This window comes from Sinomonas sp. RB5 (assembly GCF_054063535.1).
This window is the reverse complement of record NZ_JBSSGJ010000008.1, coordinates 1-54,864: the sequence shown is the minus strand read 5'-3', so window position 1 is coordinate 54,864 and position 54,864 is coordinate 1. Positions and strand designations below refer to the sequence as shown.

Below are 54,864 nucleotides of genomic sequence, written 5' to 3'. Positions count from 1 at the left end.
GCGCCGAAATCCCGCTCGGTGTCCGCAGGCTCCCAGAGGTTCTCCGGCTGGTCGGGGTCGCGCGGGTCCGAGGTCTGCTGGGCCTTGAAGCCGGTCTTGGCCAGGTAGCGGTCGAGGATCCCGGGCGCGACGGCGTTGGCGATGAGGGTGGCCGCGGTGCTCCCGCCCACCCAGTACTCGCGCCGCTCGGGGTGCGCGGCGGCGTGGAAGACCCCCCGGGCGGCGACCTCGGGCTGGTAGATGGGCGGCACCGGCTGGGCGTGGTTCGGCAGGCGGGAGAGCACCCAGGAGAACTGCGGCGTGTTCACGGCCGGCATCTGCACCATGGTGGTCCGGATGCCGCTGCGCTCGTGGAGCAGCTCCGTGCGCAGGGCCTCGTTGAAGCCCTGGATGGCGTGCTTGGCCCCGCAGTAGGCCGTCTGGAGGGGAATGCCGCGGTAGGCCAGGGCCGAGCCGACCTGCACGATCGTCCCCCGGTTCCTCGGGCGCATCCGGCGCAGGGCGGACATGGTGCCGTACACGAAGCCGAGATAGCTGACCTCGGTGACCCTCTTGTACTCCTCCGGGGCGATCTCGTGGAAGCGGGAGAACACCGAGGTGAAGGCCACGTTGACCCACACGTCGATCGGCCCGAGCTCCCGCTCGACCCGCTCGGCGGCCGCGTCCAGGGCCTCGTGGTCGGCGACGTCCACCGGGATCGGCAGGGCCGTCCCGCCGGCGGCCTCGACGTCTGCGGCTGCCGCGGCGAGACCCTCCTCGCCGCGCGCGAGGAGGGCGACGGCGTCGCCCGCCTTCCCGAAGGCGATCGCCGAGGCGCGGCCGATCCCTCCGCTCGCCCCGGTGACGACGACGATGCGGCGTGCTGTTCCCATCTGGACTCCTCCTTCGGTTCTGGCGGTGCTGGTCCTTCGGTCCTGGCGCTGCTGGTGCGGCGTCCCGTCAGCCCGCGTGCGGTTCAATCCCCCAGGTGGCGGCGTGGGCGTCTCCGGGGGCCAGGGTGATGAGCCCGTCGCCGGAATTGAAGGCGTCCGGGGCGCATGTCATCGGCTCGACGCCGAGCCCCGTGCGGCGCCTGTCCTTCTGGGGCAGGGTGTCCCCGGTGAAGATCTCGAAGTACGGGTAGGCCTCGTCGGCCCAGAGGGCGATCTCGGGCGAGCCGTCGGGATGGGCGAGCCGGACGCGCGCGCGGCCGTCGTCGTCGCGCGCGAGGTCGGTGTAGGTCACGTCGATCTCGCGCGTGCCGAGGGGCTGCAGGCGGCGCAGGTCGTACTGCGTGCCCTCCACCGGCTCGCGCCCGGTCGGGATGCCCTCGTCGTCGACCGGGAGGTACACGCTGCCGGGGACGTGCGCCAGGGCGCCGTCGATCACCCGCGTGCCGACCGTCAGGTAGGGGTGGGCGCCCGTCCCGAAGGGGCAGGCCGTGCTGCTGCGGTTCACCACCGTGGTGCGCACCGAGAGGCCGGTGGCGTCCAGCCTGTACTCGAGGCGGCACGAGAGGACCCAGGGCCAGCCCTGGCACGCGTGCTGGGTGTGGACGAGGCTCAGGTAGTCCTCCGCCTGCTGCTCCACCTCCCAGTTCGCCCACCGGGTCAGGCCGTGGATCGCTCCGCCCTTCGAGGGCTCGCTGAGGTCCAGCTGCTCGGTGCGGCCATGCCAGCTGTAGCGCCCATGCCGGATGCGGTTGGGCCACGGGATGAGGGACTGGCCGCGGGCGCCGGTGCACATCTCGTCCTCGCCGTAGCCGTCCAGGAGGTCGCGCCCGTCCACGGTGTAGCGGCGCAGGGCACCGCCGACTTCGGTGATGAGGGCGCGCTGGCCCGCGAAGGTGAGGGCGAACTGCTGCCCGGAGGGCGGCACAGCGCCCTGGCCCGCGGGGGTGCCTTCTCCTGCCTCCATGCTCCTGCTCCCTTCCGCTCGGGTGCTCCGGCGGGCGAACCTCGCCCGGTGCAGTGGCAATCGTTGCGTACCCGCAACGGACCATGGCGAAACACCGGGGGCCGAGCGCCTCCCGCCGCGGGCGCAGATCATTGCGTCAGCGCAATGATTGCCCTAGCCTGCTGCCATGGTCGCCGGTGCCGAGGAATTCCCGCCCCACGTGCTGCGCGAGTACGCCATGCTGGCCGACGGGGAGCGCGCTGCACTGCTCGGGCCCCGCGGGGACATCGTGTGGATGTGCGCGCCGCAGTGGCACGACGACGCGGTCTTCTCCTCGATGCTCGGGGGAACCGGCTGCTTCGCCGTGACGCCCACCGATCCCAGATTCGTCTGGGGAGGCCGCTACGAGGACGGGACACTGATCTGGGTCAGCCGCTGGATCACGCCCGCCGGGATCGTGGAATGCCGCGAGGCCCTCGCCTACCCCGGCGACCCGCACCGGGCCATCATCCTGCGGCGCATCCGCGCGGTGAAGGGGCCCGCGGAAGTGCGCGTGGTGGTCGACGTGCGCGCCGGGTTCGGCCGGCACCGGATGTCCCGCCTGAAGGAGGATGCCGAGGGCGTCTGGAGTGCGGGCACGGGGCCGCTGCGCATCAGGCTCACGGGTGGCGCCGGCGCGAAGGCGGTGGACGGTGCCCTCGAGTTCACGGTCCGGCTCGAGGAGGGCGCCCGGCACGACCTCGTCCTCGAGGTCTCCGACGCGGAGCTCCCGTCCGACCCGGTCCGGCCGGACGAGACCTGGAGCGCCACCGAGTACGGCTGGCACCAGGAGGTGCCCCAGTTCGAGAACACGATCGCATCCGACGACGCCCGGCAGTCCTACGCGGTGCTCCGCGGCCTCACCGGGGCCGGAGGCGCGATGGTCGCCGCGGCCACCATGGGCCTGCCCGAACGGGCGGAGCAGCGGCGGAACTACGACTACCGCTACGCCTGGATCCGGGACCAGTGCTTCACCGGGATCGCCGTCGCCTCGTGCAAGGAGTTCCCTCTCCTGGACGACGCCGTCGCGTTCGTCGCCGCGAGGCTCCAGGAGGACGGCCCGCAGATGCGCCCGGCCTACACGGTCGACGGCGGCCGCGTGCCCGACGAGCACGACGTCGGCCTCCCGGGCTACCCGGGCGGCTCAGGGAGGGCCGGGAACTGGGTCAACGGGCAGTTCCAGCTCGATGCCTTCGGGGAGGCCCTCCTGCTGTTCGCCAGCGCGGCCGACCACGACCGGCTCGATCTGGACCAGTGGAAGGCCGCGGAGATCGCGGTGGAGGCGATCGCCCAGCGGCACGCGGAGCCGGATGCCGGGATGTGGGAGCTCGAGCCCGCGCGCTGGGCGCACTCGCGGCTGATGTGCGCCGCGGGGCTGCGGGCCATTGGCCGGCACGCCCCCGTCCGGCAGGGCTCCCGCTGGACCTCCCAGGCCGACGAGCTCATCGCCGACGTCACGAAGGACTGCCTCCACCCCAGCGGCCGCTGGCAGCGCGCCCCCCACGACGAGCGGGTCGACGCCGCACTCCTGCGGCCGGTGCTCCGCGGAGCCCTCGCGCCCCAGGACCCGCGCTCCGTCGCGACGCTGGCCGCCATCCGCGAGGAGCTGGCCCAGCACGGGTACGTCTACCGGTTCCGGCAGGACGAGCGGCCCCTGGCGCAGTCCGAGGGGGCCTTCCTGCTGTGCGGATTCGACCTCGCGATGGCCCTCCACCAGAGCGACCACCCCATTGACGCCGCACGGTTCTTCGAGCGGAACCGCGCCGCGTGCGGCACGTCGGGGCTGTTCACGGAGGAGTACGACGTCGAGCAGCGGCAGCTGCGCGGGAACTTCCCCCAGGCCTTCGTCCACGCCGCGATGCTCGAGGCGTCCCGCCGGCTCGCGGACGAGCCGCCGCCCTGGGGAGGCCTCAACGCCTGAGGGCCGTCACGGCGTCGCTGTGGCCTGCCGCCGCTGGAGGCCGCCGACGAAGAACATGGTGAGGATCAGGAGCACGGCCGCCACGGGGCCGTCGCCCCAGCCCAGGCCGCCGGCCTCCGGGCCCTTGCCGGTCCAGTCCGCGAAGGAGGCGCCGAGCGGGCGCGTGAGGATGTAGGCCAGCCAGAACGCGGCGGTCTCGGGCAGCCCCACCGAGCGGCGGCTGAGCAGGGGGACCGCGAACAGGGCCGCGAAGACGATGCCCGCCGTGAGGAACCCGAGCCCCGCGGTGTAGGCGAGGAGGTCCCCGGCCGCCGTCCCGAGGGCGAAGGTGGCACAGACCGCCGCCCAGTAGAACAGCTCGGACCGGCCGGCGGCCACACTGTGGATGGACAGCGTCCCCTCGCTGCGGTGCCAGAGCCAGAAGACCGCGGCGAGCACCACGGCGAACCCGGCGGCCGAGGCCGCATACGCGACCCCGAGGACCACATGGAGCACGTCCGCGGCCATGGTCCCGAACACGGCGACCATGGCCACGGCCGCCCAGTACACCCACGGGATGTACCGGCGCACGCGCAGCTGGAGGGCGAGCGCCGCCGCGAAGAGGACGAAGGCGCCGGCCACGGCGAGGTACGGGTCCACCGTGGTCACCAGGGCGTCCGAGGCCGATTCGCCCAGGGCCGTCGTCAGGAGCTTCGCCGCCCAGAACGCCACAGTGACCTCGGGGACCTTCCGGAGGGCGGGGGCCTGCTGGAGGCGGGCACTGGCGTCGGTGGGGCCGGGTCCGGGACGAGTCATGGCACGAGGCTAGGGGGCCCGGTCTAAGCGGTCTCTAAGAACTCCGGGCGGTGGTCGTGTCCGGCCTCGACCTTCCGTAGGCTAGGCGCGGAAAGCCCACCGAGAACCGCGGAACGTCCACCGACCGCAGCCGAGCGAAGGGGACCCTATGTCCTACACAGCAGCCGATGACCGCTATGACCGCATGGAGTACCGCTTCACCGGCAGGAGCGGACTCAAGCTCCCGGCCCTCTCGCTCGGGCTGTGGCAGAACTTCGGCAACGACCGGCCCGAGGAGACCCAGCGCGCCATCCTGCGCCGGGCCTTCGACCGCGGCGTGACCCACTTCGACCTCGCCAACAACTACGGGCCGCCGTACGGCCGCGCCGAGGAGAACATGGGCCGGTACCTGCGCGACGACTTCGCGCCGTACCGCGACGAGCTCGTCATCTCCACGAAGGCCGGCTACGACATGTGGCCCGGGCCGTACGGTCAGGGCGGCGGATCGCGGAAGTACGTCCTCGCGAGCCTGGACCAGTCGCTCAAGCGGCTCGGCCTCGACTACGTGGACATCTTCTACAGCCACCGCTTCGACTCCGAGACCCCGGTCGAGGAGACCATGATGGCCCTCGACACCGCGGTCCGCTCCGGGCGCGCGCTGTACGTCGGCATCTCCTCCTACTCCGCCGCGAAGACCCGGGAGGCTGCGGAGATCGCCCGCGAGCTCGGCACGCCCCTGCTCATCCACCAGCCCTCCTACTCGATGCTCAACCGCTGGATCGAGGAGGACCTCCTCGACGAGCTCGCCACCCAGGGCATGGGCTGCATCGTCTTCACCGCCCTCGCCCAGGGCGTGCTCACCGACCGGTACCTCGACGGCATCCCCTCGGACTCGCGCGCCGCCCGGAAGGGCTCGACCATCCAGGAGGGCCACCTCGACGAGCGCACCCTCGCCCACGTGCGCCGGCTCAACGACATCGCCGCCGCGCGGGGCCAGAAGCTCGCCCAGCTCGCCCTGCAGTGGGCGCTGCGCGACTCCCGGGTGACCTCGGCCGTGATCGGCGCCTCCTCCGTCGAGCAGCTCGACACCAACCTCGATGCGCTCTCCGGTCCGCCCCTGACGGAGGAGGAGCTCAACGCGATCGACCGCGACGCCGTCGACGCCGGCGTGAACCTCTGGGCCAAGCAGACCCAGGAGTAGACGCGGGGTCACCTCTCGCCGGACGCGGGGTCACTTCTGGCCGGACGCGGGGTCACTTCTGGCCGGACGCGGGGTCACCTCTGGCCGGGCGCGGGGTCACCTCCCCGGCCTTGAAGGGGCAGATGACCTCGGGATGGCTCAGATGTGACCCCGCGTCCTTGGGAGGTGACCCCGGGTCGCCTCAGACCTGACCCCGGGACGCTGGGACGTGACCCCGCGTCCCGGACGTCTCGGACGGCGGGGCCGGCGGGGCCGGCGACGCCGGGCCGTCGGGGGAGGCGGGCGTCCTGGCCGGGCGCGAGGGCCACCAGATCGCCCGCCCCACGTCGTAGGCCACGGCCGGCACGAGCAGCGACCGCACCACCACGGTGTCCAGGAGCACGCCGAACGCGACGATGAACGCGATCTGCACGAGGAAGAGGATCGGGATGACCCCGAGCGCGGCGAACGTGGCCGCGAGCACGACGCCCGCGGACGTGATCACCCCGCCCGTCAGGGAGAGCCCGCGCAGGATCCCCGGGCGCGTCCCGTGCGCGAGGGACTCCTCCCGCACCCGGGTCATGAGGAAGATGTTGTAGTCCACGCCGAGGGCCACGAGGAACACGAACCCGAACAGCGGCACCGCGGCGTCCGCCCCGGGGAACCCGAACACGTGGTTGAAGACGAGCGCCGAGACCCCGAGCGCGGCGGCGTAGGAGAGCACCACCGAGCCGATGAGGATCAGCGGCGCCACGATCGAGCGCAGCAGCAGGATCAGCACGAGCAGGATCACCCCGAGCACGAGCGGGATGATCCTGCGCAGGTCCGCCTGGGCCGTGAGGTTGGTATCGAGCGCGATCGCGGTCACGCCGCCCACGAGGGCCTGGGGGTCGACGGCGTCGAGCGAGGACCGCAGGTCGGTCACCGTCCGCTCGGCGTCGGCGGAGTCGGGCTGGCTCGCGAGCACGGCGTTGACCAGCACCCGCCCGTCGCGCACGACGGCGGCACTCGCCGCCGTGCCCGGCGCACCGGGCGCCGTGGCACCGGCATAGACCGAGGCCGAGCTGATGCCGGGGGTGTCCTGGACCTTCTTGAGGACGTCGGCCGCGCGGTCCTCGGAGGCCACGACCACCACGGGGCTGCCGGTGCCGGCGTCGAAGTGGCGGGCGAGCGCCTGCTGGCCGGCCACGGAATCCGTGGCCGTGAGCACGAGCTGGGTCTGCTCGACTCCGTTGGCCTTGAGCTGGGGGAGCCCGGCGGCGCCGAGACCGAGGAGCACGAGGGCCACGATCCACGTGGTGCGCGGCCGCCGGGCGATCAGGCCGCCGACCCGCCGCCACAGGCCGCGCACGTCCTCGAGGCCCTCGGGAACGGCAGCTGCCCTGGCCCGCGCGGACGGTGCGGCGTGCCGCCGAGCCGCGGGCCCGGCGTCGTACGCGGGACGCAGCGGCCAGAAGGCGGAGCGGCCGCACAGGACCAGCAGCGCGGGCAGGAACGTGAGCGAGGACAGGAGCGAGAAGGCGATGCCCATCGCGGCGATCGGCCCGAGGCTGCGGTTGGAGTTCAGGTCGGAGAAGAGCAGGCACAGCAGGGCCAGGATCACCGTGGCCCCGGAGGCCAGGATCGGCTCGAACGCGGCGCGCCAGGCCCGGCGCATGGCGTCCCAGCGGGATTCGACCGCGTGGAGCGCCTCGCGGTAGCGGGCCACGAGGAGCAGCGCGTAGTCCGTCGCCGCGCCGATCACGAGGATCGAGAGGATGCCCTGGCTCTGGCCGTTGAGCGTGATCCACCCGGCCTTCGCGAACCAGTAGATGGCGAGGATCGCCCCGCACAGCGCGGCGATCGCGGAGAACAGCACCACGAAGGGCAGCACCACGGAGCGGTAGACGAGCGCGAGGATCACGAACACCGCGCCGACGGCGACGAGCAGGAGGATCCCGTCGATCCCGCCGAAGGCCGAGACGAGGTCCGCGGTGAGCCCGGCCGGGCCCGTCACGTAGGCGCGCAGGCCCGCCGGCACGGTGCCGGCCGCCTCCCGCAGGCCGGAGACGACGGCTCGGACCTGGTCCGCGTCCGCGACCGGGACGATGAACTCGGCCGCGCGGCTGTCCTTGGACGGGATGGGGCCCACGACGCTCGACGGCGCCCCGGCGGCGGGCGGGGCCACGCCCGCCACGGACGCGAGCTTGGCGCCCAGGGGGGCGAGCGCGGCCAGGTCGTCCCGGGAGAGCGTGCCGTCCTTCTCCACGACGACGAGCGCGGGGATCGCGGTGGAGGCCGTGAACTTCTCCTGCCAGGCGCGCACCTCCGTGGACTCCGCGCTCGCGGGCAGGAAGGTCGCCTGATCGTTGCTCGAGACGGAGGAGAGCTTGCCGAAGGTCGGGCCGCCGAGCCCGCTGAGCGCGAACCAGGCGAGGACAAGGAGGGCAGGGAAGAGCCAGCGCAGGCGCCGCCGGAACGTCGTCATGGATGGTCCTCTCGGGATGCGGCGGGAGCGGCGGGTGCGGCGGGAGCTGCGGGAGCGGGAGCGGCGGGTGCGGCGGGGGCGGGCGCGGACCGCTCGGCCTCCGCCGCCGCGGCGATCCGCGAGGCCATGCCCCGGAAGATCACGCCGTGGAAGGGGAGCACGGAGAACCAGTACAGCCGCCCGGCCAGCCCATGGGGGACGAACACGGCCCGCTGCGAGTAGGTGCTGCCGGTGCCGCGGGGCTCGACGGTCATCTCGAGCCAGGCGCGCCCCGGCACGCGCATCTCGGCGCGCAGGCGCAGGAGGCGGCCGGGCTCGAGGGCCTCGACGCGCCACCAGTCCAGGGCCTCGCCGAGCTGGAGCCGGTGGGGGTTGCGGCGCCCGCGGCGCAGGCCCACCCCGCCCACGGCCTTGTCGATCCAGCCGCGCACGGCCCACGCGAGGGGGAAGGAGTACCAGCCGTTCTCGCCGCCGATCCCCTCGACCACCTCCCAGAGGCGCTCGGGCGGTGCGGTGGAGGCCTCCGTCCGCACATCGGTGAAGACGGTCCCGCCGGACCAGCCCGGGTCGCTGGGCAGCGGGTCGCTCGGGGCGTCCAGCGGCGAGGAGCTGGCCCACGTGGTCTCCACCTCGCCCTTGGCGATCTTCCCGAGGGCGAGCTCCACGGCCCGCTGGTATGAGGTCAGGCCGCCCTCGGGCCGGGGCACGTAGGCGTCGATGCTGTGCTCGCGGACCACGCAGTCGTTCTGCAGCGATTCGACGAGCGGGATCGCGAGGGCGCGCGGGATGGGGGTCACGAGGTTGACCCACTGGGCCGCGAGCCACGGCGTGAGCACGGGCAGGGCGAGGATCACGGGCGGGCGCAGCCCGGCGGCCTTCGCGTACCCGCGCATCATGTCGGCATAGGTGAGCACGTCCGGTCCGCCGATGTCGAAGGCCCGGTTCACGTCGGAGGGGAGGTCCGCGGCGGCCTCGAGGTAGTGCAGGGCGTCCCGGACGGCGATGGGCTGGACCCGGTTGAGCACCCAGCGCGGCGCCGGCATGACGGGGAGCACGTCCGTGAGGTGGCGGACCATCTCGAAGCTCGCCGAGCCGGAGCCGATCACGAGCCCGGCCTGCAGCACGGCGGCGGGCACCCCGGACTCCAGGAGGATCCGTCCCACCTCGGTGCGGGAGGCGAGATGGCGGCTGAGCCTGGTGCCCGGGTTGAGGCCGCTGAGGTAGACGATCCGCTGCACTCCGGCGTCCCGCGCGGCGGTGGCGAGCGTCTGGGCGCATGCGCGCTCGCGGGCCGGGAAGTCGTCGTCGGCGTGGCTGCCCATGGAGTGCACGAGGTAGTAGGCCACCTCGGCCCCGGCGCACAGCGCGGCGGCCGCCTGGGGATCGTCGAGGCTGCCGGTGACCACCTCGACGTCCTGCCCCCAGGGCACGTCGCGCAGCTTGGAGGCGTCCCGCGTCAGCACGCGGACGCGGTTGCCGGCGGCGAGGAGGCGGGGGACGAGGCGGCCGCCGATGTACCCGGTGGCGCCGGTGACGGCGATGACGCGGCTCATGCTGGGGCCTCCTTGGACCGGTGGGCGAGGGGGCGGCCGGGGCGCCCGGCCTTCAGGCGCGCGGCGATCGCCACGGCGAGGACGACGGCGGCCGCGACCGCCGCGGTGACGCCCACCACGGGCATCGGGGCCGGTCCCGCGAGACGTCCCACGGCGATCCAGGCGAGGCCCCACGCGAAGGAGAGCAGGGGGGAGATCCGGCCGCGCAGGGCGAGGGCCACCCCGACGGCGGCGGCCACCGCGAGGACGACGACGGCCACCGCCGCCGCGCTGATTCCGCCGGGCAGTGCGGGCTGGGCCGCGCCGGGGGCGATGCCCAGCAGCGCGGCCACGAGGGCGGCGGCGTTGGCGACCGTGGCCACGCAGATCCAGCCGAGGTAGAGGCCGAAGGTGCCGTCGGAGACCACGGACTCTAGGAAAGAGGCCGACGGGGTGCTGAGGTGGAGCACGAGCATGCGGCACAGCACGGCAAGGAGGGCGAGCATGACCGCGATCGAGACCGGCAGCGCCACGGAGGGGGAGCCCAGCTGGGCCGCCCACAGCCATGCGGCGTTGAGGAGCATCGATGCCGCGGCCCAGGGCCTGAGCGCGCGCTGCCGCCCGCTGGCCAGGGCACCGGGCAGGAACTGCCACACGGCGTAGGCCAGCAGGCCCAGGTAGATCAGGCTCCAGATGGAGAACGCGGCGGCCGCCGGCGCCACGGGCGTGGCCGTCGCGGAGAGGTACCCGCCGGCGGCGTCCTGGACGGTGGTGCCCCCGAACGCGCCGGAGCCCCAGGCGGCGAGGAGGAGCGCCGCGACGGCGGACGCGGCCGTCGCGACTGCGGCGGCCAGCGGCCTGGGTCGGGCTCCGCCGGCGGTGTGATGGTGCTGGTGCATCGGTCCCCCTTTACAACCGTACGATCCTAGACAATCATATTTGTAGTTAATCGAGACATCAAGAAGTCGAGAGGACGGGCTGGGAACGGCCCCCAGAGGAGGACCCATGCGATCCGCGACCACGACCCCCGGTCTCACGCTTCCTGCCACCCGGTCCCGCGCCGCGGCCGAAGAGCCCCAGGGGGCCGGCCGCCGGCTCACCTGGGACGAGGTGGGGCCGGCCACCGAGCGGGTCCTCGAGACCTGGGTGGCCACCTCCCGCGGCACCGCCGGCACGCCGGGGCTCGCGCTCCTGTGGGAGCGGATCGAGGAGTGCCTCCAGGGCGGCAAGCGGCTGCGCCCGCAGCTCGTCTTCCACGCCTACTCGGCCTTCGGTGGCACCGACGCCGAGGCCTGCGCGACCCTCGGGGCCGCCGTCGAGCTCCTGCACGGGGCGCTCGTGGTGCACGATGACGTGATCGACCGCGACTTCATGCGCCGGGGCCGGACCAACCTGGCCGGCCAGTACCGCGAGGACGCGGCGGCGCGCGGCCTGCCCGACGCCGAGGCCCGCCACCTGGGCGCCTCCATCGCCGTCATCGCGGGCGACCTGCTCCTCGCCGGGGCCTTCCGCCTCGCGGACCGGGCATGCCGCGACGAGGAGCTGGCCCCGCGGATCGCGGACGTGCTGCACTCCGCGGTGACCGACGCGGCGGCCGGTGAGCTCGACGACGTGCTCATGGCCCACGACGCCGAGCGCACGGTCGAGGACGTCCTCGCCATGGAGCAGCTCAAGACCGCCGCCTACTCCTTCGCCGCGCCCCTGCGCCTCGGCGCCATCCTCGCCGGCGCCCCCGCGGAGCGCGCCGAGGACGTGGCCCGCGTCGGCATGCTCGTGGGCACCGCGTACCAGGTCATCGACGACGTCCTGGGCACCTTCGGCGACGCCGGCCAGACCGGCAAGTCCGTCACCTCGGACCTGCGCGAGGGCAAGCTGACCATCCTCACCGCCTACGCGCGCACCCACCCCGACGTGGCCCGCCACCTCGCCCCCGGCACGGCCGCGCCCGGCGAGGAGGCCGACGTCGACCGCGTCCGGGCGGCCCTCGAGGCCAGCGGCGCCGAGTCCTACGCGCTGACCCTCGCCCACTCGATGGTCACGGACGCGCTCGAGGAGGCGCGCCGCGGCGACCTCCCCCCGGCGCTGCGGTCCGAGCTGACCCGGATCTGCAACCACGTCCTCCACCGGGAGCGCTGAGATGGGAGCCCTCGAGGAGTACACCGCCGCCGCCGTGGCCGGCGCCGCCGTCGTGATCCGGCGCTACTCGACCTCGTTCGGCCTCGCCTGCCGGCTCCTGGGGGCCGGGCAGCGCGAGGACATCGAGAACGTCTACGCCCTCGTGCGGATCGCCGACGAGGCTGTGGACGGGGCCGCCGCCGAGGCCGGCCTCACCGGCCCCCAGGTCCTCGCCCAGCTCGACCGGCTCGAGGAGGAGACCGGGCTCGCCCTCGAGCTCGGCTACAGCACCAACCCCGTGGTCCACGCCTTCGCCCAGACCGCGCGGAAGGCAGGGATCGGCCGGGACCTCGTGGCCCCGTTCTTCGCCTCGATGCGCCGCGACTGCGACCCGCATGCCCATTCCGAGGACTCCCTCGGCGCCTACATCTACGGCTCGGCCGAGGTGGTGGGCCTCATGTGCCTGCGCGTGTTCCTGTCCGGGCTGGCCGTGCTCCCCGCGGACCGCGCCGCGATGGAGCACTCGGCCCGCTGTCTCGGCGCGGCGTTCCAGAAGGTCAACTTCCTGCGCGACCTCGGGCAGGACGGCGAGGAGCTCGGCCGCGCCTACTTCCCCGGCGTTGACCCCCGGCGCCTGACCGAGCAGCAGAAGCACGCCCTCGTGGCGGACCTGCGCAGCGACCTCGACGCCGCCCTGCCGGGCCTGCGCATGCTCCCGCCGGGCTCCCGGCGCGCCGTGGCCCTCGCGCACTCGCTCTTCTCCGAGCTCGCGGACCGCATCGACGCCTGCCCGGCCTCGGTGCTGGTCACCACCCGGGTCCGCGTCCCCGGGCACGTGAAGCTGCGCCTCGCCGCCGCCGCGGTGGCGGGGACGGGTCCGGCGTTCGCGCCCGCGGTCGCGGGCTCGCCGGCGGCGGCCGAGGGGAGGGCGGCGTGAACCGCCCCCAGCGCCAGCGCGCCGCCCGGGTCCCGGGGCGCCCCCGGCACGCCAGCACCGTGGTGGTGGTCGGCGGCGGAATCTCCGGCCTCGCGACCGCCGGACTGCTGGCCCGCGACGGCCACGCCGTCCAGCTCCTCGAGCAGCAGCCCGTGCTCGGCGGCCGCGCCGGGCGCTGGGAGGCAGACGGCTTCGTCTTCGACACGGGCCCCTCGTGGTACCTCATGCCCGAGGTGATCGACCACTGGTTCCGGCTCATGGGCTCGAGCGCCTCCGCCGAGCTGCGCCTGCGGCGCCTCGACCCCGGCTACCGCGTGTTCTTCGAGGGCGAGCAGCGCCCGGTGGACGTGCCGGCCGGGCGCGAGGCCGCCGCTGCGCTGTTCGAGTCCCTCGACCCCGGCTCCGGGGGGGCGCTCACCCGGTACCTCGAGGAGGCCGAGGACGCCTACACCGTGGCCCTGGCGCACTTCCTCTACGACGACTTCGCCTCCCTCCGCGGGCTCGGCCACGGCGAGGTCCTCTCGCGCCTGCCGCGCCTGGCGGCGCTCCTGGGCCAGACCCTGCACGGGCGCGTGGCCCGGCGGTTCCGGGACCCGCGGCAGCGCCAGATCCTCGGCTACCCGGCCGTGTTCCTGGGCACCACCCCCTACCGGGCGCCGGCCCTCTACGAGCTCATGAGCCACCTCGACCTCACCCAGGGGGTCCTGTACCCCGAGGGAGGCTTCGCGGCCCTCGTGGACGCGATGGTGCGCTTGGCCCGCGACGCTGGCGTGCAGATTCGCACGGGCGCGCGGGCCGAGAGCATCGTGACCGGCCCGGCCCCCGGCGGAGCCCGGGTGGAGGGCGTGGTCTGGAGGGACGCGGACGGGCGCCAGCACCGTTCGGGCGCCTCGGTGGTGGTCGGCGCCGCGGACCTGCACCACCTCGAGACCGAGCTCCTGCCGCCGGCGCTGCGCAGCCAGCCGGAGTCCGCGTGGAGCCGCCGCGACCCGGGCCCTGGCGCGGTCCTGGCCTGCCTGGGCGTGCGCGGGCCGCTGCCCGAGCTGGCCCACCACAGCCTGTTCTTCTCGCGCGACTGGCAGGACGGCTTCGCTCGGATCGGGGACGGGCGCGAGCCCGCGGCCACGACCTCCCTGTACGTCTCGCGGACCAGCGCAACGGATCCCGGCGTGGCCCCGGCCGGCGACGAGAGCCTGTTCGTCCTGGTGCCCACGGCCGCCGCCCCGGCGTGGGGCCGCGGCGGCGTGGGCGGCGCGGGCTCGCCGCAGGTCGAGGCCATCGCGGACGCCGCCGTCCGTCAGATCGCCGCCTGGGCACAGGTCCCCGACCTGGCCGAGAGGATCACGGTCCGCCGCACCATCGGCCCCGCGGACTTCGCCGCCGACGTCAACGCCTGGCGCGGCGGAGCCCTCGGGCTCGCCCACACCCTCGGGCAGAGCGCGTTCTTCCGGCCGCCCAACGCGAGCCGGCGCGTGGCCGGGCTGCTCTACGCGGGCGCCTCCGTCCGGCCGGGCATCGGGGTGCCGATGTGCCTCATCAGCGCCGAGCTCGTGCTCAAGCGCGTCCGCGGCGAGCGGCGCCCCGGCCCCGTCGGCCCGCCGCTCGTGCCGGTGCGCGGCCTGGTGGACGCCACGCCGCGCCCCGCCGAGCGCGCCCCGCGCGACCGGGAGGAGGCCCCATGGCCTACCTGATCGCCCTCCTCGTCTCCGCCGCCGGCGTGACGACGCTGGACGCCCGCTTCCGCCTCGCGTTCTGGCGCGCGCCCCGCGCCGCGGCCCTCACCGTCGCGGCCGGCACCGTGTTCTTCCTCGCGTGGGACGCGGCCGGGATCGCGGCCGGGATCTTCCTCCACCTGGGCTCGCCGCTCGCGACCGGGATCATGCTCGCTCCCCAGCTGCCCCTCGAAGAGCCCGTGTTCCTCGCCTTCTTCTGCTACACGGCCCTTGCCCTGTACGCCGGGGCGGAGCGGGCGCTCGCCGCCCGCTCGGGGCGCCGGCGGGGGGTGCGGCCGTGAGCTACCTCGTGGTCGACCTCGTCTTCCTCGCGCTGGCCGCGGCGCTCGCCGCGCTGCTGTCCCGCCGCGCACGACGCCGGCCGGGAACCTGGGCGGCCGTCCTCGCCGGCGGCGCCGTGCTGCTCGTGCTCACCGCCGTGTTCGACAACGCGATCATCATCCTCGGGCTGTACGGGTACACGCCCTCGGCGCTGTCGGGCCTGTTCCTCGGCGCCATGCCGATCGAGGACTTCGGCTACCCGCTGGCCGCCGCCGTCCTCGTGCCCCTCCTGTGGCGCGCGCTCACCGCCCGGCAGGCTCCGGGCAGCGCCAGCCCGGAAGACCGCCGTCGTGCGCCCCGGGCGCGCGCCCTGAGAACCGAGGAGCGCCCATGACCGCCGCCTCCGCCGCCCCGGCGAGCCCGGCCCGCCACTCCCTGGCGGGGGCCCTGCTCGTCTCCTCCCGACCGCTCTCGTGGGTGAACACCGCCTACCCGTTCGCGGCCGCGTACCTGCTTGCGGGCGGCGGAGTGGACTGGCGGTTCGTGGTGGGGACGCTGTTCTTCCTCGTGCCGTACAACCTCGCGATGTACGGCACGAATGACGTCTTCGACTACGCCTCGGACGTCCTCAACCCGCGCAAGGGCGGGGCCGAGGGGGCCGTGCTCCCGCCGCCGATGCACCGGGCCGCGCTCGTGGCCGCGTGGGGGGCCTGCGTCCCGTTCGTCGCCGCGCTCGTGGCCGGAGGGCCGCCGGCGAGCTGGGCCGTCCTCGCGGTCTCGCTCTTCGCCGTCGCCGCGTACAGCGTCCCGCGCCTGCGGTTCAAGGAGCGCCCAGTCCTGGACTCCGTCACCTCCAGCACCCACTTCGTATCCCCGGCCGTGTACGGGCTCGCCCTCGCGCACGGTGCCGCCGGCCCCACGGCGGTGGCCGTCCTCGCGGCGTTCTTCCTCTGGGGGATGGCGAGCCACGCGTTCGGCGCGGTGCAGGACATCGGCCCGGACCGCGAGGCCGGGATCGGCTCGATCGCCACCCTGTTCGGGGCCCGCGCCACCGTGCGGCTCGCCGTCCTCGGCTACCTCGCCGCGGGCGTGCTCCTGCTCGCCCTCACCGTCTGGGCGGAGGGCCTCGTGCGGCTCGCCCCCGTGCTCGCCCTCCCGTACGCCGCCAGTTCCGGTGCGTTCTGGTCCGTCACCGACGCGACGGCCGGCGCCACCCGGGCCGGCTGGCGCCGCTTCCTCTGGCTCAACTACCTCACCGGCTTCGCCGTCACCCTCCTCATCATCTCCGTCTGGATGCACGCATGACCTCCTCCGACACCACCGCCACCCCTGCCCTGGTCTGGTTCCGCGACGACCTGCGGGTCCGCGACAACCCGGCCCTGCGCGCCGCCCTCGCCCACGGACCCACCGTGGCGCTCTACGTCCTCGACGAGGAGTCCCCCGGGATCCGCCCGCTCGGCGGCGCCGCCCGCTGGTGGCTCCACCACGCGCTCGAGGACCTGGCCGCCTCCCTCGGGCAGCTGGGCGTGCCCCTCGTGCTGCGCCGCGGCACGGCGGCGGCGGTCGTGCCCGACGTCGCCGCGAAGGCGCATGCCGGCTACGTGGCGTGGAACCGCCGCTACGGCGGACCCGAGCGGCGCGCCGACACGGCGGTCAAGTCGATCGTGCGCCGCGCCGGGCGGGAGGCCGAGAGCTTCCAGGCCTCCCTCCTGCACGAGCCCTGGGACGTCCTGACCCAGCAGGGCACCGGCTACAAGGTCTTCACCCCGTTCTGGAAGGAGGTCTCCGGCCGGGACCACCGCCACCCGCTCCCCGTGCCGCGGCCCCAGCGCGAGGCGCCCGAGCATGTGCCCTCCGGCGACGACCTCGGGGCGTGGGCGCTCCTGCCCCGCGACCCCGACTGGTCCGGGCCGCTCGCCGAGGCCTGGACCCCGGGGGAGGACGCCGGGCTCGCCCTCCTGAAGGACTTCGTGGGGCCGGACACCGCGGACACCGCCGTGGCACTGTACCCCGACGAGCGGGACCTGCCCGATCGCGCCGGCACGAGCCGCCTCTCGCCCTACCTGCGCTGGGGCCACGTGAGCCCGTTCCAGGTCTGGCACGCGGTGGCGGACCGCCGCCGCGCAGCCCCCGAGGGCAGCGCCGTGTTCGCCTCCGAGCTCGGCTGGCGCGAGTTCGCCTGGCACACCCTCTACCACCACGCCGACCTCGCCTCGGAGAACCTCCGCCGCGAGTTCGACGCCTACCCCTGGTGGCTCCCGCACGCGGGGAGGGGCGGCGCGCACGACGCCGCGCACGGCCGCGCGCACGGGGCCCCGCCCGCCGTCGTGCTCGGCGACCGGGAGGCGAACCGCCTGCTCGACGCGTGGCGGCGCGGCCGCACGGGCTTCCCGATGGTCGACGCGGGCCAGCGCGAGCTGTGGGCCACGGGCTGGATGCACAACCGGGTCCGGATGGTCTCGGCGAGCCTGCTCGTGAAGAACCTCGGCATCCACTGGCGCCTCGGCGAGCGGTGGTTCTGGGACACCCTCGTGGACGCGGACCCGGCATCGAACCCCTTCAACTGGCAGTGGGTCGCGGGATCTGGCGCGGACGCCGCCCCGTTCTTCCGCATCTTCAATCCGCGCACCCAGGCCGCCAAGTTCGATCCCCAGGGGGCGTACGCGAGGGCGTGGATCCCCGAGCTGGGCACCGACGAGTATCCCGACGAATGCGTGGACCTCGGCGAGAGCCGGGCCGAGGCGCTCGAGGCCTACCGCTCGCTCGGCGCGGCCCCGGGGCGCGGCCAGGGACGGCGGCGAGCCTAGAATGTCCGCCGTGCACCCCTCCGACCCCAGCGAGAGCCGCGACATGATGCGCGGCGCCCCCGGCTTCGAGCTCATGTTCCTGCTGCAGAAGTTCACCAACGAGGCGGACCGCTACGCCGAGACCGTGCGCCGCAGGCACGGGCTCGCGCGCAACGACGTCCACGCCCTCAGCGCCGTCATGGAGGCCGAGCGCCAGGGGGAGCGCGCCACCCCCGGCGCGCTCCGCGAGCGGCTCGTGCTCAGCTCCGCCGCCATGACCTCGGTGATCGACCGGCTCGAGGCCTCCGGCCACCTCGAACGCCGCCACTCGAGCACGGACCGCCGGCAGATCGAGGTGACCCCCACCCCGAGCGCCCGCGAGACCGGCCGCGAGATGTTCGACCCCATGGTCCGGCACATGCTCCCGGTCCTCGCCGAGTACACCCCCGCGCAGCTCGAGCTCGTGGAGGGCATGGTCGCCCGCCTCATCCAGGCCATCGCGGACGCCCGCAACGAGGTGAACGCGTCGGGCTGACGCACAGGCCGGATGGCAACCCCCTTGCGCGCCGCGCGCCACGGCCTCACAATCATGTGCTAACAAACAATCGTTGGCAGGCGCTACCGCGCGGCCGAATCCATCGATGCCTTCTGGCGGGGGCAGAGGCAGGAAGACCCCCATGAACACCATGAAGATCACCGTGTCCGTCCCGCACGCCGCCGTGCGCGACTCCCTCCTCAACGACGCCGAGGACTCCCTCCGGCCGCATGCCCTCGCCGTCGGACACGGCATCCTCGTCACGCGCCACAGCCCGACCCAGTACAGCGTGGCCACGTCCGCAGCCGTCCCGGTGGGCGAGACGCACGAGACCTGCCTCCTCGAGCCCGCCTGAAAGTCACGTCCTGAAGGTCAGCTCCTGAAGGTCACGTCCTGAAGGTCACCTCCTGAAGGTCACCTCCTGAGGGTCACCTCCTGTGGGTACCCACGGGAGGTGACTCCCAGGAGGTGACTTTCAGAAGGTCCTTCGCCTGGGGCCCGCGCGCGTCTGGGAGTTCCCGGGGAGTTTCCCGTCCCCTCCGCCACAACGGCCGCCGGCAGCCCTAGGGTGAAGGGGTCCGCCCCGGTCAGAGAGCGCAAGGAGCTGCCCATGCACCTGACACCCCGCGAGCAGGAGAAGCTGCAGATCGTGGTGGCCGCAGACCTCGCCCGCCGGCGGCAGGCCCGCGGGCTCAAGCTCAACTTCCCCGAGGCGGTCGCGATCATCACCTACGAGCTCATCGAGGGTGCGCGGGACGGCAGGACCGTCGCCGACCTCATGAGCTACGGCACCACCATCCTCACGCGCGAGGACGTCATGGAGGGCGTGCCCGAGATGGTGCATGACGTGCAGGTCGAGGCCACCTTCCCCGACGGCACCAAGCTCGTCACCGTCCACCACCCGATCCGCTAGGAGCACCGCATGATCCCCGGCGAATACGTCCTGGCCGATGGCCCCGTGCTGTGCAACGAGGGGCGCGAGACGGTCGAGCTCGAGGTGACCAACACCGGCGACCGCCCCATCCAGGTCGGCTCCCACTTCCACTTCTCCGAGACCAACAGGGCCCTCGACTTCGACCGGGCCGCCGCCCGCGGCTTCCACCTCGACATCCCGGCCGGCACGGCCGTCCGGTTCGAGCCGGGCGACCGGAAGACGGTCCGCCTCGTGGCCATGGCGGGCGCGAGGGCCGTCTACGGCTTCTCCAACGCCGTCAACGGACCCCTCGGCTGAACCGGACCCCACGGGAGGAGAACCCATGAGCTTCGAGATGAGCCGGCGCCAGTACGCCGACCTCTACGGACCCACCCGGGGCGACGCAGTGCGCCTGGCGGACACCGGCCTGTTCCTCGAGATCGAGGAGGACCTCACCGGCCACGGCGACGAGGCGGTCTTCGGCGGCGGCAAGGTCATCCGCGACGGCATGGGCCAGGACGGCATCACCGTGCGCGACGGTGCGCCCGGAGACCTCGCGGTGGCGGACACGGTGATCACGAGCGTGGTCGTCCTCGACTACACCGGGATCTACAAGGCGGACCTCGGGCTGCGCGACGGGCGCATCCTCGCGATCGGCAAGGCCGGCAACCCGAACATCATGGACGGCGTCACGATCGTGATCGGGCCCAGCACCGAGGTCATCTCGGGCGAGGGCCGGATCGTCACGGCCGGCGGCATCGACACCCACATCCACTTCATCAGCCCCGACCAGTTCGCCACCGCCCTCAACTCCGGGATCACGACCTTCATCGGCGGCGGCACCGGCCCGGCCGAGGGCACCAAGGCCACCACGGTCACCCCCGGGCCGTGGAACCTCGCGAACATGCTCAAGGCGGTCGAGGACGTGCCGCTCAACGTGGGCTTCCTCGGCAAGGGGCACGCGAGCTCGGTCGAGCCGCTCGCCGAGCAGATCAAGGCCGGCGCGATCGGGCTCAAGGTCCACGAGGACTGGGGCGCCACCGCCGCGGCCATCGACGCATCGCTGAAGGTGGCCGACCACTACGACGTCCAGGTCGCCATCCACACGGACACGCTCAACGAGGGCGGCTTCGTCGAGGACACCATCGCGGCGATCGCCGGGCGGGTCATCCACACGTACCACACCGAGGGCGCCGGCGGCGGCCACGCCCCGGACATCATCCGGATCGCGGGGCTTCCCAACGTACTCCCCGCCTCGACCAACCCCACGCTGCCCTACACGCGCAACACCGAGGAAGAGCACCTCGACATGCTCATGGTGTGCCACCACCTCAATCCCGACATTCCCGAGGACGTGGCGTTCGCGGACTCGAGGATCCGGCCCGAGACGATCGCCGCGGAGGACGTCCTCCAGGACCTCGGAGTCTTCTCGATCACGAGCTCCGACTCCCAGGCGATGGGCCGCGTGGGCGAGGTCATCATCCGCACCTGGCAGGTCGCGGACAAGATGAAGGCCCAGCGCGGCAAGCTCGAGGGGGACACCGAGCGCGGGGACAACTTCCGCATCAAGCGGTACGTCTCCAAGTACACGATCAACCCCGCCATCGCCCACGGGGTGGCCGAGTACATCGGCAGCATCGAGGTGGGCAAGCTCGCGGACCTCGTCCTGTGGGACCCGGCGTTCTTCGGCGTCAAGCCGTACGCGGTCATCAAGGGCGGCCAGATCGTCAGCTCGCTCATGGGCGATTCCAACGGGTCCATCCCCACGCCGCAGCCCCAGACCATGCGCGCCTCGTTCGGCGCGATGGGCACGGCCGTGCACGCCTCCTCCATCACCTTCATGTCCCAGGCGGCCGTGGACGCCGGCGTCCCCGAGGCGCTCGGCCTGCGCAAGAGCGTCCGCCCGGTCCGCGGCATCCGCGGGCTGCGCAAGGCGGACCTCAAGTTCAACGGCGAGACGCCGCAGATCGAGGTGGACCCCGAGACCTACGAGGTCCGGGTGGACGGCGAGAGGGCCACCTGCGACCCGGTGGACGTCCTGCCGATGGCCCAGCGCTACTTCCTGTTCTGAACCATCGGACCCGTCACGAGCCGGCCACGCGAAGGGAAGGTGGAAAGCCAGTGATCGTCGAGAGCATCGCCGGGAACGTCGAGGAGCTCGCCCCGGAGGAGCTCGGGCGCCTCCACGTGGAGAAGGTCGTGCTGCCGAGCGCCGCCCTCGTCCGGCGCATCCAGCGCGTGACCACGGACCACGGGCGCGAGATCGGGCTGCGGCTCGCCGCGGCCCCGGGGCCCGACGGCGACCTCCGGGACGGCGACATCCTCGTGCGGGACGAGCACGGCCTCGTGGTGGTCTCCGTCGAGGCCACCGACGTGCTCGTGATCGCCCCGCGGTCGATCCACGAGATGGGGGTGACGGCGCACGCCCTCGGCAACCGGCACCTGCAGGCGCAGTTCTTCGACGCCGCCTCGGAGTACGGGGCGGAGGTCATGGTGGTCCAGTACGACCACACCGTGCAGGACTACCTCGACCACCACCACGTCCCCTATGCCCGGGCCGACCGGGTGATGCCCGTGCCGTTCCGCCATGCCGGGCACACGCACTGACGGTCCGGAGCACGCGATGGACTGGCTCCTGCCGCTCCTGCAGCTGAGCGACTCCGCGCTGCCCACGGGGGCCTTCGCCCACAGCTTCGGGCTCGAGACCTACCTCGCCCGCGGCGCCGTCCACGACGAGGAGAGCTTCCGGGCCTGGCTCGAGCGGTTCCTCGACCTCCAGCTCGTGCCGGCCGACGGACTCGCGGTGCGCCTCGCCGCCGAGGCGAGTGCCGGCGTCGGACGCGATGCCGCGGACGCCCTCGAGGACCTCGACGCCCTCCTGCACGCCCAGGCCCTCCCCCTCCAGCTGCGCACCGCCGGGGTGACCATGGGGCGGCGGCTCATCGAGATCGGCCGGAACGCGCTGCCGGGCCCGCGGCTCGAACAGTACGGGCGGCTCGTGGACGCCGGGCGCTGCCGCGGGCACCAGGCCATCGCGTTCTCGCTCATCGGCGTGGACCACGGCGCGCCCGCGGACGTCCTCGTGCGCACGTACCTCTTCTCCACCGTGACGACCCTGACGCAGAACGCGGTCCGCGGCGTGCCGCTGGGCCAGAACGCGGGGCAGCGGGTCCTCGGCGCCCTGCGGCCCCGCGTCGAGGCGGCGGCGCGTCGCATCGGGAGCCTCGACCGCCGGGACCTCGGCGCCGTGCCGCCGGGGCTCGAGATCGCCCAGATGCAGCACGAGACCCAGAGTGCCCGGCTCTTCATGAGCTGACGACGGAAGGACAGCAGCATGCACCCGGTGAAGATCGGAATCGGCGGCCCGGTGGGAGCCGGCAAGACCCAGCTCGTGGAGCGCCTGACCCGCGCCCTGAGCCACGAGATCTCCATGGCCGCCATCACCAATGACATCTACACGGTCGAGGACGCCAAGATCCTCGCGCGCACGAGCGTGCTCCCGCTCGACCGGATCGTGGGGCTCGAGACCGGCGGCTGCCCCCACACCGCGATCCGCGAGGACACCTCCATGAACCAGGCGGCCGTGGACCGGCTCATCGAGGCCCACCCTGACCTGCAGGTGATCTTCATCGAGTCCGGCGGGGACAACCTCTCGGCCACGTTCAGCCCCGAGCTCGTCGACTTCTCGATCTACATCATCGACGTGGCGCAGGGCGAGAAGATCCCGCGCAAGGCCGGCCAGGGCATGATCAAGTCGGACCTGTTCATCATTAACAAGACCGACCTCGCCCCCCACGTCGGCGCCGACTTGACGGTCATGGAGGCGGACTCGCGCGAATTCCGCGGCGAGAAGGCCTTCTGCTTCACCAACCTCAAGACGGACGAAGGCCTCGAGCATGTGATCCGCTGGCTCAAGCACGACGTCCTCATGATGGACCTCGTGTGAGCCTGACCGCCCGCGGCGAGCTCGACCTCGTGATCAGGCGCCGAGGGGAGCGGTCCGTCGCCGCGGCGCAGTACCACCGCGGGGCGCTGCGCGTGCTGCGCCCCATGTACCTGGACGGGACCGGGCAGGTGACCTACGTCGTCGTCAATCCCGGCGGGGCGTACCTGGACGGCGACCGGTACCGCCTGGACGTGACGGTGGAGGACGGCGCCCAGCTGCTGCTCACCACCCAGGCGGCCACCAAGGTGTACCGCACGCCCCGGGACAAGGCGGTCCAGGACCTGACGGTGCGGCTCGGACCGGGGAGCCGGCTCGACTACCTCCCCGACCAGCTCATCGCCTACCGGGCCTCCCGCTACGAGCAGGAGACGCGGATCGAGATGGACCCGTCCGCGAGCCTGGTCCTGGCGGAGGTGGTGACGCCGGGCTGGTCGCCGTCCGGGGCGCCGTTCGGCTACGACCGGGTCCGCCTGCGCACCGAGGTCAGCATGGGCGGGCGGCCCGTGGCCCTGGACAACCTCGTCCTCGAGCCCTCGGCGAGCCACGACGGTCTGGCGGGACTCGGGCTGCTCGAGGGCCGCTCGCACCTCGGCTCGCTGCTCGTGGTGGACCCCCGCGCCGGCGAGGAGACGGTCGGCCTGGCCAGGGCGCTCCTCGCCGAGCGCGCCGACGGCCTGCTCGGGGGCGTCTCGGCCCTGCCCGTGCCCGGGTTCGCGCTCCGCGTCCTCGGCCACTCCACGCAGGCCGTGGACGCGCTCATCCTCGCCGTGGTCAACGCGCTCCGCGCCGCGTGGCACGGCCAGGGCGCCCTCGACCTGCGCAAGTACTGACCCGGCGGCCCGGCCGGGCAGGCGATACTGGGCAGATGCGCGAACTCGTGGTCCTCGGCACCGCCTCGCAGGTGCCCACGCGCGCCCGCAACCACAACGGCTACCTCCTGCTCTGGGACGGCGAGGGGATCCTCTTCGACCCGGGCGAGGGGACGCAGCGGCAGATGATCCACGCCGGCGTGGCCGCGACGAAGGTGACGCGCATCTGCCTCACCCACGTCCACGGGGACCACTGCTACGGGCTGCCCGGCGTGCTCTCGCGCCTGGCGCTCGACCGCGTGGAGCACCCCGTGCACCTGCACTACCCCGCCTCCGGCGAGGAGGTGGTCCGGGCCCTCGTCGCCGTCTCGACCCCCGGGATCGACCTGCGCCTCGTGCCCCACGGCGCGGCCGGGGAGATCGCCCCCGGGCTCGCGGTCGAGCCGCTCAGGCACCGCATCGGCACCTTCGGCTACCGGCTCGCGGAGCCGGACGGGCGCACCATCGTGCGCGAGCGGCTCGCGGCCGCCGGCATCCGCGGCCCGGACGTGGCGCGGCTGCAGCGCGAGGGGCGCCTCGGCGGCGTGCGGATCGAGGACGTGAGCGTCCCGCGCCGCGGGCAGCGGTTCGCGTTCGTCATGGACACCGCCCCCTGCGAGGGCGCCGTGGCGCTGGCCGAGGGCGCCGACCTGCTCGTCACCGAGTGCACGTTCAGCGACGACGACGCCGCGCTCGCCGACCAGTACCTCCACCTCACCGCGGGGCAGGCCGGGTCCATCGCCGGTGCCGCCGGCGCCCGGAACCTCGTGCTGACCCACTTCTCCTCCCGGTATCCCGAGACGGCCGAGCTGGAAGGCCAGGCGCGGCGGCGGGCGGGGAACGCCGTCGTGCGCGCCGCGGCGGACCTGGACCGGATCGGCTTCCCGCGGCGGCGGGGCGCGTGGATGGGGGAGGGGGACCGCGATGGCAACGGGTAGCGGCGAGGCCGAGGAGCTCACCGTCGGCCAGCTCGCGGCCCGCAGCGGGCTCTCCATCTCCGCCCTGCACTTCTACGAGCGGCAGGGCCTGATCCACAGCCGCCGCACCTCCGGCAACCAGCGGCGCTACCCCCGCTCGATCCTGCGCCGCGTGGCCGTCATCAAGGCCGCGCACCGCGCCGGCATCCCCCTCGCCACCGTCGCGGACGCGTTCGAGCTGCTCCCGCACGACGGCGTGCCCACCCAGCAGGACTGGGGGCGGCTCTCCTGGGCGTGGCGCACCGAGATCGACGAGCGGATCGCCCGCCTCGAGCACCTGCGGGACCGGCTCGACGGGTGCATCGCGTGCGGCTGCCTCTCGCTCTCGACCTGCAGCCTCGTCAACCCGCAGGACCGGCTCGGCGCCTCCGGGGCCTCGGCACTCGAGCCGTAGCGGGGTGACAATGGTCACGTTCGATTGACCTCAACGATTGTTGAGGTCCTAGCGTCGTAGGAGGTCCCGAGTGCTCGGGCACCCCGACGAAAGACCAGGCATGACTGTGACCCCGACCTTCCTGACCGTCTCCGGCGCCGACTCCGCCCTCTTCCGGGACGCGTTCCGCTCCCATCCCGCGGGAGTTGCCGTCGTGACGGCCGCGAGCCCTGAGGGGCCGGTCGGGCTCACGGCGTCCTCCGTCGCCTCCGTGGCGGTCGATCCCCCCTCCCTGGCCTTCTCCGTCTCCGGCGGACGCTCGGCCGTGCACATCGCGGAGGCGGAGACGGTCCTGGTGCACCTCGTCGACGCGGAGCAGGTCGGCCTGGTCCGCACGTTCGCCACTCCCGGCTCGCCCCGCTTCACCGAGGCGATGGACTGGGAGGCGCTGCCCACCGGCGAGCCCTGGCTCCGCGCCGCGCCGTGGGCGCTGCGCTGCGCCATCACGCACCGGGTGCCCGTGGGCGGGTCCGTCCTGCTGGCCGCGACGGTGCTCGAGGTGCTCGCCCAGGGGCGCCACGGCGCGCCGCTCGTGTACCACGACCGCGCCTTCCATGCCCTCGGGGCGCATTCGCAGCTCGACTAGCCTGATGTGGGCCCCCGGCCGGCCCGCAGCCGCGCCCACGGCGCCCGTAACACCGAGACCTGCCCGCTGCATTTACAGGACACCCACAGGTCCGTGCGGTATCCGTGTGGACCGGAGGGACAGATCATGCAGCTCGAAGATTTCCCGGTCGGCGCCCAGGCTCAGCAGCAGGCACGGCGGCCGCACGGTACGGGCCGGTACGGCACTCACGGCGAACAGCTGCCCGACGGGACCAGCCTGCTCAGGCGCGTGGTGTTCGACCCCGTCCAGGCTGCGGCCCTGGACGCCGACAGGGTCGTGGCCGCGTGGGCACACAGCCACCGGCGGCTGGCGCGTGCGGTGGACTGGGTCGGGCGCGGGCTCGTCCTCGTGCTCGGGCTGGCGCTCGGCTGGTCCGTGCTCTCGGGGCGCGCCGAGCTCGTTCTCGCGGCGGCCGCGGCCGCCGCGCTCTTCGTCGCGCCGGACCTGCTGGCCAGGCTGGGCCGCGCCCTGAGGGCACGGCGTGAAGCGGCACTGTCCCGCCTCGCGATGGCCGCCCACTTCAACCACCACGCGGCGCCGTGGCTCGCTGCCCTGTCGCCGGCGGAACGGGCCCGCTGCTACCGGAGCCTGCTCCTGCGCGGGGAGGCCCTTCTGCTGGGCGTTCGGGCCCAGCTGGTCCGCGCCGAGGGCGGCGCGGCCCACCTGGTCGTGACCACCCTCCCCGCTCTGGGCGCCGCACTCCGGCCTGCCCGCCCCTGAACGAGTAGAGCACGACGCCGGGGCTCGCCTCGACCTCGAGGGTCCCGTAGGGCAGCCGGTCGCCACGGAGGAGGGCCGGCTCCGGGACCCGCCACGCCCCCTGTCTGGACCTATTGACAATGCTGTGATCCTCGTCGCACCATCGATGCATACACATTTGGATGCCGAATAAAAATGTCGGTAAGCCCGATACGCGTCATCGAAGGCAGAGGAGACGAACAATGACGTCACGTCCAGCGGTGCGACTCGCAGGGGCGGCCATGGCCGCAGCGATCGCCGTGCTCCCCCTGGCGGCATGCGGCCAGGACAGCAGTGCGGGATCCGGCGGCAAGAAGGTGATCGGCGTCTCCGTGGCCGACCAGAAGTCGCTCTTCTACGTCGCCGAAGTCGCCGGGATCAAGGATGAGGCCAAGAAGCAGGGCTACGACGTCAACGTCACCTCGGCCAACAACGACTCTTCGGCGCAGATCAAGCAGGTCAACGACCTGCTGACGAAGCAGATCGGCGCCCTGATCTTCACGTCCCAGGACTCGACCGCGGCGGCGGCCGGCGTGCGGGCGGCAAACCAGGCGCAGGTGCCCGTCGTCGCCGTCGACCAGCGGCCGGAGTCGGGGCAGGGCAAGCTGGCCACCTACATCGCCACGGACAGCGTCAAGGCCGCCCACGATATCTGCACCTGGATGTTCAAGCAGATCGGCGGCAGCGGCGAACTCGCCATCCTGCACGGCGTGCTGGGCTCCACCGCGGAGATCCAGCGCACGCAGGGCTGCCAGAACGCGCTCAAGGAGAACCCCGGGATCAAGCTGGTCGCCGAGGAGACCGCCAACTGGGACGAGACGGAGGCCTACAAGGCCACGCAGAACATCCTCACCGCCCACCCCAACGTCAAGGCCGTCTTCGGTGAGAGCGATGCGATGGCCCTCGGCGCGGCGAAGGCCTCCAAGGCGGCCGGGAAGCAGATCTTCTCGGTGGGGATCGACGGCTTCCCCACGATGTTCGACGCCGTGGCCAGCGGGCTCACCCAGGGCACCGAGGCCCAGCAGCCCTACAAGATGGGCAAGCTCGCCGTGGACAACGCGATTGCCCTCATGAACGGCAAGGGCGGCGACATCCCTCAGGAGCAGTACCAGGACACCGTGCTGATCGACAAGGCAACGGTGGGCCAGAACAAGGTCGAGGACTTCTACGGTCCTGACGCCAAGTCCTTCAAGTGACCCGACGGGTCCGCACGGGTGGGAGGGATCATGGGCGCAGAAGGCGCTGACGGCCTGGTGGCCGAAGGCCTGGTCAAGGCATACAGCGGTGTGACTGTCCTGAAGTCGGTCGACTTCCGGGTCGCGCCGGGGACGGTGGTGGGGCTGGTCGGTGAGAACGGTGCGGGCAAGTCCACGCTGAGCTCGGTGATCACCGGCGTCGTCAAGCCGGACGGAGGGCGCATGACGCTCGACGGGGCGGACTACGCGCCCTCGAGCCCCGCGGAGGCGCTGCGGCAGGGCGTGGCGCTCATCCATCAGGAGACGAGGCTGATCCAGGACCTGTCCGTGGCCGAGAACATCTTCCTCGGCAGGGTCCCGCAGCATGCCGGACGCGTCGACTGGGGCCGGATGCGGCAGGAGGCCAAGTCGGTCATGGACTCCCTGGGTGTCGACCTGGACGTCCGCCGCCCCGTGCGCGGCCTCTCGATGGCACTCCAGCAGGAGATCGAGATCGCCAAGGCCCTCAGCCGCAGCCCGCGGTACGTGGTGTTCGACGAGCCCTCGGCGTCCCTCGGCGAGTCGGAGACCGAGCATGTGCTCGAGAGGATCCGCACCCTGCGCGCCGGGGGAGCCGGGGTCGTGTACATCTCGCACCGGCTCGACGAAGTCCGGGACGTCGCGGACGAGATCGTCTGCCTCCGCGACGGCTCGCGCGTCATGTCCTGGTCCTCCGGCGACGTCGCCAAGGAAGCCATCATCAACGCGATGGTGGGGCGCGAATTCACCTACGAGCACATCCCGCCGCAGCCGAGCCGCGACCACACCGTCCTCGAGGTCCGCGGGCTGGGTCGCCGCGGAGCCTTCGAGGGGATCGACTTCGAGCTCAGGCAGGGGGAGGTCCTGGGCATCGCGGGCCTGGTCGGCGCCGGCCGCACCGAGGTGGTCCGCGCCATCGCCGGAGTGGACCGTCCCGATGAGGGCGAGGTCATCCTCGAGGGGCGCAGGCTGCCCTGCACGAGCCCCGAGTCCGCGATCCGGGCCGGCATCGTCATGGTGCCCGAGGACCGCAAGGGCCAGGGGCTCAACCTCGACCGGACCGCTGAGGAGAACCTGACGCTCCCGTGGGAGCGCCGCCTCACCCGGTGGGGGCTGGTCACGAAGAAGGCCATCCGAGAGGTGGCCACCTCCCAGGGCCGCCGGCTGGATGTGCGCGGCAACATGACCCTTCCCGTGAAGTCCATGTCGGGCGGGAACCAGCAGAAGATCCTCATCGGCAAATGGCTGGTGAAGGATCCCAAGGTCCTCATCGTCGATGAGCCCACGCGTGGGGTCGACGTGGGGGCGAAGATGGCGATCTACGAGATCATCAGGTCCCTCGCAGCCGAGGGCATAGCGGTCATCGTGGTCTCCTCCGAGCTCGAAGAGGTCCTGGGACTCTCCCACCGGGTCCTCGTCATGGCCGGCGGCCGCCAGCGGGGCATCCTCCCGCGCGCCGAGGCCACCCCCCAACGAGTCATCGACCTGGCCTTTCATTCGGCCGCGACACCTCAGCGATAGAGAGAGCAGTCATGGGAACCACCACTCACCAGGCATCCTTCGGGGAGCCCTCGGCATCCCGCGGGGACACGCAGGTCCAGAACACGGCGTCGCCCGCGACGCGCACCGCCAGGACCTCTCCCGCCGGCGTCCGATCAGGGGCCGCACGCGCCCTCCGGGCCCTCCCGGGCCCGCTGCTCGGGCTCGTCGCCGTCATGATCGTGTTCTCGATCCTCTCGCCCTACTTCCTCACGTGGCGCAACCTGTCCAACATCATCAGCCAGAACGCCGACCTCGGCATCATGGCGGTCGGGGCCGCGCTGGTCATCCTCATCGGCGGGATCGACCTCTCCGTGGGCTCCAACCTCGCGCTGTCCCTGATGGTCAGCGCGTGGCTGTTCCGCTCGGGGGGCCTGCCGTTCGGCCTGTGCGTCGTGATCGGGCTCGTGACCGGCGCGGCCGTGGGGCTGGTCAATGGGATCCTCTCCACCTACGGGCGCATCCAGCCCTTCGTCGCGACGCTCGCCACCATGTCCGCCTGCGCGGGCCTGGCGCTCTACGTCACCAACGGCAACCCCATCAACGACTTCCCGGACTGGTACCTCGCCCTCACCAGCACCCCCGTCCTCGGCATCCCGCTCGAGGGGCTCATCATGGTCGCGATCTTCGTCCTCGCCGCCTTCTGGCTCCGCTTCCGCCCCACCGGGCGGGCGCTGTACGCCATCGGAGGCAACGCCGAGGTGGCGCGGCTGTCCGGCCTGAACGTGACCAGGATCAAGATCGGCGTGTACATGATCGCCGGCCTCCTGGCCGCGGTGGCGGGCGTGATCGTCGGATCCCGCCTCGACTCCGCGCAGCCGACGGCGGGCACGGCCGACCTCCTCAACGTCATCGCCGTGGTCGTGATCGGCGGAGCGAGCCTTTCCGGCGGCTCGGGTGGAATGCTCAACACCTTCATCGGCCTGCTCATCATCGGGGTCCTCAACAACGGGATGTCGCTGCTCAATGTCTCCCCGAACCTCCAGCCCGTGGTCATCGGGGTCGCCATCATCGTCGCCGTCCTGACCGACCGCGCCAGCCGAAGCCGCCAGGGCTCATGACGCCGGGCCGCGCGCAGAAGAGGAATCTCCATGTCCACTGAGACGTACATCGTCGAACCGATCGCCGAGATGCTCGACGAGGCCGATCCGGGGCGGACGCTCGCCCCCTGCGGCATCGGCCAGCTCATCATCGGCCCTGACGCGCTGAGCGCCGTGCCGGCCACCCTGGGCGAGCTCCTGGTCTCCGCGGCGGCGCCGCGGAACGGGGCTGCCCGGGCGCGCGTGGCGCTCCTCGTCGACAGGACCCCGATCCTGCGCGGCGAGCAGAACGTCAAGGACGCCGTCGAGGCGCAGCTCGCCGACCAGTTCGACGTCACCCGCACGGTGCTCGACGACGGGCACCCTGAACTCCACGTGGTGGACCCGATCCTCGACGAGGCGGCCGAGGCGGCCGCGGGCAAGGCCGCGGTGGTGGCCATCGGCGGGGGCACCATCAGCGACATCGCCAAGGTCGCCGTCCAGCGGGCAGGGGAGGCCGGAGAGCGGCCGGTCCTGCTCACGGTGCAGACTGCCGCCTCCGTGGACGGCTTCACGGACGACGTCTCCGTGGTCCTCCGCAACGGCGTCAAGCGCACGGTGCCCTCGGCATGGCCGGACGCGGTGGTCTCGGACACGCTCACCATCGCCGGCGCACCGGAGGCCATGAACCGCGCTGGCTTCGGCGAGATGACCTCGATGCTCGTGGCGCCCGCGGACTGGCGCCTCGCCTCCCTCGTGGGGACCGACCCGACGTTCAAGCCCAGCGCGGTGACGCTGCTCGCCTCCGTCGGCAAGGACCTCGAGAGCTGGAGCGCGGGAGTGCGCGAAGCCCGCTCCGATGCGGTGGCCTCCCTGGCGCGCGCACTCGCCCTGCGCGGCATCGTCACCGGGGTGGCAGGGACCACGGCCGTGCTCTCCGGCGTCGAACACCTCATCAGCCACATGCTCGACCAGTACCGCGGCGGCCACGGGCTGCCGATCGGCCTCCACGGCGCCCAGGTCGGGGCCGGCGCGGTCATCGCCGCGACCGCCTGGGAGATGCTCTTCGAGCGCCTGGAGCGTGCCTCGGACCGGCCGAGGATCGCCACGAAGGCGCTGGACCGGGGCCGCAGCCGGGAGCGTGTGCTGTCCGCCTTCGAACGGGTCGATCCTAGCCTGCAGGTCGCCGAGGAATGCTGGAAGGACTTCTCGGCCAAGCTCGACGCCGTGGAGCGGAACCTCCCTCGCATCACTGCTCTGCTGGGCGACTGGGCCGAGGCCCGGGACGAGCTCCGCGGCCTCGTCCGCCCCGCGGACGCCATCGCCTCGGCCCTCACCGAAGCGGGCGCACCTGCCGCCCTCTCCGATCTCGAACCGGCGGTGGAGCCCGAACTGGGCCGCTGGGCCGTCGAGAACTGCGCGCTGATGCGCAACCGGTTCACGGTCGTGGACCTGCTCACGCTCCTCGGATGGTGGGAGCCGCAGGATGTGGACGAGGTGCTGGAGCGGGCCGCGCGCGCCGGCGCGAAGGCGGAAGCAGGAGGGAAGTGACACCATGCAGCGGGACTACGTGATCGGCGTCGACTGTTCGACCACCGCCGCCAAGGCGGTCGTGTGGAACTCCCGCGGCGACGCCCTCGCCCAGGCGCGCTGCGCCTTCGGCCTGAGCCAGCCCCATCCGGGGTGGGGCGAGCAGAATGCAGAGGACTGGTGGGCGGCCTCGGTCGAGGCGATCCGGCGGGCCTCCCAGGCCGTCGACGTCTCGCGCATCGGCGCCGTGTGCATCACCCACCAGCGCGAGAGCTTCGTCTGCCTGGACGCCGAGGGCCTCCCCCTCAGGCCCGCGATGCTGTGGCTGGATACCCGGGCCACCAAGGAGGTCTCCGCGTTCGGGACGGAGGAGGTCCACCGGCTCACCGGCAAGCCCGCCAATCCGACGCCGGCCTGGTACAAGCTGCACTGGCTGGCCGCCAACGAGCCCGACACCGTCGCCCGGATCGGGAAGGTGGTCGACGTCCACGGCTTCCTCGTCCACCGCTTCACCGGGCAGTGGCTCACCTCCTGGGCCTCCGCCGACCCGCTCGGCCTCGTCGACATGACGACCTTCGACTACGACCAGTCCCTCCTGGACGCCGTGGGCCTCGAGCGCGGCCAGCTCAGCGAGCTGCGCGCCCCGGGGAGCGTGCTGGGTCATCTGACGGACGACGCCGCGCGGCAGCTCGGTCTTCCCCGCGACGTTGTCGTCGTGGCCGGCGCGGGGGACGGCCAGTGCGCCCAGCTCGGGTCCGGGGCCACGGTGGGCGGGCGGGCATACCTCAACCTCGGCAGCGGCATCGTCTCCGGCACGTTCTCCGAGCACTACTCCTACGCCCAGGAATACCGGACGCTCTCGGCGGCCCAGCCGGGCGCGTACACGCTCGAGACCTTCATCGGCGGCGGCACCATCAACCTGACCTGGTTCGTCGAGAAGTTCTCCGGGATCACGCAGGGCGCGCTCGGCCTCGACCTCACTCCCGAGCAGATCCTCGAGACCGCTGCGGCGAAGCTGCCCCCGGGCGCCGAGGGCCTGCTGGCGCTCCCGTACTGGACCGGGGCGCTCACGCCCTACTGGGACCACCACGCCCGGGGAGTCCTGGTCGGGCTGACCGGCATCCACGGCAAGGCCCACGTCTACCGCGCCCTCCTCGAGGGGCTCGCCTTCGAGCAGCGCCTCCTGACCACGGGGGCCGAGCAGGCCCTCGCGGAGCCGGTCGCCGAGATCATCGCCCTGGGCGGCGGGTCGCGGAGCCCGGTGTGGTGCCAGATCATCGCCGACGTCATGCAGCGCAGCGTCTCGGTGGTCCGGGAGCCGGAGAGCACCTGCCTGGGTGCGGGGATGCTGGCGGCCTCGGCCGTGGGCCTCCACGACTCCGTCGCGGCCGCGGCCAAGGCCATGAGTGGGCTCGGTGTCTCCTATGAGCCGCGGCCGCAGCAGGCCGCGGTCTATGACCGCCTCTACGACGTCTACCGGGACATCTACCCGTCCAACCGGGCCCTGTTCGCCCGCCTGGCAGAGGCGGTGCGGCCATGAGGGCGCCGGCTCCCGGGGCGCCGGGGGTGCCCGAGGCCACGGACGTGAAGGCCTACGAGGGCTACCTCTTCGACCTCGACGGCACGATCTACCTCGGAGACGAGCTCCTGCCCGGCGCCGAGGACCTCATCCGGGGGCTGCGCAGCGCCGGCAGGGAAACCCTCTTCCTGTCGAACAATCCCACCAAGGACCCCCAGATGTACGCCGACAAGCTGACCAGGCTCGGCCTGGCCACGTCGCCGCAGCGGATCGTGAACCCCTTGGTCACGATCGTCGCGTGGCTGCGGCGGGAGGCGCCGGGCGCGGCGGTCTTCGTCATCGGCGAGGACCCCCTCGTGCGGGCCATCAGCGCGGCGGGCTTCCGCCTGACCGAGGATCCCCGGGAGATCGATGTGGTCGTGGCCAGCTACGACCGCGGCTTCGACTACCGCAAGCTGCAGATCGCGTTCGATGCGCTGTGGCAGTACCGGCGGGCGCGGCTGGTCGCGACGAATCCCGACGCCTACTGCCCCATGCCGCAGGGCCGGGGCGAACCGGACGCCGCGGCGGTGATCGCCGCCATCGAGGCGAGCACGGGGGCCAAGTGCGAGGCGAACGTGGGCAAGCCCGCGGCCGTCATGCTCACGACGGCGCTCGAGGTGCTGGGTCTGCCCGGGGCGCAGTGCCTCATGGTGGGCGACCGGCTGCACACCGACATCGCCATGGCTGCCTCGGCCGGCATCGACTCCGCACTCGTCCTGACGGGCGAGAGCACCGAGGAGATGGCGCGCCAGCTTCCGCGGGACCGCCAGCCCACCTACATTCTGCCGCGGATCGACGCGCTTCTGGCCCCGTTCGCCGGGGCCTAGGAAACCGGGTTGAAGAAGCCCTTGCTCCATGGCCGCACCCATCGGTAGAATTTCAATTCAGATCAGGAATATTTACTCAAAGCGAGGAATGATGGATCTCTCCCCAACCACCCAGCTGGAGATGCAGCGGCGCATGCTGCGGATCCGCCGCTTCGATGAGCGGGCCTCGCGCATGGTCAAGCGCGGGCAGATCCCGGGAACCGTGCACACGAGCATCGGCCAGGAGGCCCAGGTCGTGGGCGCCTGCATGGCGCTCGGCGACGGCGACTACATGTCCGGGAACCACCGCAGCCACGGGCACCCCATCGGCAAGGGCTCGCCGCTGGGCCCGCTGATGGCCGAGCTCGTGGGCAAGGCCACCGGAGTGTGCCAGGGCAAGGGCGGGTCCCTGCACCTTGCGGACTTCGCGGTCGGCAGCCTGGGGGAGTCGGGCATCGTCGGCTCCTCGATCCCGATCGCGACCGGTGCGGCCCTGTCGAGCAAGGTGCTCGGGAACGGCAAGGTCTCCCTGGCGTTCTTCGGGGACGGCGCCGCCAACCAGGGCTGCCTGTACGAGGCGATGAACCTCGCCGGCGTCTGGAAGCTGCCCGTTGTCTTCCTCTGCGAGAACAACCAGTACGCGCTCTCGACCCCGGCCCACACGGTCACCTCCGGCGTGATCGCCGAGCGTGCCGCCGGATTCGGCATGCCCGGCGTGCGCGTCGAGGACGGCCAGGACGTCCTCGCGGTCCACGAGGCCGTGGTCGAGGCGGTCGAGCGCGCCCGCCGCGGAGAGGGCCCCTCCCTCGTGGAGGTGGTGACCTACCGCTTCAACGAGCATTCCGAGGGCCTGCGCCTCGGCACCGACTACCGCGACGCGAGCGAGAAGGCGGCCTGGGTCGAGCGCGACCCGATCGTCCTGTTCCGCCAGCGGCTCGAACGTGAAGGGGTGGCTTCCGCCGAGGAGCTGGACGCCCTCGAGGCCGAGGTCATGGCCGAGGTCGACGAGGCGGTGCGCTTCACCGACGAGAGCCCCTACCCGGACCCCAGCGTCGCCTTCAAAGACCTCTACACCGAACCGATCGGAGCGATCGCATGACTGTCATGAGCTACCTCGGCGCCATCGGTGCCGCCCAGCGCGAGGCCATGGAGGCCGACGAGCGGGTGGTCATCATCGGCGAGGACGTCGAGGCCAACGTCTACGGCACCACGGGCGCCGGCAAGTCCCGCAAGGACAAGGGCGACTTCCTGGAGATGTTCGGGTCCAACCGGATCCGCAACACCCCGATCTCCGAGGAGGTCATCGTCGGTTCGGCCATCGGCGCCGCGATGACGGGCCTGCGCCCTATCGTGGACCTCTCGTACTCGAGCTTCCTGTACATGGCCATGGACCAGTTCGTGAACCAGGCGGCCAAGAACCGGTACATGTTCGGCGGCCAGGCCTCCATCCCCGTGGTCTTCCGCTCGGCGATGTTCTACGGGCTCAACACCGGAGCGCACCACTCGGACCGCCCGTACCCGATGTTCATGAACGTCCCCGGGCTGAAGATCATCGTCCCCGCCACCCCGTACGACGCCAAGGGGCTCCTGCGCACTGCGGTCGACACCGACGACCCGGTGCTGACCTTCGAGGCCTGCATGCTCTGGGGGAGCAAGGGCGAGGTGCCCGAGGAGGAGTTCTGGATCCCCTTCGGCCAGGCCCGGGTGGCACGCCAGGGCAGCGATGTCACGGTGGTGGCGATCTCCAGCGCCGTGCCCGAGGCCCTCGCGGCCGCCGAGGCCCTGGCAGAGGACGGCCTCTCCGTCGAGGTGATCGACCCGCGCACCCTCGTGCCGTTCGACACCGAGGCGGTGATCCGGTCCGTGCAGCGTACCGGCCGGCTCGTGATCGCCGATCCCGCGCACCGCACGTGCTCCGCGGCGGCGGAGATCTCGGCGATCGTCGCGGAGGAGGCCTTCGAGTCGCTCAAGGCGCCGATCATGCGCGTCACGACGCCGGACACCCAGATCCCGTTCAGCCCGGCGCTCGAGAAGCAGCTGTACCCGAACCGGGCCAAGATCGAGGACGCCATCCGGCGGGTCACCGGCCTGATGGCGAACACCTCCAACCCAGAACTGACGTCGCCCGCGCCGCGGATGTGACGGTCCTACAGAACACCGATTGAAGGAGAGAAGACATGGCTAGAGTCGAGGTCCTGCTGCCGCAGTGGGGTATGGGCATGAGCGAGGGCACCGTTGCCACGTGGCTCAAGAACGTCGGGGACAGCGTCGCCGAAGACGAGCCGCTCGCCGAGGTCGAGGCGGAGAAGGTCGAGGAGACCCTCGAGTCGCCGGCCTCCGGCGTCCTGGCCGAGATCGTCGTCCCCGAGGGCGAGACGGTCGAGGTCCGCGCCGTGCTGGCCTACATCGAGACGGCCTGACCGGGGCCGGGAGCAGGAAGGGACAGGACCATGCCACAGGTTGACCCCCGCCAGATTGTCGACGAGGCCACCAGCGGCGGCTACGCCGTCGGAGCGTTCAACATGCACAACGAGGAGACCACCGAGGCCCTCGTCAGGGCCGCCGAGCGCGCCCAGTCTCCGGTCTTCCTCCAGGTCGGACGGGCGATCGTCCCGCACATGGGCCTCAAGAAGGCCTACGAGATGACGCGGCGGATCGCCGAGGAGTCGGACGCGGAGTACGTCATCCACCTGGACCACGGCCCGTGGGACGAGGTCTTCGAGGCGATCAAGCTCGGCTTCACGTCCATCATGTACGACGGCGCGCACCTTCCGTTCGAGGAGAACATCCGCACCACCCGCCGGGTGGTCGAGGTGGCCCACGCATTCGGCATCCCGGTGGAGGCCGAGCTGGGCAAGATCCCCAACGCCGACGAGCAGGTCGACTGGTCCTCGTACTACACCGACGTGGCCGAGGCCGAGCGGTTCGTTTCCGAGACGGGAGTGGACTTCCTCGCGATCTCCGTGGGCATCGTCCACGGCGTGCCCCTCGCCAAGCCGCAGCCGCTCGACATCCAGCGCGTCAAGCAGATCGAGGCCGCGGTCGGCATCCCCCTGGTCCTGCACGGCGCCTCCGGCGTGCCCGACAACGAGATCCTCGCGGCGATGGCCGCCGGCGTGCACAAGTTCAACGCCGACACGGACCTCCGCCTCGCCTTCCGCTCGGGCATCGAGGATGTCTGGGCCCAGGGCGACCGCCAGCTCGAGGAGGCCATGGCCGAAGGCCGCGAGCGCATGATCGAGGCAACCGTCCAGAAGATGAAGCTCTACGGCTGTGCCGGCAAGGCCCAGCATCGCCGGCAGCTGGTCCAGCAGTGACCACCGAGCAGCGCGAGGACAGCGTCACAACACCCCTCAAGGGCATCCGGCGCACGGCCGCGCGGCGGATGACGGCCGCCTGGGGCGCGCCGGCGTTCCACCTCTCGACGAGCGTTGACATGGGTTCGGCGCTCTCCGTGAAGGAGCGCGTCCCGGGGGCCACGGTCACGGACGCCATCCTCGCGGCCTGCGCGGCGGCGCTCCTGGAGCATCCCGCGATCAACGCCCACTACGCCGACGAGGCTGTGACCGCGTTCGGGCAGGTCAACCTGGGCCTCGCCGTCGACACTCCGGCCGGACTCATGGTGCCGGTCATCAAGGATGCGGCCCGGCTCGACCTGACGGGCATCGCGGAGGCGAGGCGCGACCTCGCCCAGCGTGCCCGCCAGGGCAGCCTGACGATGGCGGACGTCTCGGACGGGACCTTCACGGTCTCCAACCTGGGCATGCTGGGCATCGACTACTTCGACGCCATCCTCAACGTGCCCCAGGTGGCGATCCTCGCCATCGGCACCACGCGCGAGGAGCAGGTCAGGGACGGCGACGGCGCCATCAGCTGGCGCCCTCGGGCCCGGATCACCCTGACGTGCGACCACCGGGCCGTCGACGGCGCGACCGGGGCCCGGTTCCTCACCGCGGTGAAGGACCGGCTGGAGACCGCGTAGCGCAGCGCGGACTGAGGCCACTGCGGCAGAGAGGGCGCCCCCGGCCGGGAAGGCCGGGGGCGCCCTGTGGCTTGGCGCGAGAGGGCACGTCAGCTGTTCGCGGGCACCTTCCGCGGCTCTGGGGCATCCTGCGAGGCCAGCCATTGGGCACGGTCTTCAGCTGGCAGCCAGCCCTTGTCGACACACCGGACTTTGAAGATCCAGGCGGACGCGACCAGAGCCAGGGCGAGTGCAATCATGCTCACCGGGGCGAGCGGCATGCCCGTCCGCGCGATCAGCCCGTCCACGGTGCCGAACCACCCGAAGTCGGCGTCGCCGAACGTGCTGTTGGCCATGCCGAGCGAGCCGAGCACGGTGAGCAGGAACGCGGGCAGGAGCGTGATCAGGACGCCGTTGAGGAAGCCGCCCACGATCGCGCCCCGCCGGCCTCCCGTGGCGTTGCCGAACACCCCGGCCCCTCCGCCGTCGAAGAAGTGCGGGACCATCCCGGGAAGGATGAGCGCCAGCCCGAACTGCGGGCCGAGCCAGACGGCGATCAGGGTCAGGGCCACGAGGCCGCCGGTGAAGGACGCGAGGAACCCGATGAGCGACGCGTTGGGTCCGAAGGGGAAGACGATCGGCACGTCCAGCGCGGGCTTGGCGCCCGGCACCACGCGCTGGGCGATCCCCTGGAACGCCGGAACGAGCTCACCGAGGATGATCCGGACGCCGTAGAGGATGATGCTGACGCCGATCCCGAACTGCAGCGCCTGGGCGAACGCCGCCATGACGTAGGCGCCGATGTCTGCGGAAGCGCCCGACGTGGAGTCCGCGAAGACCTTCAGGAGCGCGTCGTGCGGAATCGCGATGATGCCCCAGACGGCGAAGACCATGTAGAGCACCATCATCAGCACGGTGGTCGAGACCATGGAGTCCCTGAGGAAGCTGAGCCCATGGGAGAACTTCACTTCCTCGGCGGACCTCGAGCGCTTCCCGACCGCGGCCCCCGCGGCTCCGGCGATGATGTAGCCCAGGGTATTGAAGTGGCCGATGGCCAGGTTGCCGTCCCGCGACCCGACAATGCGGTTCATGAACGGCTGGGCGAAGGTCGGCATGACGACCATGATGGCGCCCATGAGCACGGACCCGACTGCGATGACCCAGAAGTCCTGGTGGGCGCCGAATCCGACGGACAGGACGACGGCGAGGAGCGTCGACATGAAGACCATGTGGTGTCCCGTGAGGAAGACATACCTCAGGGGGGTGAACCTCGCCAGCAGCAGCATGATGATGAATCCGAAGACGATGATGTACGCCGACTGGGCTCCGAACTGGCTCGCTGCCTGGGCGGTGATCACCTCATTGGTCGGGACCACACCGTGGGCCCCGGTGTCCTTGAGGATGAGATGCCCGAAGGGCGACAGGGAGTTGATCACGACGGTGGCGCCGGCGCCGAGGATCAGGTAGCCCATCGCGGCCTTGAGGGCCCCGGCGACCACTTCCCCCGGTTTCTTCTTCATGGCGATCAGCCCTACGGCCGCCACGATCCCCATCAGGTAGGCGGGGACGTTGAGAATCTGGACGCTGATGAAGTGCAGAATCGAAATGAACCACGGCATTGTAGTACCTCTCTCCACGAAAGCCGTGAACTCAGGCCCGGGGGAGATGGCCGGAGAGCGCGGACTCGATCTCCTGGGCGTCCATGAAGTTGTTGACCACGGCGACGGGCGCAGGGATGTCGGCCAGCTTGTCCGCCAGCTCGGCCGAGGTCAGCACCAGGTCGACCCCTTGCGCAGCACCGCGGGCGGCACTGATGTCGGCCGTCGTCACCGTGCCGGGGACATTCAGCTTGCCGAGGGCGGACTCGGTATTCATCTTCAGCAGGATTGACGTGCCGATTCCCAGTCTGCGGACATCATCATGACCAACGCCGAGATGGCCCGGCTGCTCGGCGACCTTGCGAGCCCGGTCGCAGTGATCGCCAACTTCATGGACACGGACGAGATCATGCGGGCGGTTCGGGCCGTCATGGAGAAGCCGTAGATCCGCTGCGCCGAGTGCCGTGGCGTGGGACCTCGCCTGCCCGCGGGACGTGCAGAAGGGCTCCCCGGGCATGAGGCCGAAAGTACTTCAGCCCCGTGCCCGGGGAGCCCTGCAGTGCGGCGCGGATGCTGGTGTGCCGCGGCCGAGCTGGACGAGCGGGTCGCCGTCAGTGGAGGCGGCTCACCACCTCGCGGATGAGGGGCCACACGCGCGCCACCGAGGTGAAGTTCACCGACTCCTTGGGGGAGTGGAGGTCGTGGAGCTCCGTGCCGATCGAGATGATGTCGAGGCCTGGCAGCTTCTGGCTGAACATGCCCAGCTCGAGGCTGCACTGGGAGACGTGGACCTCGGGATCGGTGCCCATGACCTCCGAGTAGGCCTTCCGGGCGACGTCGAGCAGCTTCGAGTCCGGCCGGTAGGGGAACTCCGGCGCGTCGAGCCCGTACTGCTCGACCGACGCGCCGCCGCCCGCAAGGGCGACCAACGAGCGCACCCTGTCCAGGATCTCGTGCTTGCGCGAGGTGACGGCCGCCGTGATGGTCGACATGAGCCGTGCGCCGTCCGCGGTGGTGCGGACCGTCCCGAGGTTGTTCGAACTCTCCACGATGCCCGGCACCGTGAGGCTCCAGCTCAGGACGCCGTTCGGGATCAGCGCGGTGAGCCGCGCGAAGCGCGCCCCCGCGGCCGCCGAGAAGACGTGCTCCGGGCGCTCCGCCGAGTCGAGCTCGAGCCGGATGCCCGGATCGGCCTTGCGGTACTCGTTGAGCAGCGTGCGCTCGAGCTCGGAGACGGCGTCGGCCACGGCGGGGACGTCCTCCGGCCGCAGCGACAGCACCACCTGGGCGTCCGCCGGGATGGCGTTGTTCTGCGCTCCGCCGTGGGGATCGCTGATCCTGACGTCGAACCGGTCCATCAGGGTCGTGAGCGCCCGCGCCAGGACGAGGACGGCGTTCGCACGCTCCAGGTGGATGTCGAATTCGCAGTGCCCGCCGGCCAGGCCGCGGACCTTGAGCAGACGCGTCTCGGTATGCGTGCCGGGCACCGGCTCCCACTCTGCGGGCACGTCGACGGTGAAGGTCACGTCGCCGCTGCAGCCGGCGAGGATCTCCTTGTCGGTGATCCAGTTGAAGTCGATCATCCGCTTCCCGGACAGCTTCGACGTGTCGAACTGGGCGGCTCCCACCTTCCCCTTCTCCTCCATGGCGGTCAGGACCGCCTCGAGGGGCGGGTGCGGGATGTCCTTCGAGTCGAGGAGCGCCAGGATGTAGGAGACGCCGATGCCGTTGTCGGCCCCGAGGGAGGTCCCGTTCGCGGTGACGAAGTCACCGTCGATGAGGAGCTCGATCGGATCCTGTTCGAAGTCGTGGGTGACGCCGTCCTCCTTCTCGCACACCATGTCCAGGTGCCCGTGGAGGATCAGCGGCGGTGCGCCCTCCAGGCCATGCTGGCCGGGCTTCTTCACGAGGACACAGTGCAGATCGTCCTGCGTCGCCTCGAGGCCGCGCTCGCGGGCGAAGTCGACGACCCAGTCGGCGACCTCCTTCTCGTTGCCGGAACCGCGGGGGATGTTGGACAGGCTCTCGAAGAACGAGAACACCTCTTGGGGCTGGATCGATGTGAGGGTGGGCATCGGGCTGTTCCTTCTCTGGCTGCCCGGGCCGCCTGCGAGGGGCGGCCCCGGATGGTGGTCGTGGAGGCTGGGGGAGCGGCCTGGGGCTACTTCACCACGCCCTGGCGCTTCCTGCCCATGGTCAGGGCGACGGCGACGATGATGACGAGCCCGTAGACGAGGCTCTGGGCCTGGGGGCTGATGCCCACCGAGGTCGCGCCGATGGGCACGAGGCCCACGGTGAGGGCGCCGAACACGATGTTGACGGGATTCGTGACACCGCCGGTGATGGCCGTGCCGCCCACGATCGCTGCGGTGATGCCCGGGAGCAGCAGGTCGCTGCCGAGCCCGAAGGAGGAGGCTGCGCCCGCCTGGGCGATGACGAGCACGCCGGCCAGCCCGGACAGCAGGCCCGAGAGGGCGAAGGCTGCCACCTTCAGCCAGCGTGTCCGCAGGCCGGAGAAGAGGGCGCCGCTCTCGTTCAGGCCCACGGCGGTCATCCCCTGCCCGGATCGGGTGAACCGGAGCACGGCCCACAGGACGACGGCGCACACGACGCCGACCCAGAACGCCAGGGGCAGGCCCACGAGCGCGGTGCCGAACAGCGGGGCGAGCAGATCCGTGTTGGCGGTGGCGTAGACGGTCGTCGCGTGGCTGACCTCGAGCGATGCGGCCTGCACGATGCCGAGCGTGCCGAGCGTGAGGGCGAACGAGGGGATCTGGCCGAAGGCGATCAGGAACCCGTTCACGGCGCCGATCAGGGTCACCACGACGAGCGTGAGCAGGGGGGCCGCCGGCCCGAGGGGCTCCAGCGCCTGCGCGAGGATCATCGCCGAGAGCACCACGGTGGCGGCGTTGGAGAGGTCGATGGAGCCGACGTTGAGCACCATCGCCTGGCCCAGGGCCACGAGCAGGATGGGCGCTGCCTGCACCGTCAGGATGCCGAGGCCGCCGCCTGTGACGAAGGTCGGAGTCAGGACGGCCACCAGGGCGAACAGGGCGATGAAGACGGCGACCGGGCCCACGGTCTGCCACAGGCCGGCGGGGCGCAGGGTCACCCGCTTCTGCTTGCCCGAGGAGGGGGCGGAGAGCGGCTCCGGTCGGAGAACGGCGTTGTGTGTCATGGGATCACACCATCTTTTCCAGGAGGTCTAGGGCTGTGGGGGACTCGACGGAGAGGTCGAAGCTGCCGGTGATCTCGCCGTCGCGCATCACGAGGACGTCGTCGCCCATCTCGAGCGCCTCCTCGAGCGTGTCGGGGAGGAGGACGACGGCGGCTCCGGCACTCTGGGCGGCACGGATCTGTTCGTTCACCGTCTGGGCAGCTCCGGGGTCGAGGCCCCTGAGGGGGTGGTCGAGGAGGAGGATCTTCAGCTCGTCCGAGGCGAGCCACTTGGCGAGGACCACCTTCTGCTGGTTGCCGCCGGAGAAGCTCGCGAGGCGGAGGCGCGGGTTGCGCGGGCGGATGTCGAGCCGCTCGAACCAGTCGGCTGCCGCCTTCGCCTGGGTGCGCCGCTTCAGGAACGGGCCCCACGCGGCCTTCCCGGGGTGGGCGAGGGTGAGGTTCTCGGCGGCGCTGAAGCCTCCGACCATCCCTTCGACCTTCCGTTCGGCGGGGATGTAGGCGATTCCGGAGCGCACGGCCGCCCGGATGGACCATGAGCGGACGGGACCGCCGGCGACGGCGATCGTGCCCGAATCGAAGGTCTCGGCGCCGAAGATCGCCCGGCTGAGGGATTCGCGTCCTGAGCCGAGGGCGCCGACGATGGCGGTGCAGCGGCCCGGGGCGAGGGAGAAGGAGATGTCCTTGAACTGGCCCTTCTTCTTCAGGTCCTTCACCTCCAGCACGGCAGGCTCGGGCGCGGTCCGCTCGGCCCGCTGCTTCGGGGCGGCCTTGGCCTCGTGGCCGATCATGAGTCGGAAGAGGTCATCCTCGGTCACGGATTCCCGCCGCCGGTCGGCAACGACCTGGCCGTGCCGCATGACGATCACGCGGTCGCAGATCCTGAGGATCTCGTCGAGGCGGTGGGAGACGAAGAGCACCGAGCCGATGCGCTTGAGGGCGCGGATCTCGCGCTCGAGGATCTCCGTCTCGTTGCGTTCCAGGACGGCCGTGGGCTCGTCCAGGATGACCAGGGGCGCGGCGTGGACTGCCTCGTCGACGCGCAGCGCGCGGGCGATCTCCACCATCTGGCGGTCCACGAAGGAGAGATCGCCGACGGTCGCGCGGGGATCGATCGTGGAGCCGACGCGCTCGAGGACCTTCGCGGCCTCCTGGTTGAGGCGGTTCCAGCGGTAGAAGCCGTACCGGGTGGCCGCATCCTTCGAGGAGAGGGCGTTCATCGCGATGTTCTCGGCCACGGAGAGGTTCGTCAGGAGTGACTGCTCCTGGTGGACGACGCCGATCCCTGCTGCCACTGCGTCCTGCGGCCGGCGGAACTTCACCTCGCGGCCGTCTGCCTCGATCACCCCGGAGTCGGGCTGGTGGAGGCCCGTGAGGATCTTCAGGAGCGTGGACTTGCCGGCACCGTTCTCGCCGATCAGGCCGACGACCTCGTGCCTCGGGATCTCCAGGGAGATGTCCTTCACGGCCTGGACGGGGCCGAAGGACTTCGAGACGCGGGTGAGCTTCAGGGCGGGGCTGTGGAGCGCTGCTGTGGCGGGTGCCACGGATGCGTGGGTCATTTGACGATCCTCAATCTGCTGCGATGGGGCCAGGCTGCGGCGAGGACAGCCGCGATGAGGACTGCTCCGGACACCGCGGACTGGAGGTTCGGGCTGACGCCGCTGAGGATGAGCCCGTTGTTCAGGACGGTGAGCATCAGCACCCCGACTGCGGTGCGGAGGATTCCGCCCTTCCCTCCTGCGAGGGAGGTTCCGCCGATCACGACGGCGGCGATGGTGAGGAAGAGGTTGCCGGTTCCGACCGTGGCCGAGCCTGCGCCGAGCTGCAGGCTGGCGAGGATCCCCGCGCCGGCACTGCAGGCGCCTGCCGCCACGAAGACGTAGACCTTGTACCTGCCGACGGGCACGCCGTTGGCCCGGGCGATCTCCTCGTTGTTGCCGATCGCGTAGGCGAAGCGGCCGAGGCGGGTGAACCTGGTGACGCCGATGCCGACCAGGGCCACCACGGCGGCTAGGAGGAACGAGTTCGGCAGGCCGAGGGTGAGGCTCGTGGGCCAGGACTTGAGGCCCTGGTCGGAGAGGAACGGGATGGACGCCTGGCCGAACAGCAGCGTGGCGATGCCGAGCCCGACGAACCAGACGCCGAGGGTGACGATGAAGGACGGCACCTTCAGCTGGGTGTGCACGAGGCCGTTGACCAGGCCGAGCCCTGCGCCGACCGCCAGCGCGACCGGGATGGCCCAGAACCCGAGGTCGGCGGTGCCGCGGCTGTTGGCCGAGAGGAGGACGAAGGTCATCCCGGCGGCCCCCATGAGGCCCTCGACCGAGAGGTCGATGGAGCCGGTCAGGATGACGAGCGTCGACCCGACCCCGATGATCAGGGGAAGCGCGGCGTGGTCCAGGATCGTCCGGGCGTTGTCCGGGCTGAGGAAGGAGGAGGGGTTGAGTGCCGCGAACACCGCGATGAGGGCGATCAGGGCGGCAACCTCGCCGAGATTCCTGAGCTCGAAGCGGTGCCGGCTCGGGGTGGGTTTGTGCTGAGCGGGTGTCGGGTTCAGAAGCCCCGTGCCGCTGTCCTTTGCTGTCATTGCTCTCTCACCTGCTGTTGTTCGGGTGCGCGGCGGCTCCGTCAGGAGTCCGGACGGAGCCGCCGCACGGGGCCGTCAGGGCAGCTTCTCCGGACCGCCGCCGACGAGGGGGGTGGGCTGGGTGTCCCACGGCCCGTTCTTCACCAGGTCGTCGATCCAGCCGTCGATGTTGCTGTCGTACTTGGTGAACTCAGAGAGGTTCTGCGGGGTCACGCAGCTGAGCTTGAAGAGGCTGTCCCGCTTCTCGTGGGGCAGCTCCGAGGGCTTGATCGCGCCGGTCGCCGCCTGGTAGGCGGTGTACAGGCCGATCGCTGCGGCCATGAAGCCGCGGTGGAAGGTCTCGCCGACGATCGCGTCATTGCCCATGTGGTTCTGCATGTCGGCGACCTCCTGCGGGTAGAGGCCATCCGTGGCGAACTTGACGTCGTTGATCCGCCCGGCGTTCTGCACAGCCTGGATCGCGCCGATCGTCATGCCGTCGTCGGCCGACCAGATACCGTTGATCTGGTTGCCGTACTTCGCCATGAGGTTCTGGGTGACCTGGAGGGCCTGCTGGGGATCCCAGTTGGCCGGCTGCGTGTCGAGCAGGTGCACGTTCGGGTAGGCCTTCAGGGCCTGCTGCATGCCCGCCACGCGGGTCTGGCTCGTGGTGCTGTCCTGCACGCCGCCGAGGGCGACGATGTTCCCCTTGCCGCCGATGCTCTTCGCGAGCGCATCGGCCGTGCACTGCCCGCTCTGGACGCCGGAGTACTTCTGGAAGGCAACGAAGTTGTCGCCGACATTCCAGGGCTCGTAGTTGTCCGGCTTGTTCCACCAGACGCTCACGTAGCCGCCGGCGGCCTTGACCGCGTTGACGATCGGCGCCGCATCCGAGCTCGCGACCGTGTTGACCATCAGCGCGACCTTCTTGCCCTGGGCGAGGATGGCCTGGATCTTCGAGATCTCCGTCTGCGAGCTGCCCTGGGAGTCGACGATCTGCAGCGGGACGCCGAGCTTCTTCGACAGGGCCTGCGCGCCCTGGATCATCGACGCCATGTACGGGTTGGTGGTGTTGATGACGGACGCGACGAGGACGATGTCCTTCTTGTCGATCGGCTGCGACGACGCGGCGTTCGTCGAGGTGCACGCTGTCATCGCCGCCAGCAGGCCGACTGCGGCCACGCCGGCCGCCAGCCGCTGTCGAATGCTGTTCCGGAGGGGCATCAGTGACTCCTTCGTAAGAGATGGCCCGGGGTTCCTGCAGATCGATGAATAACAATTCAGTGGCTGCATTTGGATTCTTCGAGTGTGCGGCACGTCACTTCTGCGTGTCAAGGGATCAAATTCCCGCGCGGCCAGAAGACGCCCGCGGCGCGGAAAGAGGGAGGACCCTGCGGGGCAGGGTCCTCCCTCTTCGGACGGCGGCGAGCCGTCAGCGGAAGGCGCGGAAGAAGGTCCTCACGTCGTCGACGTACGTGTCCGGCACCTCGAGGGGGGCGAAGTGGCCGCCCTCGTCATGGACGCGGTACTGCTGGAGATTGAAGTACTTCTCGGTCCACGTGCGCGGGGGCTTGTAGATCTCCCCCGGGTAGATGGACACCGCGGTGGGGGCACCCACCACGGGCAGCCCGTCGTGGCTCGGGCGCCACGGGTTCCCGCGGCATTCCCAGTAGTAGCGCGAGGAGGTCCCGCCGGTGTTGGTGAGGAAGTAGACGGCCGCGGTCGTGACGAGATCCTCCTTGGGCCACACCCGCTCGAAGGGCTCGGTGCCGACGCCGCGCTCCTCGAGTCCCCAGAAGTAGCGCTTCTCGGTGATCCAGGCCAGCTGGCCGGCGGGCGAGTCGGCGACCAGGGCCGCGAGCGTCTGCGGCTTGGTCAGCTGGATCTCCCCGTAGCCGCTCTCGTTCTGCACGAAGAGCTTGCCGCGTTCGAACCACCCCTTCTCGGTCGAGTCGTCGTACTCCTCCGCGGCCGGAAGGCCCAGGACGGGGTCGAACTTGACCCCCGGAGGGGCGTCGGGGTGCTCGGCGAGGTAGTGGCTCATCTGGGCCGGGAAGTGCGTGTAGACGCCGAAGACATCCTTCTCGTACTTGTGGCCGTGCTGCTGGGCCACGAGGGCGCCCCAGTCCCCTCCCGCGGTGGCGTACTTCTCGTACCCGAGCACCTTCTTCATGAGGGTGTTCTCGAGGTCGGCAGTCCGCCACCAGTTCCATCCCGGCTCCGTGAGCGGAGAGGAGAACCCGTAGCCGGGGAGGGAGATGAGGACGACGTCGAAGGAGTCCGCAGGGTCGCCGCCGTAGCTGGCGGGATCGGTCAGGGGGCCGATCACCTTGCGCAGGTCCCAGAACGTCCAGGGCCACCCATGGTGGATGAGGAGGGGCATCGGGTTGGGCCCCTTCCCCTTGGCATGGATGAAGTGGAGCGGCACGCCCATCAGGTCCGTCTTGAAGTGGGGCAGCTCATTCATCCGCCGCTCCACGTCCCGCCAGTCGTATTCGTTGATCCAGTAGTCGACGAGCTGCTTGTGGTACGCCGTGTTGTAGCCGTACCGCCAGTCGTCGTTGGCGAAGTCCTGGGGATAGCGGGTCTTGCGGAGCCGCTCGTACATGTCCTTGAGGTCTTCTTCGGGGATGGAGATCGTGAAGGGACGGATCTCGCCTTCGTGGTGCGCAGCCATTGCGCCTCCTCGTGAGATGGGTGGGGTCGGAGGATGAAGTTCGTGGGCGCCCAGGGGGCGCCGGGCGCCGTTCAGGCGATGTTGTAGAGGGCCCGTGCTTCCTGCTGGGTGGCGATGGGGCGGCCCACTTCGCGGGCGATCTCCTGCACCTGCTGGAGGAGCTCGAGGTTGGTCGGGTTGCGCGCCGGGTCGTAGAAGAGCTCCAGGCCGGTCTTGACGTGGCCGCCCAGCTCGATGGCCCTGCGCAGGATCCCGGTGTCGTCCAGTGCACCCTGGCCCCAGACCGAGACGTACCACGGATGCTTGACCTTGGCCTCCTCGATCATCCAGAGGTAGTAGTAGAGGCTTTCGAGGCTCGGCTTCATGCCGTTGGTGCCGATGGGCTCGGTGGCCGTGAGGCCGTAGTCGCCGATGAGGTAGAAGTCCCACATCGAACCGGGTGTCGAGAGCCCGCGGTTCACGTAGTGCATCGCGTGGCGCAGATGTCCGGGCTCGTAGATGCCGAAGACCATGGCAAGATCGCGTTCTCGGAACATCTTGACCTGGCTGGCGACCCGCTTGAAGTTGAACCCGAACTCCGGCCCCGAGAGGTACCCCTCCTCGTCGGTGTCCACTGCGAAGAGCGTCAGGCCGGTGTCGACGCAGCCGATCCGCACGTTCGCGCCCTCGTAGAGGAACGGCACATGCTCCAGGCCGTTCTCCTCGGGCTGCAGCCGGAGGTTGTTGCAGGTCGTGGGGTACCAGGTGATGTCCGGGTACTTGGCAAGAACGCTCTCCCACGTGCGCATGTAGTCCTTGTAGGCGTTCTCGCCGAGCAGGTCGAAGCTCGTATTGTGGGCGTGGATGGCGCCCGCGCCGGCCTCCCAGCACCGGATGGCATCCTCGGCGATCTCCTCGTAGGTGATCGGGGTGTTCGGGTTCATCTCTTTGGTGCGGACCCCGTTGATGTGGGACTCGATGACCACCGGATAGTCCCACTGCGGTTCCATGTCCGCGTACTTGTCCAGTGCAGTAGGCACGGCTACCTCCAAGAGCGACGGACCGAGCGGCCCGATGACAGCTGTGAATTGATATTCGTAGATCCAATCAATATGCACTCATGGTGCGATGCGGATCACACTGCTGTCAACGGTCCGTGCGGAATCGATGCCCTCCGCGCCGTCAGGGGGCGGTGCGGGCCCCTGCCCGTGCGGCCTCGGCGGCTGAGCCGGCCGGCTCGCTCAGGAGGAAGGCCGCGGTTCCCGCATCAGTGACGAGGGTGTCCACCCAGCCTCCGGCCACCGCGGCGCGGATGGCCTGGTGCTTGCGTTCCCCACCGGCCACGGCCCACCGGTGGCGGGCGTTCCGGAGCTGGTCGAGCGTCACTCCGACCACGAGGTCTTCGAGCTCGGAGTCGATCGGCTTCCCCTCCGCATCGATGAAGTGCAGGCATACCTCGCCGACCGCGCCCCGCTCCCGGACGTGCTCGAACTGCTCATCCGTGAAGAAGTTGTCTCCGGAGCGCAGCTCGGGGTCCCGCTCGCACGTGCCGATGCCGACGAGCGCGACGTCGATGGAGTCCAGCATCTCCATGGCCATGCGCACGTAGGGGTCCCGCGCGATGAGGAGCTCCTTGATCTCGCGGCTGGGCACGACTCCCGGGGTCCGGAGGAAGACCGGCTGGGCGCCGGTCAGCGTGGCGAACTGCTGGGTGGAGCGGGCCGCATCGTGCTGCAGCTCGGGCGGCCCGAGGTCACCGAGGGTCTCCACCACGTACTCGCCGCGCGTCCGCAGGGGCAGGAGGGCATCGACCATGAGCCGCAGCGTCTTGCTCCACGAGGTGAAGGCGATCGTCTTCACCTCGAACGCCAGCTCGTAGAGGAGGGAGGCCATGGTGTGGGCGAGGTCCTTGTTGACCTCGGACTCGTCGTGGCTGACCGTGTCGACCACGTGCACCTCGCTGAGTCCGTAGCGCGCCTCGATCTGCTCCTCGAGCTCGGCATGGATGTGCTGGGGCACGGCGACGACGGTCCGGACGATCGAGGCCTCTTCGGCCTGGGCGAGCAGCCGGGAGACGCGCGACTGGGAGATCTGGAGACGCTTGGCGATCTCCGTCTGGCGCACGCCGTGCGTGTGGTAGAGCCGCGCCACTTTGATCATGAGGCGCTGGGTGTCATTGTCAGCCATGGTGCTCCGTTTCTTGCCTGTCAGGGAGGAGTATCGCGCGGCGGGCGCCGTCACCGGAACCCCCGACCCTTGACACCGGGATCGCCGCAGCAGACACTCGTAAATGTCCATGCGACTGCTAAATATTTATTCTAGCGATGTTCCGGCAGGAAGGAAACTGCAATGGAGGAGCTGGCTGCCCCGTTCGACCTCATCGTCGTAGGCGGGGGCATCAACGGGCTCGGAATCGCCCGCGACGCCGCGGTGCGCGGCCTGCGGGTGATCCTGCTGGAGCAGGACGACCTGTGCAGCGGGGTGTCGGCCTGGTCGGGCCGCCTCGTCCACGGTGGCCTCCGCTACCTCGAGCATCGCGACTTCCCCCTCGTGCGGGAGTCGCTGCGCGAACGCGAACGGCTCTTCCGCCTTGCCCCGCACCTCGTGAAGCCGCTGCGCCTCCTCATGCCAATGTACTCCCACAGCAGGCGTCCGGCGTGGCTGATCCGGGTGGGGATGTACCTCTACGACGCGCTCTCGTTCGACAAGAAGACCGAGGGCCACGAGGTCCTCAGTGCCGAGGCGACACGCAGGCGGTTCCCCGGCATCGCCGACGACGGCCTCCGGGGCGCGGTCGTGTTCACCGACGGGCAGGTCGAGTACGCCGAGCGGCTGTGCGCCGAGGTGGCCGTCGCCGCGGCCGGCGCCGGGGCCGTGATCCGGACCAAGGCCCGGGTGGAGGAGCCCGTCATGAAGGCCGGGCGGGTGGCGGGCGTCCGGTTCCGCGACATGCTCACGGGAGAGATGCACGAGGCCCTCGCGCCGGTCGTCTTCAACGTCGCCGGTCCGTGGATCGACCGCATCTTCCGGCGCGGGGCGCCCGAGCAGCCACGGCTCAACGGCGGGACGAAGGGGAGCCACCTCGTGGTGGACCCGTTCCCCGGGGCGCCCTCCGACGTGGTCTACTACGAGTCCAAGACCGACGGCCGCCTGGTCCTCGTGATCCCCTGGATGGGCCGCTACCTGATCGGCACCACCGACCTCCGCTTCGACGCCGATCCGGGCGAGGCCAGGTGCGACGCCGACGAGATGGCGTACCTGCTCGGCGAGGTGAACGAGCTGATCCCCGAGGCGCACCTGACGCCGGACGACGTGCTGTTCACCTACTCCGGGGTCCGGCCGCTGCCGTACGCCCCGGGGGTGCCCGAGTGGCGGGTGCCGCGCAGCCATATCCTCCACGACCACGCCCCCGACCTCCCCGGCCTGGTGACCGTGGTCGGCGGGAAGCTGACGACGTATCGCCAGCTCGCCCAGGACGCGGTCGACGACGTGTTCAAGCGGCTGGGCCGCAAGAGCCCCGCCTGCGTCACGGCCAACCTCCCGCTTCCCGGGGCCGCGGGGAACCTCGAGGAGGCCCGAGGGCACCTCCTGGCCGGTGGCCTGCCGGCGGCGACCGCAGACCGGCTCGTGGCCCTCTACGGAAGCCGGGCACTCGACGTCGTCCGCGAGGCCGAGGGCGACAGCAGCCTCCTCGCCGTGCTGGACCCGGGAACGGGAGCCATCGCCGCCGAGCTGCTGTTCGCCGTGCGGCACGAGTTCGCCAAGACGCTCACCGACGTCCTGGCCCGGCGCATGCTCCTCGCCTTCGAACCCGACCACGGGGTCCCGGCCGTCCAGGAGGCCGCCGCCATCCTGGCCTCGCACCTCGGCTGGGACGCGGAAAGGAAGGCCAGCGAGATCGCCGCGTACTTCGACTGGCTGTCCCGCCTCGCCGTTCCCGGCCGCGCCGGAGCGCAGGCGGACAGCGCCCTGGGGGGACCGGTCCGGTGACTGCGCGGTACGTCCTCGCGCTGGACGAGGGCTCCACGAGCGCCAGGGCAGTCCTGGTCAGCCTCGAGGGCGAGATCGTCGCCGAGGCACGCAATCCCGTGGTCCCGACGTTCCCGCGGCCCCGCTGGGTGGAGCTCGATCCGATGGCCCTCTGGGAGACCCAGCGCCGGAGCATGCAGGCGGCCATGGCCAAGGTCGGCGCGACCACGGACGATCTCGCGGCGGTGGGGATCACCACCCACCGCGAGACGTGCCTGGTCTGGGACAGGCGCACCGGCGAACCCGTCCACCCGGCCCTGATGTGGATGTCGAAGCAGACCGACGCAATCATCGACGGCTGGCGCCTGGACGGCCTGGACGCCGAGTTCAGGAGCAGGACGGGCCTCTTCAACGACTCCTTCTTCAGCGCGGCGAAGCTCGCCTGGATCCTGGAGAACGTCCCGGGTGCGCGCGCCCGCGCGGAGCGGGGCGAGCTCGCGGCCGGCACCGTGGACACGTGGCTCCTCTGGCAGCTCACCGGCGGCAGATCGCACTTCACGGACCACAGCGAGGCGTCCCGGACGGCCCTCTTCTCGCTCGACGCGCTCGACTGGGACGAGAAGCTCGCCGAAGCGTGCGGCATCCCGCTGCGCCTGCTGCCCCCGGCCCTCGCCTCAGACTCGCACTTCGGCGAGATGCGGCCGCAGGACGTGGGGCTGCCGGGGACCGCCTCGGTCCCCATCATGGCCATCATGGCCGACCAGCAGGCGGGGATGTTCGGGCAGGCCTGCTTCGAGTCCGGCTCGGTCAAGAACACCTACGGCACGGCGGGCGTGCTCACCGCCAACACCGGCTCCACGCCGGTCGTCGTGGACGGGCTGACGGCCAGCGTCGGCTGGACGGTGGCCGGCACCACGGCGTACGAGCTCGAGGGCGTCGTGTTCCACTGCGGCCAGACGCTCCAGTGGATGCGCGAGCGCCTCGGGGTGCTCAAGCCCGAGGAGCAGATCGAGGAGGTCGCCTCGCGCGTGCCGGACACGGGCGGCGTCTACGTGGTGCCCGCCTTCGCCGGGCTGTGCGCGCCCCACTGGTCGCGGGACAGCCGGGCCAGCATCGTCGGGCTGACCCTCGAGAGCGGTGCCGAGCACGTGGTCCGCGCCGGGGTGGAGGCCATGGCCTACCAGACCCGCGACAACGTCGACGTCCTGTGCGCCTCGGGCCTGGCCGTTCCCGAGCTCAAGGTCGACGGCGGCGCAGCCCGCAGCGACCTGCTCTGCCAGTTCCAGTCCGACATCCTCGGCATCCCGGTGCGCCGGCCCGCGGAGCTCGAGAGGACGGCCCTCGGCATCGCCCACCTGGCCGGCATGGGGGTCGGCCTCTGGGAGCAGGACGACCTCGCGACCGGATGGCGGCTGGACCGGGTGTTCGAACCCCAGATGTCCGAGGACCGCCGCGAGGCCCTGTATGCGGGGTGGCAGGACGCCGTCCAGAGTGTCCTCGGCCGCCACCCCGCAGCCAAGGCCGCTCCGTGAGCGTGCCGGGCCCGTTCGGCACCGGCCCGATGATCCTCGACTACGGGATGGGCCGCCGGTCGGGAGACGAGGACATGGAGCTGGCCGCCAGCCGTCTCGCCGCCCTCGCCCGCGGGGGCCACGCTGGGATCGACATCTCGATCCCGCAGCAGACCGCGGCCTTCGGACGTCTCGACACCCGCCTCGCGGGCTACGGGCAGGCCCGGGCGGCGCTCGCCGAACGGGGTTACGCGTCCGTCATCCGCCCGGTCGGCGGCCACCTCGCCGTCTACGGCCCGGGGGACCTCGTGGTCCACCTGTGGGCGCCCCACCCGGTCTCCCGCCTGCACATCCGCGAGCGTTTCGAGCTCTTCGGCCACGGGACGGCGCGGGCGCTGCGGGCGCTGGGCATCGACGCGCGCATCGGGTCGGTCCCCGGCGAGTACTGCAGCGGCGAGTACAGCATCAATGAGGCCGGCACCGCGAAGCTGGCCGGTACCGGCCAGCGGATCACCAAGCACGGCTACCTCTTCAGCGCGGTGGTCATGGTGGAGGAGGCCGGGCCGGCGCGCGCCGCCCTGCAGGAGGCCTACGGGCTGCTGGGCCTCGAGTTCTCGCCGGCCAGCGTGGGCTGCGTCGCGGACTCCGCGCCGGGGGTCACCGCCGAAGAGCTCGGGCACCTGCTTGCCGCCGAGCTGCAGCACGTCCTGGCCCCGGCCACCGGGATGCTCGTCTCGGTCCCGTTCCACGCGACAGGGGCGCGCCGGTGACGGAACCTCCGGCAGTACACCTTCACCACCACACCACGGAAGGAGTCCTGGCATGACGATCGCCCCCGAGGGCCGGCGGATGCTGCGGATCGAGCAGCGCAACGCGGCCGTGCCGGTCGAGCGCAAGCCGGACTGGATCAAGGCCAAGGTCCAGATGGGCCCGGAGTTCGTCCAGCTGAAGAAGCAGGTGAAGAAGGAGGGCCTCCACACCGTGTGCGAGGAGGCCGGCTGCCCGAACATCTTCGAGTGCTGGGAGGACAAGGAGGCCACCCTCCTCATCGGCGGCTCCGAGTGCACCCGCCGCTGCGACTTCTGCCAGATCGACACCGGCAGGCCCTCCCCGCTGGACCGCTTCGAGCCGACCAAG

At 71.5% G+C, this 54,864-nt stretch carries 53 protein-coding genes and 1 pseudogene (1 of these 54 only partly in view); 38 read left to right on the top strand and 16 right to left on the bottom strand.

Features of this window, described 5'->3' with window-relative positions; all coding sequences use genetic code 11:
• Both ACVWWH_RS10900 and ACVWWH_RS10895 read right to left on the bottom strand, forming a co-directional pair.
• Nucleotides 1-872 carry the 5' portion of an SDR family oxidoreductase gene (locus ACVWWH_RS10900; protein ID WP_066494250.1) on the bottom strand. It extends 145 nt beyond the left edge of the window, so the window shows 872 of its 1,017 coding nt (coding positions 1-872); its start codon is at nt 870-872; the stop codon falls past the left edge of the window.
• 67 nt (nt 873-939) lie between these two features.
• On the bottom strand, nt 940-1,896 hold the full coding sequence (locus tag ACVWWH_RS10895) for an aldose 1-epimerase family protein (protein WP_457316591.1): 957 nt from the start codon (nt 1,894-1,896) through the stop codon (nt 940-942).
• 166 nt (nt 1,897-2,062) lie between these two features.
• On the opposite strand from ACVWWH_RS10895, the gene ACVWWH_RS10890 reads away from it, so the two are divergent.
• Nucleotides 2,063-3,835, top strand: coding sequence for a glycoside hydrolase family 15 protein (locus ACVWWH_RS10890; RefSeq protein WP_457316590.1), 1,773 nt, complete (start codon nt 2,063-2,065; stop codon nt 3,833-3,835).
• 6 nt (nt 3,836-3,841) lie between these two features.
• Here ACVWWH_RS10890 and ACVWWH_RS10885 read toward each other — a convergent pair whose 3' ends face one another.
• Nucleotides 3,842-4,630, bottom strand: a complete 789-nt coding sequence (locus tag ACVWWH_RS10885; protein ID WP_457316589.1) for a COG4705 family protein — start codon at nt 4,628-4,630, stop codon at nt 3,842-3,844.
• A gap of 148 nt (nt 4,631-4,778) precedes the next feature.
• Between ACVWWH_RS10885 and mgrA the strand changes: the two genes are divergently transcribed.
• Complete coding sequence (mgrA, locus tag ACVWWH_RS10880) at nt 4,779-5,810, top strand: L-glyceraldehyde 3-phosphate reductase (RefSeq protein ID WP_457316588.1); 1,032 nt, start codon at nt 4,779-4,781, stop codon at nt 5,808-5,810.
• Nucleotides 5,811-5,991: 181 nt separating this feature from the next.
• Here the strand turns inward: mgrA and ACVWWH_RS10875 are convergent, their stop codons facing one another.
• From ACVWWH_RS10875 to ACVWWH_RS10865, 3 genes are read right to left on the bottom strand one after another with little or no spacing between them, the layout of a single operon-like run.
• Nucleotides 5,992-8,256, bottom strand: coding sequence for an MMPL family transporter (locus tag ACVWWH_RS10875; protein WP_457316587.1), 2,265 nt, complete (start codon nt 8,254-8,256; stop codon nt 5,992-5,994).
• Nucleotides 8,253-9,809, bottom strand: coding sequence for an SDR family oxidoreductase (locus tag ACVWWH_RS10870; protein ID WP_457316586.1), 1,557 nt, complete (start codon nt 9,807-9,809; stop codon nt 8,253-8,255). The genes ACVWWH_RS10875 and ACVWWH_RS10870 overlap by 4 nt, the downstream gene beginning before the upstream one ends.
• Nucleotides 9,806-10,687, bottom strand: coding sequence for a tryptophan-rich sensory protein (locus ACVWWH_RS10865; RefSeq protein WP_457316585.1), 882 nt, complete (start codon nt 10,685-10,687; stop codon nt 9,806-9,808). Before ACVWWH_RS10865 ends, ACVWWH_RS10870 begins: the two co-directional genes overlap by 4 nt.
• 106 nt (nt 10,688-10,793) lie before the next feature.
• On the opposite strand from ACVWWH_RS10865, the gene ACVWWH_RS10860 reads away from it, so the two are divergent.
• From ACVWWH_RS10860 to ACVWWH_RS10710, 31 genes are all read left to right on the top strand, one after another.
• Nucleotides 10,794-11,924, top strand: a complete 1,131-nt coding sequence (locus tag ACVWWH_RS10860; protein ID WP_066494256.1) for a polyprenyl synthetase family protein — start codon at nt 10,794-10,796, stop codon at nt 11,922-11,924.
• A gap of 1 nt (nt 11,925) precedes the next feature.
• Nucleotides 11,926-12,840: a phytoene/squalene synthase family protein gene (locus ACVWWH_RS10855; protein WP_457316584.1), complete on the top strand. Its 915-nt coding sequence runs from the start codon at nt 11,926-11,928 to the stop codon at nt 12,838-12,840.
• Nucleotides 12,837-14,531, top strand: a complete 1,695-nt coding sequence (gene crtI / locus ACVWWH_RS10850) for a phytoene desaturase family protein (RefSeq protein WP_457316583.1) — start codon at nt 12,837-12,839, stop codon at nt 14,529-14,531. The genes ACVWWH_RS10855 and crtI overlap by 4 nt, the downstream gene beginning before the upstream one ends.
• Nucleotides 14,519-14,854: a lycopene cyclase domain-containing protein gene (locus ACVWWH_RS10845; RefSeq protein WP_457316582.1), complete on the top strand. Its 336-nt coding sequence runs from the start codon at nt 14,519-14,521 to the stop codon at nt 14,852-14,854. Before crtI ends, ACVWWH_RS10845 begins: the two co-directional genes overlap by 13 nt.
• Nucleotides 14,851-15,228 (top strand): lycopene cyclase domain-containing protein, encoded by a 378-nt coding sequence (locus tag ACVWWH_RS10840; RefSeq protein WP_457316581.1) that lies wholly within the window; start codon nt 14,851-14,853, stop codon nt 15,226-15,228. The genes ACVWWH_RS10845 and ACVWWH_RS10840 overlap by 4 nt, the downstream gene beginning before the upstream one ends.
• Nucleotides 15,225-16,139: a prenyltransferase gene (locus tag ACVWWH_RS10835; RefSeq protein WP_066494262.1), complete on the top strand. Its 915-nt coding sequence runs from the start codon at nt 15,225-15,227 to the stop codon at nt 16,137-16,139. The genes ACVWWH_RS10840 and ACVWWH_RS10835 overlap by 4 nt, the downstream gene beginning before the upstream one ends.
• Complete coding sequence (locus tag ACVWWH_RS10830) at nt 16,136-17,641, top strand: cryptochrome/photolyase family protein (RefSeq protein ID WP_457316580.1); 1,506 nt, start codon at nt 16,136-16,138, stop codon at nt 17,639-17,641. Before ACVWWH_RS10835 ends, ACVWWH_RS10830 begins: the two co-directional genes overlap by 4 nt.
• Before the next feature lie 10 nt (nt 17,642-17,651).
• Nucleotides 17,652-18,155 carry a MarR family winged helix-turn-helix transcriptional regulator gene (locus ACVWWH_RS10825; RefSeq protein ID WP_457316579.1) on the top strand — a complete coding sequence of 168 codons (504 nt, stop codon included), beginning with the start codon at nt 17,652-17,654 and terminating at the stop codon, nt 18,153-18,155.
• A gap of 142 nt (nt 18,156-18,297) precedes the next feature.
• Entirely contained in the window at nt 18,298-18,510 is a 213-nt protein-coding gene (locus tag ACVWWH_RS10820) for a hypothetical protein (RefSeq protein WP_066494265.1), read from the top strand.
• A 255-nt stretch (nt 18,511-18,765) separates the two neighbouring features.
• Nucleotides 18,766-19,068, top strand: a complete 303-nt coding sequence (locus ACVWWH_RS10815; RefSeq protein ID WP_066494266.1) for an urease subunit gamma — start codon at nt 18,766-18,768, stop codon at nt 19,066-19,068.
• 9 nt (nt 19,069-19,077) lie between these two features.
• Nucleotides 19,078-19,386, top strand: a complete 309-nt coding sequence (locus ACVWWH_RS10810; RefSeq protein ID WP_066494268.1) for an urease subunit beta — start codon at nt 19,078-19,080, stop codon at nt 19,384-19,386.
• Between the two features lie 25 nt (nt 19,387-19,411).
• Nucleotides 19,412-21,139, top strand: a complete 1,728-nt coding sequence (gene ureC / locus ACVWWH_RS10805; protein WP_457316578.1) for an urease subunit alpha — start codon at nt 19,412-19,414, stop codon at nt 21,137-21,139.
• A 50-nt stretch (nt 21,140-21,189) separates the two neighbouring features.
• Nucleotides 21,190-21,675, top strand: coding sequence for an urease accessory protein UreE (ureE, locus tag ACVWWH_RS10800; RefSeq protein ID WP_457316577.1), 486 nt, complete (start codon nt 21,190-21,192; stop codon nt 21,673-21,675).
• Nucleotides 21,656-22,384 (top strand): urease accessory protein UreF, encoded by a 729-nt coding sequence (locus ACVWWH_RS10795; protein WP_457316576.1) that lies wholly within the window; start codon nt 21,656-21,658, stop codon nt 22,382-22,384. The genes ureE and ACVWWH_RS10795 overlap by 20 nt, the downstream gene beginning before the upstream one ends.
• A gap of 18 nt (nt 22,385-22,402) precedes the next feature.
• Nucleotides 22,403-23,014, top strand: a complete 612-nt coding sequence (gene ureG / locus ACVWWH_RS10790) for an urease accessory protein UreG (RefSeq protein ID WP_066494276.1) — start codon at nt 22,403-22,405, stop codon at nt 23,012-23,014.
• On the top strand, nt 23,011-23,844 hold the full coding sequence (locus tag ACVWWH_RS10785; RefSeq protein WP_457316575.1) for an urease accessory protein UreD: 834 nt from the start codon (nt 23,011-23,013) through the stop codon (nt 23,842-23,844). Before ureG ends, ACVWWH_RS10785 begins: the two co-directional genes overlap by 4 nt.
• A 35-nt stretch (nt 23,845-23,879) precedes the next feature.
• On the top strand, nt 23,880-24,800 hold the full coding sequence (locus tag ACVWWH_RS10780; protein ID WP_457316574.1) for a ribonuclease Z: 921 nt from the start codon (nt 23,880-23,882) through the stop codon (nt 24,798-24,800).
• Nucleotides 24,787-25,233 (top strand): redox-sensitive transcriptional activator SoxR, encoded by a 447-nt coding sequence (soxR, locus tag ACVWWH_RS10775; protein WP_457316573.1) that lies wholly within the window; start codon nt 24,787-24,789, stop codon nt 25,231-25,233. Before ACVWWH_RS10780 ends, soxR begins: the two co-directional genes overlap by 14 nt.
• 100 nt (nt 25,234-25,333) lie before the next feature.
• Nucleotides 25,334-25,858, top strand: a complete 525-nt coding sequence (locus ACVWWH_RS10770) for a flavin reductase family protein (protein ID WP_457316572.1) — start codon at nt 25,334-25,336, stop codon at nt 25,856-25,858.
• A 126-nt stretch (nt 25,859-25,984) separates the two neighbouring features.
• A complete protein-coding gene (locus tag ACVWWH_RS10765; protein WP_457316571.1) occupies nt 25,985-26,599 on the top strand; it encodes a hypothetical protein in 615 nt (204 codons plus the stop codon).
• Between the two features lie 221 nt (nt 26,600-26,820).
• Nucleotides 26,821-27,813, top strand: coding sequence for a substrate-binding domain-containing protein (locus ACVWWH_RS10760; RefSeq protein ID WP_169803028.1), 993 nt, complete (start codon nt 26,821-26,823; stop codon nt 27,811-27,813).
• Nucleotides 27,814-27,843: 30 nt separating this feature from the next.
• A complete protein-coding gene (locus ACVWWH_RS10755; protein WP_066494288.1) occupies nt 27,844-29,352 on the top strand; it encodes a sugar ABC transporter ATP-binding protein in 1,509 nt (502 codons plus the stop codon).
• An 11-nt stretch (nt 29,353-29,363) separates the two neighbouring features.
• Nucleotides 29,364-30,431 carry an ABC transporter permease gene (locus tag ACVWWH_RS10750; RefSeq protein WP_084249204.1) on the top strand — a complete coding sequence of 356 codons (1,068 nt, stop codon included), beginning with the start codon at nt 29,364-29,366 and terminating at the stop codon, nt 30,429-30,431.
• Nucleotides 30,432-30,461: 30 nt separating this feature from the next.
• Nucleotides 30,462-31,940 (top strand): iron-containing alcohol dehydrogenase, encoded by a 1,479-nt coding sequence (locus ACVWWH_RS10745; protein WP_457316570.1) that lies wholly within the window; start codon nt 30,462-30,464, stop codon nt 31,938-31,940.
• A 4-nt stretch (nt 31,941-31,944) separates the two neighbouring features.
• Entirely contained in the window at nt 31,945-33,459 is a 1,515-nt protein-coding gene (locus tag ACVWWH_RS10740) for a xylulokinase (RefSeq protein WP_457316569.1), read from the top strand.
• Nucleotides 33,456-34,307, top strand: coding sequence for an HAD-IIA family hydrolase (locus ACVWWH_RS10735; RefSeq protein ID WP_457316568.1), 852 nt, complete (start codon nt 33,456-33,458; stop codon nt 34,305-34,307). The genes ACVWWH_RS10740 and ACVWWH_RS10735 overlap by 4 nt, the downstream gene beginning before the upstream one ends.
• 91 nt (nt 34,308-34,398) lie before the next feature.
• The gene (locus ACVWWH_RS10730) at nt 34,399-35,385 is read left to right on the top strand and encodes a thiamine pyrophosphate-dependent dehydrogenase E1 component subunit alpha (protein WP_218030605.1); all 987 of its coding nucleotides are present in this window, start codon (nt 34,399-34,401) and stop codon (nt 35,383-35,385) included.
• Nucleotides 35,382-36,428: an alpha-ketoacid dehydrogenase subunit beta gene (locus ACVWWH_RS10725; RefSeq protein ID WP_447420758.1), complete on the top strand. Its 1,047-nt coding sequence runs from the start codon at nt 35,382-35,384 to the stop codon at nt 36,426-36,428. The genes ACVWWH_RS10730 and ACVWWH_RS10725 overlap by 4 nt, the downstream gene beginning before the upstream one ends.
• A 35-nt stretch (nt 36,429-36,463) precedes the next feature.
• A complete protein-coding gene (locus ACVWWH_RS10720; RefSeq protein ID WP_066494297.1) occupies nt 36,464-36,706 on the top strand; it encodes a lipoyl domain-containing protein in 243 nt (80 codons plus the stop codon).
• A 30-nt stretch (nt 36,707-36,736) separates the two neighbouring features.
• The gene (locus ACVWWH_RS10715; protein ID WP_066494299.1) at nt 36,737-37,603 is read left to right on the top strand and encodes a class II fructose-bisphosphate aldolase; all 867 of its coding nucleotides are present in this window, start codon (nt 36,737-36,739) and stop codon (nt 37,601-37,603) included.
• Nucleotides 37,600-38,268, top strand: a complete 669-nt coding sequence (locus ACVWWH_RS10710; protein ID WP_457316567.1) for a 2-oxo acid dehydrogenase subunit E2 — start codon at nt 37,600-37,602, stop codon at nt 38,266-38,268. Before ACVWWH_RS10715 ends, ACVWWH_RS10710 begins: the two co-directional genes overlap by 4 nt.
• 89 nt (nt 38,269-38,357) lie before the next feature.
• Here ACVWWH_RS10710 and ACVWWH_RS10705 read toward each other — a convergent pair whose 3' ends face one another.
• Both ACVWWH_RS10705 and ACVWWH_RS10700 read right to left on the bottom strand, forming a co-directional pair.
• On the bottom strand, nt 38,358-39,866 hold the full coding sequence (locus ACVWWH_RS10705) for a PTS ascorbate transporter subunit IIC (protein ID WP_457316566.1): 1,509 nt from the start codon (nt 39,864-39,866) through the stop codon (nt 38,358-38,360).
• 31 nt (nt 39,867-39,897) lie between these two features.
• The gene (locus tag ACVWWH_RS10700; RefSeq protein WP_457316692.1) at nt 39,898-40,146 is read right to left on the bottom strand and encodes a PTS sugar transporter subunit IIB; all 249 of its coding nucleotides are present in this window, start codon (nt 40,144-40,146) and stop codon (nt 39,898-39,900) included.
• Between the two features lie 21 nt (nt 40,147-40,167).
• Between ACVWWH_RS10700 and ACVWWH_RS10695 the strand changes: the two genes are divergently transcribed.
• Nucleotides 40,168-40,290: a hypothetical protein gene (locus ACVWWH_RS10695; protein WP_257125889.1), complete on the top strand. Its 123-nt coding sequence runs from the start codon at nt 40,168-40,170 to the stop codon at nt 40,288-40,290.
• Between the two features lie 166 nt (nt 40,291-40,456).
• On the opposite strand, the gene pepD is transcribed toward ACVWWH_RS10695, so the two are convergent.
• The 8 genes from pepD to ACVWWH_RS10655 all read right to left on the bottom strand — a co-directional run bounded on the left by pepD (nt 40,457) and on the right by ACVWWH_RS10655 (nt 50,434).
• On the bottom strand, nt 40,457-41,920 hold the full coding sequence (pepD, locus tag ACVWWH_RS10690) for a beta-Ala-His dipeptidase (RefSeq protein ID WP_457316565.1): 1,464 nt from the start codon (nt 41,918-41,920) through the stop codon (nt 40,457-40,459).
• A gap of 86 nt (nt 41,921-42,006) precedes the next feature.
• A complete protein-coding gene (locus tag ACVWWH_RS10685) occupies nt 42,007-43,023 on the bottom strand; it encodes an ABC transporter permease (protein WP_457316564.1) in 1,017 nt (338 codons plus the stop codon).
• A gap of 4 nt (nt 43,024-43,027) precedes the next feature.
• Nucleotides 43,028-44,584 carry a sugar ABC transporter ATP-binding protein gene (locus ACVWWH_RS10680; protein WP_457316563.1) on the bottom strand — a complete coding sequence of 519 codons (1,557 nt, stop codon included), beginning with the start codon at nt 44,582-44,584 and terminating at the stop codon, nt 43,028-43,030.
• Nucleotides 44,581-45,612: an ABC transporter permease gene (locus ACVWWH_RS10675; RefSeq protein WP_457316562.1), complete on the bottom strand. Its 1,032-nt coding sequence runs from the start codon at nt 45,610-45,612 to the stop codon at nt 44,581-44,583. Before ACVWWH_RS10675 ends, ACVWWH_RS10680 begins: the two co-directional genes overlap by 4 nt.
• Nucleotides 45,613-45,687: 75 nt before the next feature.
• Nucleotides 45,688-46,815: a sugar ABC transporter substrate-binding protein gene (locus ACVWWH_RS10670; RefSeq protein ID WP_457316561.1), complete on the bottom strand. Its 1,128-nt coding sequence runs from the start codon at nt 46,813-46,815 to the stop codon at nt 45,688-45,690.
• A 208-nt stretch (nt 46,816-47,023) separates the two neighbouring features.
• The gene (locus tag ACVWWH_RS10665; RefSeq protein ID WP_066494315.1) at nt 47,024-48,268 is read right to left on the bottom strand and encodes an epoxide hydrolase family protein; all 1,245 of its coding nucleotides are present in this window, start codon (nt 48,266-48,268) and stop codon (nt 47,024-47,026) included.
• Nucleotides 48,269-48,339: 71 nt separating this feature from the next.
• Nucleotides 48,340-49,287 (bottom strand): BKACE family enzyme, encoded by a 948-nt coding sequence (locus tag ACVWWH_RS10660; RefSeq protein WP_066494317.1) that lies wholly within the window; start codon nt 49,285-49,287, stop codon nt 48,340-48,342.
• Between the two features lie 142 nt (nt 49,288-49,429).
• The gene (locus tag ACVWWH_RS10655) at nt 49,430-50,434 is read right to left on the bottom strand and encodes a sugar-binding transcriptional regulator (RefSeq protein ID WP_066494320.1); all 1,005 of its coding nucleotides are present in this window, start codon (nt 50,432-50,434) and stop codon (nt 49,430-49,432) included.
• A 162-nt stretch (nt 50,435-50,596) separates the two neighbouring features.
• Here ACVWWH_RS10655 and glpD point away from each other — a divergent pair, with 162 nt between their 5' ends.
• The 4 genes and pseudogenes from glpD to ACVWWH_RS10635 form a co-directional block, all read left to right on the top strand.
• Complete coding sequence (gene glpD, locus ACVWWH_RS10650; protein ID WP_457316560.1) at nt 50,597-52,237, top strand: glycerol-3-phosphate dehydrogenase; 1,641 nt, start codon at nt 50,597-50,599, stop codon at nt 52,235-52,237.
• Nucleotides 52,234-53,748, top strand: a complete 1,515-nt coding sequence (locus ACVWWH_RS10645; RefSeq protein WP_066494324.1) for an FGGY family carbohydrate kinase — start codon at nt 52,234-52,236, stop codon at nt 53,746-53,748. Before glpD ends, ACVWWH_RS10645 begins: the two co-directional genes overlap by 4 nt.
• A complete protein-coding gene (locus ACVWWH_RS10640) occupies nt 53,745-54,497 on the top strand; it encodes a lipoyl protein ligase domain-containing protein (protein ID WP_457316559.1) in 753 nt (250 codons plus the stop codon). Before ACVWWH_RS10645 ends, ACVWWH_RS10640 begins: the two co-directional genes overlap by 4 nt.
• Before the next feature lie 52 nt (nt 54,498-54,549).
• Nucleotides 54,550-54,864 (top strand): annotated as a pseudogene (locus tag ACVWWH_RS10635) (lipoyl synthase); the annotation flags it as partial.

What these genes read in the sequence shown, in the direction of transcription:
- ACVWWH_RS10890 (WP_457316590.1), top strand. Translation starts at nt 2,063, where the DNA reads ATGGTCGCCGGTGCCGAGGAATTCCCGCCCCACGTGCTGCGCGAGTAC.
- ACVWWH_RS10680 (WP_457316563.1), bottom strand. Translation starts at nt 44,584, where the DNA reads ATGACCCACGCATCCGTGGCACCCGCCACAGCAGCGCTCCACAGCCCC.
- glpD (WP_457316560.1), top strand. Translation starts at nt 50,597, where the DNA reads ATGGAGGAGCTGGCTGCCCCGTTCGACCTCATCGTCGTAGGCGGGGGC.
- ACVWWH_RS10695 (WP_257125889.1), top strand. Translation starts at nt 40,168, where the DNA reads ATGACCAACGCCGAGATGGCCCGGCTGCTCGGCGACCTTGCGAGCCCG.
- ACVWWH_RS10885 (WP_457316589.1), bottom strand. Translation starts at nt 4,630, where the DNA reads ATGACTCGTCCCGGACCCGGCCCCACCGACGCCAGTGCCCGCCTCCAG.
- ACVWWH_RS10770 (WP_457316572.1), top strand. Translation starts at nt 25,334, where the DNA reads ATGACTGTGACCCCGACCTTCCTGACCGTCTCCGGCGCCGACTCCGCC.
- pepD (WP_457316565.1), bottom strand. Translation starts at nt 41,920, where the DNA reads ATGCCCACCCTCACATCGATCCAGCCCCAAGAGGTGTTCTCGTTCTTC.
- ACVWWH_RS10715 (WP_066494299.1), top strand. Translation starts at nt 36,737, where the DNA reads ATGCCACAGGTTGACCCCCGCCAGATTGTCGACGAGGCCACCAGCGGC.
- ACVWWH_RS10795 (WP_457316576.1), top strand. Translation starts at nt 21,656, where the DNA reads ATGCCGGGCACACGCACTGACGGTCCGGAGCACGCGATGGACTGGCTC.
- ACVWWH_RS10765 (WP_457316571.1), top strand. Translation starts at nt 25,985, where the DNA reads ATGCAGCTCGAAGATTTCCCGGTCGGCGCCCAGGCTCAGCAGCAGGCA.
- ACVWWH_RS10735 (WP_457316568.1), top strand. Translation starts at nt 33,456, where the DNA reads ATGAGGGCGCCGGCTCCCGGGGCGCCGGGGGTGCCCGAGGCCACGGAC.
- ACVWWH_RS10835 (WP_066494262.1), top strand. Translation starts at nt 15,225, where the DNA reads ATGACCGCCGCCTCCGCCGCCCCGGCGAGCCCGGCCCGCCACTCCCTG.
- ACVWWH_RS10730 (WP_218030605.1), top strand. Translation starts at nt 34,399, where the DNA reads ATGGATCTCTCCCCAACCACCCAGCTGGAGATGCAGCGGCGCATGCTG.
- ACVWWH_RS10845 (WP_457316582.1), top strand. Translation starts at nt 14,519, where the DNA reads ATGGCCTACCTGATCGCCCTCCTCGTCTCCGCCGCCGGCGTGACGACG.
- ureG (WP_066494276.1), top strand. Translation starts at nt 22,403, where the DNA reads ATGCACCCGGTGAAGATCGGAATCGGCGGCCCGGTGGGAGCCGGCAAG.
- ACVWWH_RS10670 (WP_457316561.1), bottom strand. Translation starts at nt 46,815, where the DNA reads ATGCCCCTCCGGAACAGCATTCGACAGCGGCTGGCGGCCGGCGTGGCC.
- ACVWWH_RS10895 (WP_457316591.1), bottom strand. Translation starts at nt 1,896, where the DNA reads ATGGAGGCAGGAGAAGGCACCCCCGCGGGCCAGGGCGCTGTGCCGCCC.
- ACVWWH_RS10675 (WP_457316562.1), bottom strand. Translation starts at nt 45,612, where the DNA reads ATGACAGCAAAGGACAGCGGCACGGGGCTTCTGAACCCGACACCCGCT.
- ACVWWH_RS10665 (WP_066494315.1), bottom strand. Translation starts at nt 48,268, where the DNA reads ATGGCTGCGCACCACGAAGGCGAGATCCGTCCCTTCACGATCTCCATC.
- ACVWWH_RS10705 (WP_457316566.1), bottom strand. Translation starts at nt 39,866, where the DNA reads ATGCCGTGGTTCATTTCGATTCTGCACTTCATCAGCGTCCAGATTCTC.
- ACVWWH_RS10860 (WP_066494256.1), top strand. Translation starts at nt 10,794, where the DNA reads ATGCGATCCGCGACCACGACCCCCGGTCTCACGCTTCCTGCCACCCGG.
- ACVWWH_RS10750 (WP_084249204.1), top strand. Translation starts at nt 29,364, where the DNA reads ATGGGAACCACCACTCACCAGGCATCCTTCGGGGAGCCCTCGGCATCC.
- ACVWWH_RS10725 (WP_447420758.1), top strand. Translation starts at nt 35,382, where the DNA reads ATGACTGTCATGAGCTACCTCGGCGCCATCGGTGCCGCCCAGCGCGAG.
- ACVWWH_RS10865 (WP_457316585.1), bottom strand. Translation starts at nt 10,687, where the DNA reads ATGCACCAGCACCATCACACCGCCGGCGGAGCCCGACCCAGGCCGCTG.
- ACVWWH_RS10685 (WP_457316564.1), bottom strand. Translation starts at nt 43,023, where the DNA reads ATGACACACAACGCCGTTCTCCGACCGGAGCCGCTCTCCGCCCCCTCC.
- ACVWWH_RS10820 (WP_066494265.1), top strand. Translation starts at nt 18,298, where the DNA reads ATGAACACCATGAAGATCACCGTGTCCGTCCCGCACGCCGCCGTGCGC.
- ACVWWH_RS10655 (WP_066494320.1), bottom strand. Translation starts at nt 50,434, where the DNA reads ATGGCTGACAATGACACCCAGCGCCTCATGATCAAAGTGGCGCGGCTC.
- ACVWWH_RS10780 (WP_457316574.1), top strand. Translation starts at nt 23,880, where the DNA reads ATGCGCGAACTCGTGGTCCTCGGCACCGCCTCGCAGGTGCCCACGCGC.
- ACVWWH_RS10810 (WP_066494268.1), top strand. Translation starts at nt 19,078, where the DNA reads ATGATCCCCGGCGAATACGTCCTGGCCGATGGCCCCGTGCTGTGCAAC.
- soxR (WP_457316573.1), top strand. Translation starts at nt 24,787, where the DNA reads ATGGCAACGGGTAGCGGCGAGGCCGAGGAGCTCACCGTCGGCCAGCTC.
- mgrA (WP_457316588.1), top strand. Translation starts at nt 4,779, where the DNA reads ATGTCCTACACAGCAGCCGATGACCGCTATGACCGCATGGAGTACCGC.
- ureC (WP_457316578.1), top strand. Translation starts at nt 19,412, where the DNA reads ATGAGCTTCGAGATGAGCCGGCGCCAGTACGCCGACCTCTACGGACCC.
- ACVWWH_RS10875 (WP_457316587.1), bottom strand. Translation starts at nt 8,256, where the DNA reads ATGACGACGTTCCGGCGGCGCCTGCGCTGGCTCTTCCCTGCCCTCCTT.
- ACVWWH_RS10755 (WP_066494288.1), top strand. Translation starts at nt 27,844, where the DNA reads ATGGGCGCAGAAGGCGCTGACGGCCTGGTGGCCGAAGGCCTGGTCAAG.
- ACVWWH_RS10720 (WP_066494297.1), top strand. Translation starts at nt 36,464, where the DNA reads ATGGCTAGAGTCGAGGTCCTGCTGCCGCAGTGGGGTATGGGCATGAGC.
- ACVWWH_RS10740 (WP_457316569.1), top strand. Translation starts at nt 31,945, where the DNA reads ATGCAGCGGGACTACGTGATCGGCGTCGACTGTTCGACCACCGCCGCC.
- ACVWWH_RS10760 (WP_169803028.1), top strand. Translation starts at nt 26,821, where the DNA reads ATGACGTCACGTCCAGCGGTGCGACTCGCAGGGGCGGCCATGGCCGCA.
- ACVWWH_RS10815 (WP_066494266.1), top strand. Translation starts at nt 18,766, where the DNA reads ATGCACCTGACACCCCGCGAGCAGGAGAAGCTGCAGATCGTGGTGGCC.
- ACVWWH_RS10830 (WP_457316580.1), top strand. Translation starts at nt 16,136, where the DNA reads ATGACCTCCTCCGACACCACCGCCACCCCTGCCCTGGTCTGGTTCCGC.
- ACVWWH_RS10870 (WP_457316586.1), bottom strand. Translation starts at nt 9,809, where the DNA reads ATGAGCCGCGTCATCGCCGTCACCGGCGCCACCGGGTACATCGGCGGC.
- ACVWWH_RS10745 (WP_457316570.1), top strand. Translation starts at nt 30,462, where the DNA reads ATGTCCACTGAGACGTACATCGTCGAACCGATCGCCGAGATGCTCGAC.
- ACVWWH_RS10855 (WP_457316584.1), top strand. Translation starts at nt 11,926, where the DNA reads ATGGGAGCCCTCGAGGAGTACACCGCCGCCGCCGTGGCCGGCGCCGCC.